The 57,671-nt window shown below is 40.5% G+C and carries 57 protein-coding genes (1 of these 57 running past the window's edge); 29 read left to right on the forward strand and 28 right to left on the reverse strand.

Annotated elements, in window-relative coordinates; all coding sequences use genetic code 11:
- The first annotated feature begins 253 nt into the window (after positions 1–253).
- Both PROVRUST_RS03710 and PROVRUST_RS03715 read left to right on the forward strand, forming a co-directional pair.
- Entirely contained in the window at positions 254–1,687 is a 1,434-nt protein-coding gene (locus PROVRUST_RS03710; RefSeq protein ID WP_006813361.1) for an anion permease, read from the forward strand.
- Between the two features lie 87 nt (positions 1,688–1,774).
- On the forward strand, positions 1,775–2,830 hold the full coding sequence (locus PROVRUST_RS03715) for a 4-oxalomesaconate tautomerase (protein WP_006813362.1): 1,056 nt from the start codon (positions 1,775–1,777) through the stop codon (positions 2,828–2,830).
- A 47-nt stretch (positions 2,831–2,877) separates the two neighbouring features.
- On the opposite strand, the gene PROVRUST_RS03720 is transcribed toward PROVRUST_RS03715, so the two are convergent.
- From PROVRUST_RS03720 to PROVRUST_RS03730, 3 genes are all read right to left on the reverse strand, one after another.
- Entirely contained in the window at positions 2,878–3,999 is a 1,122-nt protein-coding gene (locus tag PROVRUST_RS03720; RefSeq protein WP_006813363.1) for an AAA family ATPase, read from the reverse strand.
- Positions 3,996–4,706: an RNA ligase family protein gene (locus PROVRUST_RS03725; RefSeq protein WP_039854425.1), complete on the reverse strand. Its 711-nt coding sequence runs from the start codon at positions 4,704–4,706 to the stop codon at positions 3,996–3,998. Before PROVRUST_RS03725 ends, PROVRUST_RS03720 begins: the two co-directional genes overlap by 4 nt.
- A 587-nt stretch (positions 4,707–5,293) precedes the next feature.
- The gene (locus PROVRUST_RS03730) at positions 5,294–6,610 is read right to left on the reverse strand and encodes a CitMHS family transporter (protein WP_039854214.1); all 1,317 of its coding nucleotides are present in this window, start codon (positions 6,608–6,610) and stop codon (positions 5,294–5,296) included.
- A 583-nt stretch (positions 6,611–7,193) separates the two neighbouring features.
- Between PROVRUST_RS03730 and PROVRUST_RS03735 the strand changes: the two genes are divergently transcribed.
- Together PROVRUST_RS03735 and PROVRUST_RS03740 are read left to right on the forward strand one after the other, a co-directional pair.
- Entirely contained in the window at positions 7,194–8,285 is a 1,092-nt protein-coding gene (locus PROVRUST_RS03735; protein ID WP_039854216.1) for an NADH:flavin oxidoreductase/NADH oxidase, read from the forward strand.
- 467 nt (positions 8,286–8,752) lie between these two features.
- Complete coding sequence (locus PROVRUST_RS03740) at positions 8,753–9,055, forward strand: hypothetical protein (protein WP_039854219.1); 303 nt, start codon at positions 8,753–8,755, stop codon at positions 9,053–9,055.
- Between the two features lie 163 nt (positions 9,056–9,218).
- Here the strand turns inward: PROVRUST_RS03740 and PROVRUST_RS03745 are convergent, their stop codons facing one another.
- From PROVRUST_RS03745 to PROVRUST_RS03775, 7 genes are all read right to left on the reverse strand, one after another.
- Positions 9,219–10,427 (reverse strand): fimbrial protein, encoded by a 1,209-nt coding sequence (locus tag PROVRUST_RS03745; RefSeq protein WP_050767587.1) that lies wholly within the window; start codon positions 10,425–10,427, stop codon positions 9,219–9,221.
- A 10-nt stretch (positions 10,428–10,437) separates the two neighbouring features.
- Positions 10,438–12,906, reverse strand: coding sequence for a fimbria/pilus outer membrane usher protein (locus PROVRUST_RS03750; RefSeq protein WP_006813371.1), 2,469 nt, complete (start codon positions 12,904–12,906; stop codon positions 10,438–10,440).
- A 14-nt stretch (positions 12,907–12,920) separates the two neighbouring features.
- Positions 12,921–13,670, reverse strand: coding sequence for a fimbrial biogenesis chaperone (locus PROVRUST_RS03755; protein WP_006813372.1), 750 nt, complete (start codon positions 13,668–13,670; stop codon positions 12,921–12,923).
- 86 nt (positions 13,671–13,756) lie between these two features.
- Positions 13,757–14,269: a fimbrial protein gene (locus PROVRUST_RS03760; protein ID WP_006813373.1), complete on the reverse strand. Its 513-nt coding sequence runs from the start codon at positions 14,267–14,269 to the stop codon at positions 13,757–13,759.
- A 104-nt stretch (positions 14,270–14,373) separates the two neighbouring features.
- On the reverse strand, positions 14,374–14,649 hold the full coding sequence (locus PROVRUST_RS03765) for a helix-turn-helix domain-containing protein (protein WP_006813374.1): 276 nt from the start codon (positions 14,647–14,649) through the stop codon (positions 14,374–14,376).
- Between the two features lie 1,328 nt (positions 14,650–15,977).
- Positions 15,978–16,298 carry a hypothetical protein gene (locus PROVRUST_RS03770; RefSeq protein WP_006813375.1) on the reverse strand — a complete coding sequence of 107 codons (321 nt, stop codon included), beginning with the start codon at positions 16,296–16,298 and terminating at the stop codon, positions 15,978–15,980.
- A gap of 272 nt (positions 16,299–16,570) precedes the next feature.
- Entirely contained in the window at positions 16,571–18,043 is a 1,473-nt protein-coding gene (locus tag PROVRUST_RS03775; RefSeq protein WP_039854223.1) for a DASS family sodium-coupled anion symporter, read from the reverse strand.
- A gap of 685 nt (positions 18,044–18,728) precedes the next feature.
- Here PROVRUST_RS03775 and cutA point away from each other — a divergent pair.
- Positions 18,729–19,076, forward strand: coding sequence for a divalent-cation tolerance protein CutA (cutA, locus tag PROVRUST_RS03780; protein WP_039854229.1), 348 nt, complete (start codon positions 18,729–18,731; stop codon positions 19,074–19,076).
- A 360-nt stretch (positions 19,077–19,436) separates the two neighbouring features.
- Positions 19,437–19,778 (forward strand): carboxymuconolactone decarboxylase family protein, encoded by a 342-nt coding sequence (locus tag PROVRUST_RS03785; RefSeq protein ID WP_006813379.1) that lies wholly within the window; start codon positions 19,437–19,439, stop codon positions 19,776–19,778.
- A gap of 81 nt (positions 19,779–19,859) precedes the next feature.
- On the opposite strand, the gene betA is transcribed toward PROVRUST_RS03785, so the two are convergent.
- Genes betA through betI form a run of 3 tightly spaced genes read right to left on the reverse strand, consistent with a single transcriptional unit; the run spans position 19,860 to position 23,652 of the window.
- Entirely contained in the window at positions 19,860–21,512 is a 1,653-nt protein-coding gene (betA, locus tag PROVRUST_RS03790; protein ID WP_006813380.1) for a choline dehydrogenase, read from the reverse strand.
- 37 nt (positions 21,513–21,549) lie between these two features.
- Positions 21,550–23,028, reverse strand: a complete 1,479-nt coding sequence (betB, locus tag PROVRUST_RS03795; protein ID WP_006813381.1) for a betaine-aldehyde dehydrogenase — start codon at positions 23,026–23,028, stop codon at positions 21,550–21,552.
- 21 nt (positions 23,029–23,049) lie between these two features.
- Entirely contained in the window at positions 23,050–23,652 is a 603-nt protein-coding gene (betI, locus tag PROVRUST_RS03800; RefSeq protein WP_039854431.1) for a transcriptional regulator BetI, read from the reverse strand.
- Between the two features lie 209 nt (positions 23,653–23,861).
- On the opposite strand from betI, the gene PROVRUST_RS03805 reads away from it, so the two are divergent.
- Positions 23,862–25,904 (forward strand): choline transporter, encoded by a 2,043-nt coding sequence (locus PROVRUST_RS03805; protein WP_039854432.1) that lies wholly within the window; start codon positions 23,862–23,864, stop codon positions 25,902–25,904.
- Positions 25,905–25,969: 65 nt separating this feature from the next.
- Here PROVRUST_RS03805 and PROVRUST_RS03810 read toward each other — a convergent pair whose 3' ends face one another.
- Positions 25,970–26,329 (reverse strand): hypothetical protein, encoded by a 360-nt coding sequence (locus PROVRUST_RS03810; protein ID WP_039854231.1) that lies wholly within the window; start codon positions 26,327–26,329, stop codon positions 25,970–25,972.
- Positions 26,330–26,697: 368 nt separating this feature from the next.
- Between PROVRUST_RS03810 and PROVRUST_RS03815 the strand changes: the two genes are divergently transcribed.
- Complete coding sequence (locus tag PROVRUST_RS03815; protein WP_006813386.1) at positions 26,698–27,138, forward strand: GNAT family N-acetyltransferase; 441 nt, start codon at positions 26,698–26,700, stop codon at positions 27,136–27,138.
- Between the two features lie 326 nt (positions 27,139–27,464).
- On the opposite strand, the gene PROVRUST_RS03820 is transcribed toward PROVRUST_RS03815, so the two are convergent.
- Together PROVRUST_RS03820 and PROVRUST_RS03825 are read right to left on the reverse strand one after the other, a co-directional pair.
- Positions 27,465–28,181, reverse strand: a complete 717-nt coding sequence (locus PROVRUST_RS03820) for an RNA polymerase sigma factor FliA (RefSeq protein ID WP_039854233.1) — start codon at positions 28,179–28,181, stop codon at positions 27,465–27,467.
- A 344-nt stretch (positions 28,182–28,525) separates the two neighbouring features.
- Positions 28,526–29,632: a FliC/FljB family flagellin gene (locus PROVRUST_RS03825; RefSeq protein ID WP_006813388.1), complete on the reverse strand. Its 1,107-nt coding sequence runs from the start codon at positions 29,630–29,632 to the stop codon at positions 28,526–28,528.
- Positions 29,633–30,106: 474 nt separating this feature from the next.
- Here PROVRUST_RS03825 and fliD point away from each other — a divergent pair, with 474 nt between their 5' ends.
- The 3 genes from fliD to fliT are packed head-to-tail and all read left to right on the forward strand — an operon-like array spanning position 30,107 to position 32,326.
- A complete protein-coding gene (gene fliD, locus PROVRUST_RS03830; protein WP_006813389.1) occupies positions 30,107–31,543 on the forward strand; it encodes a flagellar filament capping protein FliD in 1,437 nt (478 codons plus the stop codon).
- 5 nt (positions 31,544–31,548) lie between these two features.
- Positions 31,549–31,947 carry a flagellar export chaperone FliS gene (gene fliS, locus PROVRUST_RS03835; RefSeq protein ID WP_006813390.1) on the forward strand — a complete coding sequence of 133 codons (399 nt, stop codon included), beginning with the start codon at positions 31,549–31,551 and terminating at the stop codon, positions 31,945–31,947.
- A complete protein-coding gene (fliT, locus tag PROVRUST_RS03840) occupies positions 31,937–32,326 on the forward strand; it encodes a flagellar protein FliT (RefSeq protein ID WP_006813391.1) in 390 nt (129 codons plus the stop codon). Before fliS ends, fliT begins: the two co-directional genes overlap by 11 nt.
- Positions 32,327–32,469: 143 nt before the next feature.
- Here the strand turns inward: fliT and def are convergent, their stop codons facing one another.
- A complete protein-coding gene (gene def, locus PROVRUST_RS03845) occupies positions 32,470–32,976 on the reverse strand; it encodes a peptide deformylase (RefSeq protein WP_006813392.1) in 507 nt (168 codons plus the stop codon).
- Positions 32,977–33,524: 548 nt separating this feature from the next.
- Between def and PROVRUST_RS03850 the strand changes: the two genes are divergently transcribed.
- The 3 genes from PROVRUST_RS03850 (at position 33,525) to PROVRUST_RS03860 (ending at position 36,174) form a co-directional block, all read left to right on the forward strand.
- Positions 33,525–34,007, forward strand: a complete 483-nt coding sequence (locus tag PROVRUST_RS03850; protein WP_006813393.1) for a DUF4822 domain-containing protein — start codon at positions 33,525–33,527, stop codon at positions 34,005–34,007.
- 307 nt (positions 34,008–34,314) lie between these two features.
- On the forward strand, positions 34,315–35,448 hold the full coding sequence (locus tag PROVRUST_RS19535; protein WP_050767590.1) for a YadA C-terminal domain-containing protein: 1,134 nt from the start codon (positions 34,315–34,317) through the stop codon (positions 35,446–35,448).
- Positions 35,449–35,718: 270 nt separating this feature from the next.
- Positions 35,719–36,174, forward strand: a complete 456-nt coding sequence (locus PROVRUST_RS03860) for a DUF1097 domain-containing protein (RefSeq protein WP_039854234.1) — start codon at positions 35,719–35,721, stop codon at positions 36,172–36,174.
- Between the two features lie 108 nt (positions 36,175–36,282).
- On the opposite strand, the gene PROVRUST_RS03865 is transcribed toward PROVRUST_RS03860, so the two are convergent.
- The 4 genes from PROVRUST_RS03865 to fliE all read right to left on the reverse strand — a co-directional run bounded on the left by PROVRUST_RS03865 (position 36,283) and on the right by fliE (position 38,503).
- A complete protein-coding gene (locus tag PROVRUST_RS03865) occupies positions 36,283–36,570 on the reverse strand; it encodes a putative quinol monooxygenase (protein WP_039854236.1) in 288 nt (95 codons plus the stop codon).
- 179 nt (positions 36,571–36,749) lie between these two features.
- A complete protein-coding gene (locus tag PROVRUST_RS03870; protein ID WP_006813397.1) occupies positions 36,750–37,109 on the reverse strand; it encodes a hypothetical protein in 360 nt (119 codons plus the stop codon).
- Positions 37,110–37,557: 448 nt separating this feature from the next.
- Complete coding sequence (locus PROVRUST_RS03880; RefSeq protein ID WP_006813399.1) at positions 37,558–37,965, reverse strand: hypothetical protein; 408 nt, start codon at positions 37,963–37,965, stop codon at positions 37,558–37,560.
- A gap of 226 nt (positions 37,966–38,191) precedes the next feature.
- Complete coding sequence (fliE, locus tag PROVRUST_RS03885; RefSeq protein WP_006813400.1) at positions 38,192–38,503, reverse strand: flagellar hook-basal body complex protein FliE; 312 nt, start codon at positions 38,501–38,503, stop codon at positions 38,192–38,194.
- Between the two features lie 242 nt (positions 38,504–38,745).
- Here fliE and fliF point away from each other — a divergent pair, with 242 nt between their 5' ends.
- From fliF to PROVRUST_RS03960, 15 genes are all read left to right on the forward strand, one after another.
- Positions 38,746–40,440: a flagellar basal-body MS-ring/collar protein FliF gene (gene fliF / locus PROVRUST_RS03890; RefSeq protein WP_006813402.1), complete on the forward strand. Its 1,695-nt coding sequence runs from the start codon at positions 38,746–38,748 to the stop codon at positions 40,438–40,440.
- Positions 40,437–41,429, forward strand: a complete 993-nt coding sequence (gene fliG / locus PROVRUST_RS03895) for a flagellar motor switch protein FliG (protein WP_006813403.1) — start codon at positions 40,437–40,439, stop codon at positions 41,427–41,429. The genes fliF and fliG overlap by 4 nt, the downstream gene beginning before the upstream one ends.
- Positions 41,422–42,153 (forward strand): flagellar assembly protein FliH, encoded by a 732-nt coding sequence (fliH, locus tag PROVRUST_RS03900; protein WP_006813404.1) that lies wholly within the window; start codon positions 41,422–41,424, stop codon positions 42,151–42,153. Before fliG ends, fliH begins: the two co-directional genes overlap by 8 nt.
- A complete protein-coding gene (gene fliI / locus PROVRUST_RS03905) occupies positions 42,150–43,514 on the forward strand; it encodes a flagellar protein export ATPase FliI (protein ID WP_006813405.1) in 1,365 nt (454 codons plus the stop codon). The genes fliH and fliI overlap by 4 nt, the downstream gene beginning before the upstream one ends.
- An 11-nt stretch (positions 43,515–43,525) precedes the next feature.
- On the forward strand, positions 43,526–43,969 hold the full coding sequence (fliJ, locus tag PROVRUST_RS03910) for a flagellar export protein FliJ (protein WP_006813406.1): 444 nt from the start codon (positions 43,526–43,528) through the stop codon (positions 43,967–43,969).
- Positions 43,970–45,352 (forward strand): flagellar hook-length control protein FliK, encoded by a 1,383-nt coding sequence (locus tag PROVRUST_RS03915; protein ID WP_006813407.1) that lies wholly within the window; start codon positions 43,970–43,972, stop codon positions 45,350–45,352.
- A 187-nt stretch (positions 45,353–45,539) separates the two neighbouring features.
- Positions 45,540–46,022: a flagellar basal body-associated protein FliL gene (gene fliL / locus PROVRUST_RS03920; protein WP_006813408.1), complete on the forward strand. Its 483-nt coding sequence runs from the start codon at positions 45,540–45,542 to the stop codon at positions 46,020–46,022.
- A 5-nt stretch (positions 46,023–46,027) separates the two neighbouring features.
- A complete protein-coding gene (fliM, locus tag PROVRUST_RS03925) occupies positions 46,028–47,035 on the forward strand; it encodes a flagellar motor switch protein FliM (protein WP_006813409.1) in 1,008 nt (335 codons plus the stop codon).
- Complete coding sequence (gene fliN, locus PROVRUST_RS03930) at positions 47,028–47,444, forward strand: flagellar motor switch protein FliN (RefSeq protein ID WP_006813410.1); 417 nt, start codon at positions 47,028–47,030, stop codon at positions 47,442–47,444. Before fliM ends, fliN begins: the two co-directional genes overlap by 8 nt.
- A gap of 1 nt (position 47,445) precedes the next feature.
- Positions 47,446–47,922 (forward strand): flagellar biosynthetic protein FliO, encoded by a 477-nt coding sequence (fliO, locus tag PROVRUST_RS03935; protein WP_006813411.1) that lies wholly within the window; start codon positions 47,446–47,448, stop codon positions 47,920–47,922.
- 12 nt (positions 47,923–47,934) lie between these two features.
- Positions 47,935–48,678 (forward strand): flagellar type III secretion system pore protein FliP, encoded by a 744-nt coding sequence (fliP, locus tag PROVRUST_RS03940; RefSeq protein WP_006813412.1) that lies wholly within the window; start codon positions 47,935–47,937, stop codon positions 48,676–48,678.
- Between the two features lie 8 nt (positions 48,679–48,686).
- The gene (gene fliQ / locus PROVRUST_RS03945) at positions 48,687–48,956 is read left to right on the forward strand and encodes a flagellar biosynthesis protein FliQ (RefSeq protein WP_006813413.1); all 270 of its coding nucleotides are present in this window, start codon (positions 48,687–48,689) and stop codon (positions 48,954–48,956) included.
- 2 nt (positions 48,957–48,958) lie between these two features.
- On the forward strand, positions 48,959–49,738 hold the full coding sequence (fliR, locus tag PROVRUST_RS03950) for a flagellar biosynthetic protein FliR (RefSeq protein WP_006813414.1): 780 nt from the start codon (positions 48,959–48,961) through the stop codon (positions 49,736–49,738).
- A gap of 320 nt (positions 49,739–50,058) precedes the next feature.
- Positions 50,059–50,364 (forward strand): type II toxin-antitoxin system HigB family toxin, encoded by a 306-nt coding sequence (locus PROVRUST_RS03955; protein ID WP_006813415.1) that lies wholly within the window; start codon positions 50,059–50,061, stop codon positions 50,362–50,364.
- A 3-nt stretch (positions 50,365–50,367) separates the two neighbouring features.
- Positions 50,368–50,784, forward strand: a complete 417-nt coding sequence (locus PROVRUST_RS03960) for a helix-turn-helix domain-containing protein (protein WP_006813416.1) — start codon at positions 50,368–50,370, stop codon at positions 50,782–50,784.
- Positions 50,785–50,952: 168 nt separating this feature from the next.
- Here the strand turns inward: PROVRUST_RS03960 and flgL are convergent, their stop codons facing one another.
- The 7 genes from flgL to PROVRUST_RS03995 all read right to left on the reverse strand — a co-directional run.
- Complete coding sequence (flgL, locus tag PROVRUST_RS03965) at positions 50,953–51,888, reverse strand: flagellar hook-associated protein FlgL (protein ID WP_039854240.1); 936 nt, start codon at positions 51,886–51,888, stop codon at positions 50,953–50,955.
- 48 nt (positions 51,889–51,936) lie between these two features.
- Positions 51,937–53,580, reverse strand: a complete 1,644-nt coding sequence (gene flgK / locus PROVRUST_RS03970; protein WP_006813418.1) for a flagellar hook-associated protein FlgK — start codon at positions 53,578–53,580, stop codon at positions 51,937–51,939.
- 138 nt (positions 53,581–53,718) lie between these two features.
- Positions 53,719–54,696, reverse strand: coding sequence for a flagellar assembly peptidoglycan hydrolase FlgJ (gene flgJ, locus PROVRUST_RS03975; protein ID WP_006813419.1), 978 nt, complete (start codon positions 54,694–54,696; stop codon positions 53,719–53,721).
- On the reverse strand, positions 54,696–55,811 hold the full coding sequence (locus PROVRUST_RS03980) for a flagellar basal body P-ring protein FlgI (RefSeq protein ID WP_006813420.1): 1,116 nt from the start codon (positions 55,809–55,811) through the stop codon (positions 54,696–54,698). Before PROVRUST_RS03980 ends, flgJ begins: the two co-directional genes overlap by 1 nt.
- Before the next feature lie 35 nt (positions 55,812–55,846).
- Complete coding sequence (locus PROVRUST_RS03985; protein WP_407901434.1) at positions 55,847–56,578, reverse strand: flagellar basal body L-ring protein FlgH; 732 nt, start codon at positions 56,576–56,578, stop codon at positions 55,847–55,849.
- A gap of 79 nt (positions 56,579–56,657) precedes the next feature.
- The gene (gene flgG / locus PROVRUST_RS03990) at positions 56,658–57,440 is read right to left on the reverse strand and encodes a flagellar basal-body rod protein FlgG (RefSeq protein ID WP_006813422.1); all 783 of its coding nucleotides are present in this window, start codon (positions 57,438–57,440) and stop codon (positions 56,658–56,660) included.
- Positions 57,441–57,459: 19 nt separating this feature from the next.
- On the reverse strand, positions 57,460–57,671 hold the 3' end of the coding sequence (locus PROVRUST_RS03995; RefSeq protein WP_006813423.1) for a flagellar basal body rod protein FlgF. Its footprint extends 544 nt past the window's final position; only the last 212 of its 756 coding nucleotides appear in the window; its start codon lies beyond the right edge, outside the window — the gene reads right to left on this strand; its stop codon occupies positions 57,460–57,462.

Raw genomic sequence — 57,671 nt, forward strand, 5'->3', positions numbered from 1 at the left:
AAAAACCAATGAATATAAAAATTCAAAGTCTGTATTTAAAAATAAAAGTAACAAAATAAAAAACGTTTTTAAGCAAATTACACATCAGTACCGTTAAACAGTTTATAACATTTCTGAAATAGTACGATTTTCAATAGATTTATTACTCTATTCAAGATACCGCTATACCCAGAAATAGGTTTCCACACATTTTAGATATTCGTTTTATGTGATTTAAGAAATTTAAAGTTTTATATTCTTGAAGGATTAGCCTATGCAAAAAGATAAAATATGGAAGCTATTAGTTCTTATAGCCATTCCAATAATTATAGCCTTAATACCGACGCCAGAGGGGTTACCCAGTATCGCGTGGTTATTATTTGGTTTATACCTTGCCGCTATTGTGGGTCTGGTACTCAAACCTTATTCTGAGCCCGTGATTTTATTAGCCACGATTGCAGCCAGTGCGGTTGTTATTGGTATCACAGGCACTAAAGATGTGAAAGCAGGTGAAGTACTCAGCGGTTATGCTTCGGGGACCACATGGTTAGTCTTCGCCGCATTTACCTTGAGCGCCGCATTTGTGATCACCGGTTTGGGAAAACGCCTCTCTTATATCTTGATTGGTAAATTGGGTGGAACAACATTAGGACTGGGCTATGTAACGGCGATCCTTGACCTGATTATTGCCCCTGCGACGCCATCTAATACGGCGCGAGCAGGCGGAATTGTCTTCCCAATCATCAACAGTGTGGCGGTGGCACTCGGTTCAGATCCAGAAAAAAGCCCGCGTAAAGCCGGTCACTATTTGCTAGTGAACGTGTATATGGTGACCAAAACCACCAGCTATATGTTCTTAACAGCCATGGCACCAAATGCACTGGCACTGGCAATGATGACCGATATTATGGGCATCCATTTAAGTTGGGGTGGATGGGCATTGGCCGCAGCAGTGCCAGGTTTGATTATGTTAATCCTGACACCACTGATTATCTACAAGCTGTATCCACCTGAATTGAAAAAGGTGAATAACAAAGAGATCGCAGCAAAAGGGTTAGAAGACTTAGGTCCAATGACCATGCGCGAGAAACTGCTCAGTGTCATCTTTGTTCTCGCATTATCAGGCTGGATATTTGCAGATAAAATCGGCGTTAGTGCATCAAGTGTTGCTATCGCAGTGATGGCATTGACCTTAATCCTCGGTGTAGTCACTTGGGATGATGTTCTGAAAAACAAAGGTGGCTGGAACACGCTGATTTGGTACGGTGGTATTATCGGGATGTCCGGTGTACTGACCAAAGCGGGCTTCTTCAAGTGGTTAGCAGATGTAATGAGTGAGCACCTCTCCTTTGGCGACCAAGCGATGTTAGCGTTCTTTGTCATCATGTTTATCAGTGTTGCAATTCGCTATCTGTTTGCTTCCGGCGGTGCGTATGTGGCAGCGATGGTCCCTGTATTTGCGACTGTCGGAATGGTTGCAGGTGCGCCACCAATGCTGTTAGCGCTGGGTCTGCTATTCTCCAACGCCTACGGCGGCAGCTTAACCCACTACGGAGGCGCGGCAGCTCCAATCGTCTTTGGTGCAGGTTATAACGATATTCGTTCTTGGTGGATCATTGGTGGGATTGTGGCGTTCTTAAGTTTGTTAGTCCACATGACTATCGGTCTAGGTTGGTGGGAAATCCTGATCAACATGGGTCTCATTTAATCCCCCAGCTTGTCTTAGTTAATCGATGGAGCCCATGAAAATGGCGCTCCATTTTTTAACCTTATCGATATTCAAATAGGAATCAAGATGAAACAGATCCCTTGTGTATTAATGCGCGGTGGTACTTCAAAAGGTGTATTTTTATTAGCTGACGATCTCCCAACGAATATTCAACAACGTGACGAACTCATTTTAGGTATCATGGGCTCCGGTCACCCCTTACAGATTGATGGTATTGGCGGCGGCAGCCCTCAAACCAGCAAAGTTGCGATTATCAGCCCATCCACGCATCCCGATGCTGATGTTGACTATTTATTTGCCCAAGTATCGATAACTGAACCAATTGTGGATACCGCGCCAAACTGTGGCAATATTCTGTGTGCCGTCGGCCCGTTTTCACTGGAAAAAGGATTAGTTCCCATCACTGGCGACGTCACCACGGTTCGCATTCGCAACGTCAATACCAATACGTTTATCAATGCCACCATCCAAACCCCTAATGGGAAAGTGCAGTACGAAGGTAATACCACCATTGCCAGTGTTCCCGGTCATGCCGCCCCCGTCGCGCTAACGTTTTTAAATGCGAGCGGAACTAAAACAGGAAAATTATTACCGACCGGTAATGTGATCGATGTGATTGATGGCGTTGAGGTCACTTGTCTTGATATGGCTACGCCAGTTGTGCTGATTGATGCTTCTCAGCTCAACAAAACTGGCTATGAAACGGCTGACCAATTAGAGCATGATTTAGAATTTATGCAGCGACTAGAAACTATTCGACTGTTAGCGGGTGAAGCCATAGGGCTCGGCGATGTGACCCACAAAGTGATCCCTAAACCGATTTTAGTCTCCCCAGCACTTCATGGGGGCACGATTAATGTACGTTATTTTATGCCTCATAAATGCCATGGCGCTTTAGCCGTGACGGGCGCAATTGCCATTGCTACAGGCGCAATATTACCGGGAACGGTGATTGAACCTTACCTTCACGGTGCTGTGGATATGCAGAAAATTGCAATTGAGCATTTGAGCGGCAAATTTGAGGTTGCGCTACATAATCAAACCAATGCGCCTGAAGGGCTACAAGCGTCAATTATTCGTACCGCTAGAAAATTATTTGAAGGAAATGTCTTTGTGCCTTGATGGCAAGAAACATTCCTGCCTCAAACATTGAGGCAGGAATGTGGGGCTTATTTCAAAAATTCGCCGTTAATAAAATAGGAAACCTGATGAGCTTCATCGGGGGTCGGTATTTCCAGTTTCCTCGACATTCTTTCCAGCACATTATCAGGTACTACATGTTTACGCTGGCGATTTTGTTGCTGCCACTGTTTGCAAGGAACCTCGAGATAAATCAGATGGATTTTCGCTTGGTAACGAGCAAATAAGCTGATCAAGCTTTCTCGCAAAGAACCATTCAGTGAAGTCGCATTCCAGATGAAATTTTGCTTATTTCGTAGGTACACTTTTGCCTGTTCTTTGGCTTGCTGCGCCACCCAACCTTGGGCATTACGATCCGCTGGGTCAATGTTATGCTCACGGCGAATATTGTCGAGGCTCACCACTGCCGTCTGCGGGTAGAATCGTTGGATAAAGTGATCTTTCCCCATTCCCGGTAAACCACACAACATAATGACCTCGCTACCGTCCTCATCAAAAGGCTGGTAATCCGGTGTTCCACGCTGAGTATGGAAATAGTGAAAACGTCCTGCCAGTGAAGCAAACTGTTTCGGTTGGTTCCAACATTCATGTTCACGACAAAATAGCTCAAACAGCTCAATTCGTGTGAGTAAATCCGTTTGATCTTCACAAACCCGCCCAAGTGCATCGGCGTTCGCCAGCATGCATAACAGAGACATATCCACCCGCAGCGAGGCGGCATATAACGCACGCTCAGGATCTGGCTTTTCCATTAACCATAAGGGTAAACCGTGAAAACGGACTAATGCCGCAATTTGCTCGCGAATAGCAAACGGCGTGTCCACACTGCGAAATAGAATATTTCGGGCAGAAAGCTCCCCTTTTCTCGCGTGTCCGGGAGAGATAATTCGCCCCTCTTCTTCACGCGTGGTGCTGCGCTTTTCCACGTCATGAAGTAGTGCCGCAGTCCACACAATCTGTTGTTGCTGCTCAGGTAGCCGCTGGTATTCCGGCAAGCCTTCTAATGCCGCCAGTACCATTTGGGTATGAATAGCCACATTGCCCTCAGCGTGATGCCGAGAATCTTGTGGTACAGCGGCCATATCCCGTACAAATTCAAATTGCTTTTCCAACTGTGACCATTCGCGATTTTGCGTTAGTTGCCAATTCATCGGGCACCCCCTTGTCGTTCAAATGCCAGTAGCGCTCGCTGCCAATTTCGCTTCCAGTGAATGTCCGTTTTGACATGATTTTTACGCACATATTTGAAAATATGCTGCATAAAGTCATCCACATGAAAGCCTTGGCTATCTCGGGTCACGATGCCTTCCATACTGCACGCTTTTCCCGTATGGGTGTCCCGTGCAATGAAGTGGCTATCGGCAGATGCCGCGGTCATTAACGCGTCACGGTATTGTTGCGGTGATAGGGATTTATCAATCTCAAGATTAAGCTGTGGCACAGTGGGGAAATCAAACAGAGAAGCATAAAATTTCACCTCTTCCCAGCTTAGCCAATAGTCTCCTTGCCTCACCGCAAACACATAAAAGTAATCTTCGATATGTTGATATTCAATCGAATGAACCGCATATAAATTTTCACCGAACAGTTCAATATCCCCAAGATCGTCTTTAATTAATTGCCAACGTTGACGAATCTGTTGAGTCCATGCGGATTGTGTTGGCGCGCCATGGGAACGAGCAAACACGCCGTAGCGGCTCAAGCAGTTATTTTCACCATCGAGTTTTTCGGTATGAACTAATTGTTCAATATTTTGGATGTGCGCCCACCAATCGCTATTAATACGATCGTCGCTGGTGGTGCCCGGGGAGAACGGATAGTGATACGTTCTACCATACTTCCTTGATTGCATATTCATCATGCTTTCTCTACAGAAATAACAAAACACAACAAATCTTGAGCAAGATTTGCCTCTGTGAAAATTGAGAAATCAAGAGTTGGTATTACATATCTGTTCCGCGAGACGGCCTCATTAAAAAGTGTTTTTACTATAAAAACAATAAGAAATAATCAGTACGCGGGGATTCTAAACTAACAGTCAAGACAAAAGCCACCGATATAGTCCTAATTATGTAAAAAAACATGTTCCACTTAGCAACTATTTTTATTCTCGATATTTCATTCAGTTTTAAAATTTTTAATTGTTTTTGATTTTGACTTTTCAACTTCCAAACATTGGCTCTATGGATTTTGTGCTGTAGTAAGGCGACAAGTGTAGCTAATCCCTAGGAGCATACATAAGTATGTGACTAGGGTTAGCAAGCGCAGTTAACGCAGCTACAGTGCAAAAGACGACGAGCAGTTCAACTTCCACACATTGGCTCTATGGATTTTGTGCTGTAGTAAGGCGACAAGTGCTGCTAATCCCTAGGAGCATACATAAGTATGTGACTAGGGTTAGTAAGCGCAGTTAACGCAGCTACAGTGCAAAAGACGACGAGCAGATCAATAAAGACCTAAAAGCCCCCCAATACCTAGAGTAAAAAAGCTAAATAGCCAAATCCACCCGAACGAATAACGCAAATGCCGTCCCATATCAATGCCCGCTAAGCCCATCGCCAACCATGCAGCCGGAGAAAATGGACTCACAAACGTCCCTGCGTTATTACCAATCGCCATCGCGTAGACCACTGCTGATGGGTCAATCCCTGCTGTTCCCGCAATTTGTTGAATAATTGGTAACAGTGCAAAATAATACGCATCAGTACTGGTGAAGATATCCATCGGTACACCGAGGATACCCACAAATATATGAATTTTTGATACCCATTCTGTTGGCAGGATCGCAGTTAAATCAACAGCAATAGATTTCAACATTCCGCCGTCAGACAAAATACCAAGAAATGCTCCAGCAGCTAAAATAATCGCCACCATTCCTAATGCCTGTGGGGCATGCTGAGAAATCACTTTCATTTGGTCTTTCGGATTTGGGAAGTTAATCAGTAACGCTAAGGATAATGCAATCATAAAGACATAAGGGGCGGACAGCAGACCAAATGCCAAGCAAATAATGGAGATTAAGATCAATCCGCCATTAATCCACGGCTTCTTAGGTTTGTTAATCGTTTCAACGACATCGTCCATTTGTTCTTCTGCCGTCAGCAGTGAATCCATTTGGTATGGAGTCGTACCTTGTAATTCAGCAGCAGCAATACGGCGTTTTTCACGCATTCCCATAATGACAGCAAACACCACTGCGCCGACCATACCAATTAATTGAACAGGAATGAGTCCTTGCCATAGTGTAGACGCATCGATACCCGTCACCGCAGAAGCTCGACCTAAAGGGCCACCCCATGGAACCATATTCATAATCCCCATACTGGTACACATTAATAACAGCATCAGGTAGGGACTCATTCCCAATTGGCGGTATAACGGTAACAATGCAGGAATGATGATTAAGAAAGTCGCCGCGCCAGAGCCATCTAAGTGGACAACCCCCGCAATCAGGGTGGTCATAATGCAGACCACAATCACGTTACCGCGTGTCATTTTGACCATTGCGCGGATCAGTGGATCAAAAATATGTAAATCTTTCATCAAGCTAAAGAATAAAATAGCGAACAAAAACATGGCCGCAACTTTAGAGACTTTATGAATCCCGCTTTCAAAGAACACAGAAATTTCAGCGATTGAATACCCTGCTAGCAAGGCTCCAATAAAAGGGATACAGGACATTGCAATAATCGGGCTTGCTTTCCCCATCATCAATAAAGTGACTATCGATACGATGATTAAAATACCAATAATTGTTAACACATTTATCTTCCTTCTTAGAATTATATTTTTTGCAGGTGAAAATACTCAGTAAAATAATTTCATTAAACTTTTAAATTATTAATAGTATTAAAGTATCAATTTATTAAACTGGTTATCGGTAACTTATTGCTTATATAAACCCCGCTATTTTCTTGCAAGTTAAAATTTGTTTTTTTGCGGTGATAAATGTGATTTTAAATTTACTAAAACCATTTTTAATATAAAAAATCAGGTAAAGATTCTATTAGCACCATTAAAACCATTAATGGGAATTAACGTTTTTTATTGTTGAAATAAATAATCTTCTGGGCTAAACCACTGGTCTTTACGCGGTTATCGTACGGTATAAAACCATGATTGAGCTCATTGATAGAATCGAAAATAATCAATGTGGTCATGTTCAAGCAGAAATTTATACTTTTTGTCTTTTTTTTCAAATATTTCTCTATTGTGGTGCTTTTTTATCTCATAGCGTGTGAAAAAATATCTATTGGATATACGTAATTCCCGCTTTATCACAAGAAAAATAGATGCAATCTTTTATACTGTGAACATAATTTTCATAATGTATAAGGAATAAATAATGAGTCATTTGTTTTCTCCTGCAACAATCGGTTCCGTACATTTAAACAACCGCATTATTATCCCTCCGATGTGCCAATACTCTGCTAATGATGGCGTGGTGAGCCCATGGCATCATGCCCATTATATGAATCTTGCCTTATCTGGGGCTGCCTTAGTCATTGTTGAAGCAAGCGCGGTCACTCCATCAGGTCGTATCACCTATAAGGATTTAGGGATCTGGAACGAAAGCCAGATGCAAGCATTTAAGAAAATGTTGGCAGAGATTAGACCGTTTGCGAATGCACGCTTTGGTATCCAAATCGCCCATGCGGGTAGGAAAGCCGCTTGTGATTTACCTTGGCTAGGCGGTAATAATTTACCCGCTAACCATGAACATGGCTGGCAAACAGTTGCCCCCTCCGCACAACCCTTTGCTGATAGCTTCCCGCCAAAAGCATTAACGAAAGATGAGATCCTTGAGATTAAGCGGCAGTTTGTGGATGCAGCCAAACGAGCAGAACAAGCGGGTTTTGATGTCATTGAAATTCATGCAGCGCACGGCTATTTACTCCATTCTTTCTTGTCCCCTAACTCAAACCTTCGCCAAGATGAATATGGTGGCAGCTTTGCTAACCGCTCTCGCTTATTAGTAGAAACGTTTAAGGAAATTCGTGAAGCGGTTAGCCCAGAGATCGCGGTAGGTGTCAGAATATCTGCAACAGATTGGATTGAAGGCGGATGGGATTTAACGGAGTCCATTGAGTTAACACAAATTCTCGAGGAACTGGGCAGCAGCTATATCCACGTTTCTTCTGGTGGATTATCCGATAAACAGCAAATCCCAGTGGGTCCCAACTATCAAGTTCCATTAGCTCAAGAAATTCATAACCAAACTCAGCTCCCTGTGATTGCCGTTGGCTTAATTACGGAACCGCTGCAAGCAGAGGCAATTTTAGCCACGGGACAGGCTGATTTCATTGCTATCGGTCGAGGGATCCTTTATGAACCTCGTTGGCCATGGCGTGCTGCCAGTGTATTGAATGAACAAATTTCGGTCGCACCACAATATTTGCGCTGTGCTCCACATCAGTTCAAACATTTGTTTAAATAAAAAATAAAGCCTCGACATTACAGAAATATTTGTCAATTAAGCTTTGAGAGTGGTCGTAGCGCATAGCGTTACGGCCTTTTTATTTATCCTCTGTAAATAATATTTTTCGGTAATACAAAACCCAATCAATTGATATTTAATATTATTTAAATTTTATTATCCTTAAAAAACTCTTATCTCACCCATTAAATATCAATAACACTCAATTGGGCTTTTCATTCTAACAATAGCCCAAATTCATTATGACTATTAGCAATGATTGGTTAATCATTATCGAATCTATCTAAATATTAAATATCGATATAATTATTTATATTTCATATTAATACGAGATAAAACATAAGAGAAATATCTTTTAGTGTGTATATATTATATTTATTACTCGTAATTAGACTAAACTTAATCATGGTGCATTTACTCGTATTGAGTGTTAAATGCGCAGTTCTAGTTCAACTAGGAGGTAGCTCATGAAACGTTTATCCTTACTTGTAACTATGATTATTGTACTCATTTCTGGTTTATCTTTTGCTAATGCTGCCACAAACTATATAGGTGGCGGTACGATTACATTTGTTGGTTATATCGTTGAACCACAATGTAAAGTTCAAGTGTCCAATACCGAACGAGTTAACTTTGAGTGCTATCGTAATGGTAAAAATCTCACGAAAACAAGCTCGTTAAAAGAGGCAAAAAAACTTAGCTTAAGTTATGTAAAAGTAAAATATAGCCAATACAAAAATAAGCCAATGTTAAATATTACTTATAATTAAAATCATATTATCAATGTGAAAATGCGAAAGGGTTAGCCAAACTTTGGCTAACCCTTTCGGTTTTATTATAAGTATATCAGCTCCCAGCAGCTAATTCGCTTGTCACCTAACTACCTTTAAACTATTCAAAGTTATATGAAATCTATACCAATAAAATAAAAAATTAATTTTTATTTAGCATAAATGTCACTTTAGATCGAACAACCCCCGGAGCGATAGGCTCATTACCGTATGGGACAATCCGAGCAGATAGATTAACATCGACTGAAGATGTTGGTCCCCCTGACGCTGGAATCGGTAATGACTGCCAATTATTCACGCTCGAAATAACACCGCCGGTTGCAGGAAGATTCAACAGTGGTATTTTACTCTGAGCTGAATTCAAAATTTCAATAGCAACGCCCTTTGCTGTTGAGCCCATATTAGGGTCAAGTAATAATACATCAGTTACATTTTTACTTATATTTTCCATTCCAGGGGCAAGACCATATTGAATCCCCGTAGAGCCTGAGTCACATTTTACCGTAACAGAAAAATTAACTGGAGATGAAGGTAATGCATTTTGAGAATGTGTTCCTAATGATACGTTTGCATCATTCCTTTCTACATTACATGAGTTAATTGCAGTGGTACTCACGCCACGTAGCCCAACCCTGAAAAATGATCCAATGGTATGAGGCTCTCCATTTCCACCATTCGAAACCATAGTATTATTAACACCAGGGCCTCTAAAAAATATAAATCCTTTAAGCTGCTGAGGTATTACTGGATTAAAATTACTTGCGGTCACAGCTATACCAGAACGGATTTGACTATTCGTAAAACCAGAAAAATGTTTTCCTTTTATTATAATAAAGTTGGAATTCGTTGGGTCAACCTCATATGCCATTCTTTTTGTCCAATTCGGCTCATTACCAAATGCATTCCCCACATTAATACCGTTTCCTAAAAAGAATTCATAATCCACACCGGAAACAGGAGTTCGAGGAGAAACCGCACCCACGACCCAAATTGCCCAATAGGTAATTCCATTTACTATTTGAGCAGAAGCCAGATGTGCATTATCTGCTCTAAATAAATAATAACCTTCAAAAATTTGGTTAGCATCAGCAGCATTACAACGAAATAATACCGTTTCTGGATTCAGTCCGTTAGAGATAGACAGTTGTGTCCCAGATATATAAGAAAGACTTAATGGCGTTCCTTTTGGTTGAAATTGTAATCCATAGATAGCGATTGGATCAATAGGCCCAAGGTAAGTGACAGGGGCACGGTTAATTCCAGTACCAACAACAGAACATAGTGCATTAGCTAAGAATGATGAAAACATCAAACTTAGAAATATAGCTAGTTTGATTTTATGATTAATCAAAATTAATTCCTCAGTAAAAATAACACGTGGATTCTGAGATCGTATTGTTGTTAGTAAAATTATAATTAAACTTACAACGTTGATTATTTTCATCACCCCATTTAACAAAAACAGTACCGGCTTCAAGCTGTGATATAAAATGAACTAATCCACCTTGACCAACCAAGCCAATCTTATTATTACTTTCATCATAAATATCCGCACCAAATGGAACTGACTTTTTATCTTGTAGCATAATACGGTAGGTAATATTATTTCCTTTCTCTGTTTTAAATTTCACTAATACTGCAGAGCCAGCATAAGGAGCGACCTTAACCATATTATTAGCAATTTCAATATCTGAATTCATATTTTCAGAATCTAGATAAAGAGTATTATATTGATAAGGCATAAGTGAAGGAACAACTGCCTGACCATTTTTATTAAGAATAATATTATTCCAAGATGAAACTGAAGCACCCTCTGCTTTATCGGCTTCAATAATCGCAAACGTGTCACTTAAGTAACGAGAAGGAATAATACCTCCTTCATAAATAACCAAAGCGCCATTTGCTCCAGCTGAAAGTGATTTAAAATCTCTCCCTTGAGAATAACCCCCATTAACAGAAGCCGATGAAAAATCTTTTTGAATATTTCCTGAGAAGCTACTTCTTGATTGCCCAATGTCACTGGCGGTTGCGTTCCAAGATATAGAATTATCTTCCCCAAAAGAGCTACTGATACTGGTATTATTTGCCCATCGATTATCATTGTCAGAACGCGTAATGGAACTACTCATTACAGTATTTTGCTCTGGATACCATAATGAGAATGGAACTGACACATTAAACATATAATTATTGTCGCCATTTTGCTCACCATTACGGTACATTTTTATATAAGTAAAGCTATATCCAATACCTTTAAAACTATTCATATAACCCGATTGCAATTGCTTGGTATCAGGTAAATTATCGCGCCAAGTTTGTAATGACCCACTCGCATAAATCGTACCATAATCAGCTAAATTTTGATTGATGGTTAAAGTATATTGAGAACGCCTTGGATTAATTGAATCCCCGTTAAATAAATAATTATCACGGTAAGAACTTGCCTCATATAAATTTAAATAATTTTGCGACTCATAACGATATCCAGCTAGTGCAATATTAGTTCCTGTGGCATTAATGTCTTTATTCCACGTTACCCTTGCTCGAGTACCACTATAGGTTTTATCATTATTAAGCTCAGCTTTAGAACTTGCCATATCAAAACTAAATGCACCAATATCAGTATTTACCGCAAAACCTAATAACCCTGACTGATATTTATTTGAATATTGCAATCCCACAAAAGGTGTTACGATATTACTCAATCCATATTGCAATGTGGATTGAACAAAAAAATCTGAAGAGACATTATCTCCCCGAACTTTACCGCTCACAATACTGTAATCAATTTGTCCCGGTCGTAATAAACCAGGTATCGTTGCAAATGGTACAATAAATGAAGAAACACTACCGCTTGCTTCAGTGACCTCAACCGTTAAATCACCACCATACCCTGTTGCATAAAGATCATTAATAACAAATTCACCCGGTGAAACGTTAGTTTCATAAATAACAAAACCATTTTGTATCACCCGCACCCGCGCATTACTGTTTGCAACACCACGTACAGTTGGTGCAAACCCTTGCATAGATTGGGGACGCATACGATTATCAGTCGCTAACTCTGCACCAGTATAAGAAAAACTGTCGAAAAGATTCCCATTCGTAAACGATTGACCAAGTGTTAATTCACTTTCAATTTGAGGAATCGCTCTTTGAACATAAGTTCGAATGCTTTCATGCTCAAATTTATTATCTTGATTATATTGTAAGTTAGATTGATGACGAAAACGAAATAGCCCAAGATTAAGTCCAGTAGATATATTTCCATAAGCTGAATGAGTATTTTCACCATGACTACGACTACTATATCCATTAAGATAGTAATTCATAAAAAATGCTGGAATGCCTTCATTCAGAGCATTAATTGGTACCGATCCCCTAGCATAATGCTCTACCATTATTTGAGGAATTAAAATATCCAATCTTAATATATCTTGCTTTAAACTAATATCTACATCTTTTGATAAAGTATATAGATTTTCACATTCCCCACCAGATGTAATTAAACTCAAATACTCAGGTTTAATATTAAAACTAGCCACATCATCTTTTGTTAAACAAGGAACGACCTTTCCTTTATCATTTTTATAAAATTTTACTTCTCTATTGTAGATAAATTCATTATTTAAATACAAGTCTACAAACCAGTTACCTGGTGTAACTTGATCTTCACTTAAATTATCTATTGATATATCTTTAGCATTGCCGAGTAAAAAGCCTTCATTATAAGAGTATTTTTTTTCATTTTGATTTTCTTCAACAGCGAATGATACTCTAGAATATGCTAACGATAAAGAAATGAGTATAAAAACCAATTTTATTTTCATAGTAATACCATTTATTATAGATTTGATTCAAATGAATCTAAACCACCATAATCATTAATTATTGAGTAGTTGATTTTCTTGGCATTAATAAAATCATTTGGTATTGCAGTACCATTATCTCGCATCAAGTAAATCTCAGAGAATGGTGCAACCATATTTTCTACTAAGTCTAACTTTTTATTGCCTAATGAAAGTTCTACATTCTGGAAAGTAATATACCAGGGAGAGTTATTTTTAACTAAAACCTCATTCCCCTTATTTGTTCTCTTTATTGAGAAAGACAATTTTTCATTTATTTGAGATGGCATTTTAATACCAATTGGTCTATACAATAATTTTATTCTTGAACGAATTGCAATTTGCATAGTGTTTTTATCCAAAGATACGGAGTCTTCACTCTCTGGTGGTATTTCCAATACATTTAAATAAAAAATAGATTCTTTATCTTTAGGTAAATTACTACCCAAATAGGTTATTCTTAAATTCTGACCAGAATCTGGAGACATTTTAAATATAGGAGGAGTGATAGAAAATGGTGTTTTAATATTTTCAGGAAGCTCACTTGGGTCACCATTATCTAACCAAACCTGAACTAATGCTGGCCATTTATTTTCATTAACCAACTGCACTGTTTTACTTTTTGAACTCTCATTGTAGATAACACGAGTTCCATTAATAATAACGCTGGCATAAAGTGACGTTGATATCATAAACAATGATGTAAATAGAACTATTTTATTGATTATAGGTATCCGAGTTATCATAGTGACCTAACCTTGTATTTATAGCAGTATTTGAATATTTTTATCGAATCTGTCAGAGGAATTGCTCCCTCTGACAGTCTTACTTATTATGGATACGTCAAGGTATAGTTAACTTGTGCAGTCACAAGACCCGGAGCGGTAACTGCATCTTTTGCATAATAGAATGCTTGATATGCTAATGTCGCAGCACCACCAACAATCGGTTGTCTACCGACTGGTGCACCATTAACCTTAGCCAAGTTACCTGCTTGGTCAGCCAAACCGATTTGTACGTTAGCTGGGGCAGTTGTTGGATTAAGATTACCAGTAACAGCATCTCCACTTGTTAAACTTTCGAAGTTTGCTGCCACATCTACGCCGCTAGCGGTACAGTTAGCTAACTCAATGACAAATGAGGTATTTCCTGCTGTAGCACCAGCACTAGCAAGTGCTGTCGTTGATACTGTTGGCAGAGTAACGGTGAAATCACCGTTCGTACCAGTTATCACATCACACGTTGTTGCAGTAATTTCACCATTAAACGTAATTGTCCCATCTGCTGCCAATACGGAAGCTGAAACTGAAGACGCCATTAATAAAACTAAAAGAGATTTTTTCATATTTGACCTTTGTAAGATAAAACAATTCCTATCCTTTATTATTAAAATAAGGATGATTAACTACATAAAAGAAGATTAAGTCCCTTTAATACTACTATCCTGAATTAGATAACTACTGTATTTGCAACAAATATACTTTTATCGTAGATGGTCTTATCATAATCCGATAATAAGACTACGATGCTCACATTAAATGCATTCGCAAATTTAGCTAATGATTCAACATCAATTCTATTTACTCCCCGTTCATATCGAGAGATTTGTTGCTGACTGATTCCTGTTACTTTTCCTAAAGCATCACCGCTCCAACCATTTTGTAGTCTGAGTGATTTAATTCTTTGACCTATTGACAATGAGTATTTATATCTTTCATTTTCCATATTGGGTACCTCTGAACTTATTATTCATACTTTGAATCAGAACAGTTCATGTTCAATATATTACGCACCTAGTATTTAAAAACAAATAAGCCCACTCATTCGCGAGTAGGAAAAACATTTAATTATATTGAGCGCACAATCAATAAGAATAAAAAAACAATTTCAATAAAAACATAATGTTATTAATGGCAAGTAAGATAGAATTAACCGCTAAATATGTAAATCATATAGTGATAAAGAAGATTATAAAACTGACTTAGATTGAAAAATCGACATTAACACCAAAAAAAATCATTTTATACTTTAATATATATTATTTAATCTACATTTTTAGACTACCACTATTGAAATAAATATATCGAGTGATATTTTATAAAAACAATTCAGTCAAAAAATAACAATCATTTTTCGTCAAACAATATAAATAAAAAAATTAAATTAAACCTATAAGGTGTAAAAACAATAAATATAAAAACAAAAATATACAAATATTGTTTTGATATACAATGATTCATCTGAAAACTTATTTAACACCGATAATAAAAAATCTATTTTGGATGATTATTTTGTGACGCCTTAAAGGTCAATTATCATTTAACCATTAAAAATAAAAGTTTAAAAAACAACATTTAACCTTAATTATTACTTTAATATTTACAATAATAATTACATTCGTTCTAAGTTTAAGCTTTCATTTATCTAAAAATAAATTATTAATATTAAATCAATAATTAAATTGTCACTTTTAATTTTAAATTAATATAGTCTTTTGGGTTGTTTTTCTTTTAAATCAATTTAATAAATAGAAGAGTCAACATTATCAGTTTAAATTTACTTTACTCTTTATTGTGAATATAACTCAACAAATGCAGCTTATCCTATCCGCGGTGTCAGTAAATATCAGCATCTTACTTCATCAGTTGTGCTACAGGAGCCGTCTGATAATTGCTCGTCAGTGATCATTCAACTCTGTGCCATCAGCGTAAATTTGTTCCAGCCCAGCAGGGCTATTTTCTAATCCGAGCAAGTTTGTTTTCTCTAAAATGGTTTTTATAACATAGGAACTAAAATATCGGTGTAGCTAACCTACTGACTGAGAACACAAAAGGAATAACTAATAGAAGAATATCGATATGGGAAAGGAGAGCAAAAAAGCGAGGTGTATTTATCTGAAGCCTAGTTTTGAATTATCTCAAGAATCTGGCTATGTAGCATAAAAAAATCCGTAATCGTAGTAGATTACGGATCTTACACAGCGACCAAATTAGTCAATAACGCTTAACTGTTCAGAAGTGCTGTGCTTAGTTTTATTTCATAAGCGTATTCAATTAACGTGCGCTCGTTGCACACTCTTGAACAAATCCAATCATCGTTTGTTGGAATTCAGGCGCTGCACTTGCTGATTTTTGTAATTCACCATCTAAACGTTTGAATTCTGCTAAACCATATTTTTCAATTGTTTTATCATATGCACAACCACAAATTGCACTGACTGCTTTAGTGGTTTCTGCATCTGAATCGCCAGATGCCTTGGTACAAGTATTCACGAAGTTAGTTTTATATTCAGCAATTTCAGACTTTTCATCCGAACATGCAGACACTAATGCCATAACACCAGCCATACCTAATACTAATGCGATTTTTTTCATTTTAGACCTACTATCCCTTTCTAATATTTCAATCGATGGACTTCTTAATATTGATTAATCTTTCAATCATAGCCGCTTTAAGATGAAAAATCCTCAATCATTTCCTGACATTATTATTTAGAACTTCACAATACCTTATATTTTTTAGGTCGATGTTTTATTTTTTTCATCTCTAAGAAATATAATTTCATTGATAATCCAAAGACGATAAAAAACCGGAGTTTTATTCCGGTTTTTGATTGATGCTGATATTCAATGGCTAACTAAACTCATTACCAGTAACCAAGGAATTTCCACCAAATACTCCCTAAGCTGATCCAGATAATTAAGTTCACGACACTCATCACAAAGCCCGCTTTCCACCATTCACCCAATGTGGCATATCCGGACCCAAAGATAATAGGCGCGGTTCCTGTCCCATAGTGAGTTAATGACATCATTAAGGAAGAAGAGAATGCTAGGGTAAGTCCCAGCAGCATTGGCGGAGCACCAAGAGCCAAGCCAGCGGCAAAGAATGCGGCAAACATTGCGGTAATATGCGCGGTTGTACTAGCAAAGAAATAGTGGGAATAAACGTATATTAATACCAGAATTAAGGTTCCCCAGACCCAACTAATACCCATGCTGTCGATGGAGCTACCGACGGTGAGTGACATCCACTTGATTAAACCTAATTTACCCAAGAAGCTCGCCATCATCACCAGCGCCGAGAACCAAACAACCGTATCCCATGCGCCTTTATTCTTCAGAATATCATCCCAGTTAACCACTCCCGTTGCGAGCAACACACTTAAACCGATAAACGCAGCAGTAGTCGCATTTACACTGAAAGTCGGTCCAAATAACATTTCGGGAACCCCTGCCCACATCACCAGCAAGAGTGCAAACACACCAAGGGTAATTTTTTCCGGCAACGAAATCGGGCCTAATTGTTGTAAGCGCTCCTTCGCGAAATTAGGTGCATCAGGCGTAGACGTGATTTCAGGTTTATACATAAAATAGATTACTAAAGGCATCAGGATCAGAGACACTATTGCCGGAACAAACGCGGCAACCGCCCACATTCCCCAGCTCAGTTCATTTCCTTTACCCGCCTCACTCACAATTAGACTAACAATCAATGGGTTTGGCGCCGTCGCAGTAATAAACATCGCAGACGTGATTGGGTTAATATTGTAGTTAACCAAAGAAAGGTAGCGTCCAATTTTTCCTGCGGTTCCATCTTCGGCTTTAGAGCCGAAGCTATCCGCGATTGAGCGCATAATCGGGTGAATAATTCCGCCACCTCGAGCCGTATTACTTGGCGTAACAGGCGCTAAAATAGTTTCGGCAATCGCCAAAGAGTAAGCAATCCCCAACGTTTTTTTACCAAACAGGGAAATAACATAATAACCGATACGCGCACCTAATCCGGTTTTATTTAAACTCATTGATACCATAATGGAGATACCAATCAACCAGATAAGGTCATTGGAAAAACCACTTAATGCATCAGCAATAGCCCCTTTTGTTGATTCTGGGTTAGTGACCCCAGTAACCGCTACCAAGGAAATCGCGACAATTGATACCCCACCAATTGGTAGAGCTTTACCTATGATTGCAGCTATGGTTCCGACAAATAATGCTAATAAATGCCAAGCATTTGGATTAACACCTTCAGGAACAGGAATAATGAACCAAATAATTAATGCTATGGCGACTGCGATTAATGTGGGTATCGGTTTTAACGGGGTCAGTTTATTCATAAGGGTATCCATACAAGTTTTAAGATGGAATGACAGAGAAAATGCAATAATATATTTTTATCTTTAGCTCGATGTTAGCAAATTATCATTATAAAAACTTGATCGTTATCATTTCGTTACTTATTTTTGCTGTATAATCAGTAAATTATGTAAACATTTTATGATTTTAAATTACAATTGCTCATCGACTTGCGCATAATAAAAAAAGCAAGCCACACTAAAAACCAGTCATTATTTCACCTAACCACGCCACTTTCTCATCCATCAGATAAAAGCGAATAAATATTAATACTATTTTTAAAATCTCTATCAATATACAAAATTTCCGCTAAAAATTATATTTACTTATCTAAAACTGAATGCTGAATCGAATTAATAACAATTAGTTGAATATAGCAAGAATGCCCCTTGTAACTGGAGACTATTTAGTTTATTTGAAGCGCTATTATATTACTGGTATGTTTACTTACGAAACACATTTGCTCACCAAACGGGCAATTGTAAAGCAATGGTTAAAAAAACATTGCAGTTAGGTGAATTAGTTTCTGAGGATGATAATGGTGAAAATAATAATCAGCCATATATTAATATCACTATTTCCTATTTTAACCCTTGTCCATTAAGTTAATCTAAAATATGTATGGCAGTTTATCGAAATAAGACTATCACTCTAAAGGAAATTAAAATGACACTTAATGACACTCATTATAAAAACCCTCAGCAACCCTGTATTGTTCTCTGTACAACCAACACCCATGATAGCGCAATTAAAATTACCCAACATCTGTTAAATAATCGCCTTGCTGCCTGTGTTTCGTTATTACCCCAAGTAACATCCGTTTATCTATGGAAAGGAGCGGTGACTGAAGATAATGAAATTTTACTGCTAATCAAAAGTACCATCGCCAACCAACAAGCCCTATTTGACGCCATCAGAGAGATCCATCCTTATGAAACACCAGAATTAATTTGCTTAGATCCTAGCCAAGTAGAGGATAATTATTTGCAATGGTTAGTAAACTCGGTTCGTTAACAGGAAAGATTTACACATTAAATAAGCTTTATTTCAATATAGCATAAAGTGAAAATCACGAATTTTCGATTGTTTGGTCGAGTTTGTTACGTTAATGTCTAGTGGTATATAGATATTCTCGCTTAATATTTATTTTCCTCCATAATTTGGAGGATTTTTTTATACAAATATCCATATCCATATTAAATAATGAAATACCTAATTTATAGGTAAAATACCAATGACATGTATCAATTTTAATTAAATATAAAGAATAATAAGGCATTAGATATTATTTCACATACATATCTTGCTTAATCAGAGTTAAATATTATATTTAAATACATAATGTAAATTAATATAAAATTTAATGGTGTATTCATGACTAAATTCAAACAGATTACCCAAGACCTTCTCTTGAATATAGACGAGCTTGCTAAAAATATTCCTGATGTTATCAATCAATTTTCAAGGCTACAGATAGCAAGTACAAATGATGGAGCATTAGATAAAAAAACCAAGGAATTGATTGCAGTAGGGATTGCTGTTGCAAATCGCTGTGATGGTTGTATAGGTTTTCATACAAAAACATTGGTCGATTTAGGTGTTACAAAGCAAGAGCTAACCGAAGCTCTTGGTGTCGCTATTTTGATGGGGGGAGGCCCCTCTGTAATGTATGCCACTGAAACATTACGTGCCTATAATGAGTTTATAGATAAATAATTTCATTAAATCTATTATTAACCAAGAGAGGGATATCCCCCCTCTTGCTCTTTAGACTTCACAAAGTTGTTATCATTTAATCTATTGATGGCTTGCTTGATAATACGGTGCTTTACTTGCAGGTAACGGCGTTCGCCCTCGAATTTTATCTGCCATTTTTTCGGCGATCATAATCGTGGTTGCATTTAAGTTCCCTGTAATAATCTGCGGCATCACCGAGGCATCAATGACTCGAAGATTTTCAACTCCATGCACACGCCCTGCGCCATCAACTACCGCCATTTCATCCAATCCCATCTTACAAGTACCACAAGGATGAAAAGCAGTTTCAGCATGTTCCCGCACGAACGTATCGATCTGCTCATCCGTTATGACCTGATTACCGGGGCTAATTTCTTCGCCGCGATAGGGCGCTAATGCAGGTTGCGCCATAATTTCTCGCGTGATCCGAATGGCTGCTCGAAATTCTTCCCAATCCTGCTCACAGGACATGTAATTAAAAACAATGCTGGGATGCTGACGAGGATCGAGAGATTTGATTCGTACACGTCCACGGCTCGGTGAGCGCATTGACCCTACATGTGCTTGGAAACCATGTTGGTTAACCGCATTGCTACCATTGTAATTAATTGCCACTGGTAAGAAATGAAATTGAATATTGGGCCACGCAAATTTTTCACTGCTACGAATAAAGCCGCCGGCTTCAAATTGGTTACTTGAGCCAATTCCCGTTCCCTTAAAAAGCCATTCAGCCCCAATTTTAGGTTGGTTAAACCATTTTAATGCTGGATACAGTGAAACAGGCTGCTTGCACTCATATTGTAAATACATTTCTAAATGATCTTGAAGGTTTTCACCCACCCCTTCCAAGATATGTACTGGTAAAATATTAAACTCTTTTAGGATGGCTTCAGGACCGATACCTGAGCGTTGCAAAATCTGTGGAGAAGCAATCGCACCAGCGCAAAGCAGCACCTCTTTACGCGCGGTGGCATGGGTAGGTTGTTGACTCTTTCCACGATAATATTTTACGCCCACCGCTTTTTTGCCATCAAATTCGATAATATCGGTAGTCGCATGGGTCACAATGATTAAATTACGCCGAGAACGTGCTTGATCTAAGTAACCTCGGGCGGTACTGGCTCGGCGTCCATGGGGAGTAACCGTGCGGTCCATTGGACCAAATCCCTCTTGCTGATAACCATTCAAATCATCAGTTCGGGGATATCCCGCTTGAACACCCGCCTCCACCATCGCGTGGAAAAGTACGTTATTTTTGGGTTTAGGCGTCGTCACGCTTACTGGGCCTTGGTCACCATGATAAGCATTGCCCCCAATATCTCGAGTTTCCGCCTTACGAAAATAAGGCAGACAATGACGGTAGTGCCAATCCTCTAAACCGGGCGCTTTTGCCCATTCATCAAAGTCCATGGCATTTCCACGGATATAACACATACCATTAATTAATGAAGAACCACCTAGCCCTTTACCTCGCCCACATTCCATGCGACGGTTATTCATATAGGGTTCAGGATCAGTTTCGTATGCCCAATTATAGCGACGTCCTTGTAACGGGTAAGCCAATGCCGCTGGCATTTGTGTGCGAAAATCGAACCGGTGATCCGGTCCTCCTGCTTCAAGGAGCAGCACAGTAACATCAGAATCTTCTGTCAGGCGGGTAGCTAGAACGTTACCGGCTGAACCAGCACCGATAATAATGTAGTCATAGACCATTGTTATCTCCTCTGTTTCAGTCAAAGTTAAAAGATGATTAGAAAACGGACGTAAATTCTCCTAGTTCAATTTGAATGGATTTTATTTGTGTATAATTTTGCAACGTGACCAACCCATTTTCACGGCCTACACCAGAGTGTTTATAGCCGCCAACAGGCATTTGTGCTGGAGATTCCCCCCACGTATTGACCCAACAAATTCCAGCTTCTAACTGATGAATAACACGATGGGCGCGGGTTAAATCTTGAGTCACGATTCCCGCTGCTAACCCATAGACACTGTGGTTAGCGCGCTCGATTACCTCATCTTCACTGTGGTAGCTTAAAATACTCATAACAGGCCCAAAAATTTCTTCTTGAGTAATTTGCATTTCATCAAGACAGTCCGTAAATACGGTCGGTGCCACATACGCCCCGTGAGCAAATTCACCGTCCATCAGACGCTCACCACCGCACAGTAACCTCGCGCCTTGAGCCTTGCCAATTTCGATGTAACGCAACACATTTTCCATATGAGAGAAACTCACTAATGGACCAAAGTTCGTCTGCATATCGAGTGGGGAACCGACTTTAATGCGAGCAACACGCTCAGCAATTTTGGTTTCGAATATGGCCTTTAATGCCTCTGGTACAAATACACGTGTCCCATTCGTGCATACCTGCCCGGAACTATAAAAGTTTGCCATCATGGCGATATCGGCGGCTTTGTCTAAGTCAGCATCGTCAAAAATAATTAACGGGGATTTGCCGCCTAGCTCCATGGTGACTTCTTTTAAGCTAGAGGTTGAAGCATTCGCCATCACTTTTTTTCCTGTCGCGATACCCCCAGTAAAAGAGATTTTAGCAATATCAGGATGCTCCGTGAGCCATTGCCCCACTTCACTACCTAGCCCAGTGACCACATTAAATACCCCAGCAGGCAGCCCAGCTTCAGTATAAATTTCCGCCAGCTTCAATGCGGTTAATGAGGTCATTTCACTCGGTTTAAACACCATGGCATTTCCCGCAGCCAATGCAGGGGCAGATTTCCATAAGGCAATTTGGATAGGATAGTTCCATGCACCAATACCGGCAACGACACCGAGAGGCTCACGGCGGGTATACACGAATGAAGTATCACGTAGTGGAATTTGTTGCCCTTCTAAGGCAGGGATCAGCCCCGCATAATATTCCAAAACATCCGCCCCTGTGACAATATCCACAAAGCAGGTTTCAGATAACGGCTTGCCTGTATCGAGGGTTTCTAAATGGGCTAATTCGTCATTGCGTTCACGCAGAATATCCACGGCACGACGTAAAATGCGGGAGCGCTCTACTGCCGTCATGGATGCCCAAATTTTTTGTCCCTGTTTTGCACTTTCCACCGCCCAGTCAATGTCTTCTCTGGAAGCCGATTGCAGATGAGCAATCAACTCTCCATTAGCTGGGTTTATCGCTTCAAACTGCCCACACTCTGGCTGTGAACTGTCCACGTAGCCCCCATGGATATAGAGCTTGTGAATGGGTGGATTCTGCATAATTTCTCCTATGAATTGCTATTAGGTGGTCTTGTCCCCTGCTCGATTAAGTTGCATATCGATATACTCGTTGGTAATGCTCAACGCTTCTTCAACCGGAAAAACCTCTCGACTCAATGCACTGCGTAACCATAAGCCATCAATCAATGCGGCCAAACCTTTGGCTGCACGTCGGGCATCTGATTTATTCAATACACGCCCAAACTCATAGCTGAGATTGGAATATAAGCGGCGATCATTGACATGTTGTAAACGATTCAAATTAGGCTGATGCATACTGCTAGCCCAGAAGGCTAACCATGTTTTCATCGCAGCGTCACTGATTTGTATCGGATCAAAATTACCTTCAACAATCGCTTGAATACGGCGTTTTGGATCCTCACCCGTCAGCATTCTTAGGCGCATAGCGATACCAAATCCCAACTGGTATTGAATATGACGCATAGTCGCTTCCAATAAACCATTTTTGTCACGAAAGTAATGGCTGATGATTCCAGTAGAAACACCGGCTTTGCGTGCGATTAACACAAAACTGGCTTCCTGCATTCCTACTTCGTTAATGACCGCTAAAGTGGCTTGGATTAACTGCTGTTTACGTATCGATTGTATTCCAATTTTTGGCATGGCATGGGGACCTAAAAAAACCACTGAACCCATTTATTAAACGTTTTTTTAATTGAATGTTCAATCAATATTAACTATTGTTTATAACAATAAATTCACAAACACATCGAGGAGATACCCGTGAAATTTTAAATCTTCGCTAATAATTCAATACGTTAGAGAAGAAATAAACTTTAAATTTTCATATGGATAAAATTGTGGAACTGCCAATGACAAATTCAAAAAGTCCCAAGAATGAGCAGAAAGACAAACTTAATTCTGTTGTTTTTTTTACCTCCGCCGCGCTAATTTTAGCGTTTTCTTTTTTTACCATCCTAATGACTGATACCGCGAATCAGTGGATTGTGACTGCGCTAGGATGGGTCTCTAAAACCTTTGGTTGGTACTATTTATTAGCCGCCACTTTATACATCGTATTCGTGATTTTTATCGCCACGTCACGCTTTGGAAATATCAAGCTAGGGCCTGAGCAATCCAAACCAGAATTCAGCATGCTCAGTTGGTCTGCCATGTTATTCGCCGCAGGGATTGGTATTGATTTAATGTTTTTCTCCGTTGCGGAACCCGTAACTCAATATATGCTACCGCCAACTGGTGAAGGTGAAACCCTTGAAGCGGCTCGTCAGTCGATGGTGTGGACACTGTTTCACTATGGACTAACGGGCTGGTCAATGTATGCCTTGATGGGCATTGCACTGGGCTATTTTAGTTATCGTTATAATCTGCCACTCACCATTCGCTCAGCGTTGTATCCCATTTTTGGTAATCGGATTAATGGACCCATTGGTCATACCGTGGATATTGCCGCCGTATTAGGCACCATTTTTGGTATCGCCACGACGTTGGGAATTGGTGTGGTGCAACTCAATTATGGGTTAAAAGTTCTGTTCGACTTTCCTCAAGGACTCACGGTTCAGGGAGGCTTGATTTTCCTCTCGGTAGTGATGGCTGTGATTTCAGCTACCTCTGGCGTGAATAAAGGCATCCGTATTTTGTCTGAATTGAATGTATTACTGGCGCTAGGATTGATTTTATTTATCTTATTTGTCGGCGATACCGAATTCCTACTTAATGCCTTAGTGCTGAATGTTGGGGATTATATTAATCGTTTTATGGGGATGACCCTGAACAGCTTTGCATTTGATCGCCCCACAGATTGGATGAATAGCTGGACACTGTTTTTCTGGGCGTGGTGGGTGGCATGGTCACCGTTTGTTGGGTTATTTTTGGCTCGAATATCCCGAGGTCGCACCATTCGCCAGTTTGTGATTGGTACACTGATTATTCCTTTCGTATTCACTTTGCTGTGGCTGTCTATTTTCGGAAACAGCGCGTTATATGAAATTATTCACGGCAATAAAGCATTAGCGCAAACTGTATTAGAAGCACCTGAAAAAGGATTTTATTCCCTATTAGCGTTATATCCCGGTTTTGGATTCACAGCTTCGGTCGCCACAATTACTGGGCTACTTTTCTATGTCACTTCAGCGGATTCAGGCTCGCTGGTGCTGGGGAATTTCACCTCAAAACTGAGCGATATAAACAGTGATTCACCTAATTGGCTGCGGGTTTTCTGGTCGGTTGCCATCGGTTTATTGACTCTAGGAATGTTAATGACTGATGGGGTTTCTGCCCTGCAAAATACCACGGTGATTATGGGGCTACCCTTTAGCTTTGTGATTTTCTTTGTGATGGCGGGGTTATATAAGTCGCTGAGATTTGAGGATTTCCGTCGTGTTAGTGCGATTAATACCAACGCACCAGCTCCGCTGTATGGTAATGAGCCGATTAAATGGAAACAGCGCTTAGGTCGGGTGATGAATTTCCCCGGAACAACCTATACGCGGCGAATGTTGGATTTAGTGTGTATTCCTGCCATGCAAGATGTTGCCAAAGAGTTAGAGCTACGCGGTGCACAGGTGGAATTTACTATTCATCCACTTCCTGAAGACGAGCGACTTAATCATTTAGAGTTAGTGGTCGATCTGGCTGAGGAGCAGAGTTTTATCTATCAAATTTGGCCACGTCGTTACACTGTTCCAAGCTTCACTTACCGTGCGCGCTCGGGTAAATCTCATTATTACCGACTTGAAACCTATCTATGGGAAGGCACCCAAGCCAATGACTTAATGGATTACACCAAAGAGCAGGTGATCAGCGATATTCTCGACCAGTATGAAAAGCATTTGAATTTTATTCATTTAAGTCGTGAAGCACCGGGAGCGACTCTGACGTTCCCTGAAGGCGCATAATTTAATTCGTACAAAAAAATCAGGCGCTCAATGAGCGCCCTGATATCGACTAATTTCAATATTACTTATTCATTTTTGAGCTGTTGCTCTAGCATGGAGCGAATTTCTTTTGGGTCATTCATCCACGATAAATGCCCCGGGCACCCTGCTGCTGTAGGGTTAATATCACAAGGACGGATTTGATTAAAAATCGATTTTTGCTCTTCATCCCGCTGTTCTAATAAATATTGATAACTTTGATCTTTCTGTGCAATTTTCAATTTGGGGTCAAATTTAAATTTTTGTTCTTCTTGCAGTGTGTCGATGCCTTGGTAGTTTTCATTATATAGGCGATCAGCGGGTGACTTTTCTTTAAATGACAAGTCCGTGGTACAACCGAAAGAAGAAAAACCAAGAAAAAATACAAAAATAACCTTTTTAAACATATGGATACCTATCACGAAATATAATGCTGCATTATATTCCCCTAGAACCCATCGGCACATAATATCTATTTTTAATTTTATGTTACTTTATTTTTCAATTGGTTACATTTAACTAATTATAAAATCAATTGATTGAATTGCTACAGTCACCATAGTGACTATTTATACAAAATCATGTTCACTATTTAAATAACAAAATTCGTCAAAATAAACGTCATTGTGGCTATCTAATTTCAACAAAATAACCATGGAAATAGTTTGATGAACAACTCCCTTATTTCCTCCTATAAAAACACAGCGAAAAACAGGCAATTTTCTCAATTTCGAGCTAAACCTATATAAGCGATGTTTATTTTAGAGGGAATGTGATGGAGACGGCGAACAGTCAGATTATCTATAAAGTGAATCACTCCATTTCTGTGGATGATTTTCTAAATTTGATCAACCAATCTCCGCTGGATACGCTGGTTCCTTCGGATAATTTGGCACTGCTAGATTCGATGTTAAATAATGCAGATTTGTTGATTAGTGCATGGGTGGATGAGCAATTAGTGGGATTTGCCCGTGGGATCACGGATTTTAGTTTTTGCTGCTATATCTCTGAAATTGCGGTAGATACTGAGTATCTTCACCAAGGTGTTGGCAAGCATTTATTGCGCCTGACCGCTGAAGAACTCCCCCCAGAGTGCCAGATTATTTTTCGCTCCACCCCCGACTCACAAAACACCTACCCCAAGCTAGGCTTTACTCCCATCCCCCATATTTGGCATATTTCCGCCAAGCAGTTTATCGAAAAAGTAAAAAGCTAGTTTTTAAAGTGTTCAACTTCATTGTGTCATTTCATTATTGCGTCACTTCATTTATTTTTTGTTTTTTAATTTTTCTTTTAACCTTACCCAAGCATAGCTCTAAATAATTCGCGTTGTGGCAAGGCGGCGAATACGCTAATTCCAAGGAACGCAAAGTTAAAACTTAGATAATTTTGAATTTTTCTTTTTGGCCTTACCCAACCATAGCTCTAAATAATTCGAATCACGGCTAGGCGGCAAGCGAAGATATCCCGATGAGCATACATAAGTATGTGATTCGGGTAGCTGAGAGCAGCCAACAACGCTGTGGTTCGAAGTATGACGAGCTACGATTTCAACTTAGAGCGCAACCGCTTAATAGCCTGGCTGTGTAATTGACTGACCCTCGACTCCCCCACCTCCAAAACCGCCCCAATCTCTTTCAAGTTCAGTTCTTCTTGGTAATACAGCGTCAACACCAGCATTTCGCGTTCTGGTAGTTGCTCTATCGCCCCCATGATTTGGTCACGCAAACTCGATTCCATCAATAAACTCAGTGGGTTGCCCCCATCGTCTTCATCCATTGACGGCTCGCAGCTTTCCCCATGGATCTCATGCCATTCATCGTAGGAAAACAGTTGGCTGTTATTGGTATCGAGGAGCACTTGACGGTATTCCGACAACTCAATATCTAATGACTGAGCAATCTCTGGCTCGCTAGCACTGCGTCCAAGTTTTTGCTCAAGTTCACCAATGGCTTTGGTCATTTCACGAGCTTGACGGCGCACGCTACGGGGAACCCAGTCGCGACTGCGTAATTCGTCCAGCATGGAGCCGCGAATACGCTGTACGGCATAAGTCGCAAAAGAGGCACCTAATGAAGCATCGAAACGTTCTAATGCATGAAGTAAACCGATGCCACCCGCTTGGATTAGGTCATCGATATCTACACTGGCAGGAAGTCGGACTTGCAGTTTCAGGGCTTCATGGCGTATTAGAGGGTAATAACGCTCCCATAGGCTATTTTTATTAATGACACCTTCGGCAGTATATAAATCACTCACAACCTGAATCACCCTTCAAGTTTTAACTAAAGGTAGTCATTATCTGTGTTACGCGTAATTTCAATCCGCAGAGTAAGACACTAAATTAGCCGTTATTCTCTTTATCCTAAATAAAATTAATGAATGCGTGCATTTTTTAATTTTTTGCCCTTGACCTTAACAATACCAAAGCACGCCCTAAATAATTCGTGTTGCAGCTAGGCGACGAAGGAGATTATCCCGATGAGCGTACATTGGTACGTGATTCGGGTGAGCGACTGAAGTCAACGACGTTGCAGCGCGAAGAATGACGGGCATGAAAAAGGCCAGCAATGCTGGCCTTCAATAAACTATAAAAATCTAAATTAACGTAACAGGCTTAAAACACCCTGCGGAACCTGGTTAGCTTGCGCCAACACAGCAGTACCCGCTTGTTGCAGAATCTGACCACGGCTCATGTTAGAAACTTCTGTCGCGAAGTCAGCATCTTGGATACGGCTACGTGCTGCGCTCAGGTTGTTAACAGAGTTGTTCAGGTTGTTGATAGTAGATTGGAAACGGTTTTGAATCGCACCTAATTTAGAACGGCTTTCATCAACAGTGTTGATAGCTTTGTCTAAAGTTGCCAGAGCGTCGTCTTTAACTTCTAATCCAGCAGGCATATCTTTGCCTGCACTTGGAGTAAACTCTTTAGCTCCAGCTTTTAAGTTAACTTGAGTTGCTGTTGTACCATCAACTTCAAAGTCTGAATTAGATACTAAATAGTCTTTACCACCTTCAGAAGCGATATATTTACCTGCAACAGCCACACCATCAACAGTATACTCTTTAACTGTTAAACCAGTTTTATAAGTCGTACCACCTGTAACGCCTACTTTATCAGCAGTAACATCTGCTGTACCTTTAGCAGTAACACCTTTAATACCAGCTGGAGTTGCTTCAAACAGTTTATCGCTAGAAACACCTAAAGTGTCGTTATCTGTTTTATCTAAGCTGAATTTGATAACTTCTTTATCGTTAGTACCCACTTGGATACTCATTTCAGTTTTTTCGCCGCTCAGAACTTTAACACCGTTAAACTGAGTTTGTTCTGAGATACGGTTGATTTCAGCTAAACGCTCAGTGACTTCGTTTTGGATTGAACTAATATCTGAATTAGAGTTAGAACCATTTTTTGCTTGAACAGTCAGCTCACGAATGCGTTGTAAGTTATCGTTGATTTCGTTCAACGCGCCTTCAGTTGTTTGCGCGATAGAAATACCGTCGTTTGCGTTACGTGAAGCTTGGCTTAAACCTTTGATGTTTGCTGTGAAACGGTTAGCAATTGCTTGACCCGCTGCATCATCTTTTGCGCTGTTGATACGTGAACCAGAAGATAAACGCTCAATTGCTGAACCTAATACGCCTTGTGAACGGTTTAAGTTGTTCTGAGTAGTCAGAGAAAGAATGTTAGTATTAATGACTTGTGCCATGATGTATTCCTATTTTTTGTATGTTACACAGTGTTAATACTCTAAATAATTCGGGCTGTATCTAGGCGGCTAGCGAAGGTATCCCTAGGAGCATACTGAAGTATGTGACTAGGGTGACTGAGTGCAGCCAACACCGATACAGCGTGAAGTATGACGAGTATTCTGTTAAATAATTTTTGTCAGCAAATACATTATCGGCGGCACCCAAAACCCCTTTAGCCATTTTTATGAAAATTTTTTATAAACATCAACGAAAGTGCATGGGAATCCGTTTTTTTACGGATTAAATTTTTATAAAATTCTTCACATATGAATTATTTTGCAATCATTTTGATTCAATAAGCATAATTACCTGCTTTTTACGGTTTAACTCCCGCCATCATTATTTATCAGAATGATCTAATATTTTTCCCCAATCCGCCGATAAGGAACTACATAAGGTTTTATTTTTAGGGTTTATATTCAGGAGAGATCATGGCAGGTATATCTACACTCGGCATCGGGGCTAATTTAGATTTAAACGTACAGATGGATCAATTAGAGGCAATGGAAAGACGCCGTCTAGATCCATTAACCCAGCAAAAAGCCAGTTATGATGCGCAAATTAGTGCATTTGGTAAGATGCAATCTTCATTGGAAAAACTCAAAAAAGCGGCGGAAGATCTTAAAAAGTACGAAGATATTAGTACCACTAAAGTTAATGGTGAATATAAATCATTTGATGTCAAAACTGATGGTAAAGCCATTGCTGGCGTTCATGATGTAACTGTTACACAACTTGCTAAAGCACAAACGGTTGCGACCAAAGGCCACAGTGACAATAAAGAGTTACTCGGTAATAGTGCCAAAGAGCGCACTATAACGATAACTCAGCCTTCACAAAAAGAAGACAAAGATAAAATTGTCATCAAACTTGATGCTGGAAGTACCTCATTAATTGAGATTGCCGATGCGATCAATAAAACTGATAAAGGCGTTTCTGCCTCGGTTATTAAAGACAAAGATAACCAATACCATTTAGTAGTGACCTCTAAAAAAGCCGGAACCGATAGCCGTATAAGCATTAATGTTGAGGGTGATGATCAGCTAGCTAAAGTTTTAAATGTAGAATCAGTGATTGATGACAAGGGTAATGTCACCATCAAAGATAAAGATACCAGCGGTATGGAGCAAAAAGTCCCACCACAAAATGCTGAACTGATCATTGATGGTTTTGAATTAGAATCACAAACTAACGAAGCTAAAGATCTGTTTCCGGGTCTCACCTTATCCCTGAAAAAAGAGAGTGAAGAAGGAAAAGCAGACCATTTAATTATCTCTGAAGATATCGAACCGGCTAAGGTCAAAATCAAAGCGTGGGTTGATGCCTATAATGAATTCCAAAATCTCGCGAAAGAGTTAACCAAATATACACCAAATAAAAATGGAACTACTCCAGATAAAACTAATGGCCCATTAATTGGAGATTCAACCTTACGCGTAATACAAAGTACTTTACGTACCCATGTTCGCAGCCCACAAAATAGTGGTGAATTGAACCTATTAAACAAAATGGGTATCAAGCAAAAGCTTGATGGCACGTTAGAAATTGATAACAAGAAACTTGATGCCGCGCTAAAAGATAACCCATCCAGCGTCAAAACTTTCTTTGCTGGTGATGGAAAAGAAACGGGTTTTGCCACAGAAAACTTTAAATTTTTAAAAGAGACCTTAGATACGAAAGAAGGTACGTTGCATAACGCCACCGATGGTGTTCAACGTAAAAAGAAAAGCCTCGATAAACGTATTGAACAAACCAATAAACAAATTGAAAACACCATGGATATGCATCGTCGACAGTTCCAAAATCTCGACAAGATGATGAGTTCACTTAACAGCACCACTAATTCATTAGGCAGACTTTTAGGTTAAACATAATGTATCAACGTAAAGCCAACCAAGCCTATCAGCAGGTCAATTTGGAGAGTGAAATCACCAATGCGACCCCGTATCAACTGATCCAAATCCTGTTCAAAGGGGCATTAAGTGCCCTTAAGCGGGGAGAGATTTTTATGGAGCAGGGAAATGTGGCTGAAAAAGGTAAAGAAATCTCAAAAGCGATCGACATCATTGACACAGGCTTAAAACAATCGCTAAATTATGAGGCAGGTGGCGAGCTTGCTGAAAATTTAGCAAGTTTGTATGAATATATGACGATGCAGTTGCTTCGCGCCAATTTAGAAAACAACGTGGCTTATGTCCAAGAAGTTTATCAATTACTCTCCGATATCGCCTCTGCGTGGCAACAAATCGGTGCAAATGTGGATGAAAGATAACCAGGTGGACAATAAAAATCCTCTCTATTTACTTGAAGTATATCGCAATGTCTTAATTTTAAGTGAAAATTTAGTTGCCCTCGCTAAATCCGGGGAATGGGAGACGCTGATCTCCCGCGAAACAGACTATGTCCTTGCCGTTGAAAATCTCACTGCATTGACTCATGATTTCGAGCAGCACCAACCCATTACTGAAGACTTTATTCAGTTACTACACCAGATCATTGAAAATGAAAGAATAACAAAAGAATACTTACAAAATCATTTGAATTTTTTAAGTAAAGAAATGAAACATCTTGACCAACAAAAGGTATTAAATAATAGTTACGGCCAGTTCGATGAACCCGACACTCCACGGGTTATTAAGCCCCTTGAGTAGGATTTAAAGTGTCAGGAAATCTAACCTGACGCTTATCTGAGTATGATAAAAAGAATGGGTTTAATACTTACTGTCAGTTAGCTCCCCGAATCACAGTTAATGCGTCTCGGGAAGCCTTCAAAGTAGATAGGATTAACCTGAGCTTACTGCTGTTTTAATCGCTGCTGCTTCTTCAATTTTTTCAGTAACATATTGCGTTTCAACGTCGATAAATGGTCGATAAAAACTTTACCATTCAAGTGGTCAATTTCATGTTGCATCACAATCGCTAAAAACTCATCGCTATCAACAATAAACTCATTGCCATCACGGTCAAATGCTTTGACTTTAACGCGTTGAAAACGGGGTACATCTGCATAAACATCAGGCACAGACAGACAGCCTTCTTGATAGCTTGTCTCCCCTTCACTCTCAATGATTTCCGGATTAATAAAAACCATTGGCTGATTACGCTCTTCAGAAATATCAATCACCATAATGGCTTTGGTTTCTGCGATCTGCGGCGCCGCCAGACCAATACCAGTGTCAGTGCTGTACATGGTTTCGATTAAATCATCGATTAATGTTTGTACTGCGGCGAAATCCGTGACTGGCGCGCATTTAATACGCAATCTTTCATCTGGAATTTCAATAATTTCTCTTACTGCCATCTCTAAAATCCTGTTAATTCAATTACTTTTATTCAAGCCTCTGTGAATTAGTATCGCTCTTTTTTTACACAGAAAAGATGCAAAAAATGGCAAAGTCGCTTGAATATGAAAAATTCACAGAAAAATAACATGATATTGTGAAAAATACATCAGAAATCATCAGAAAAATCACTGATGAGCGGGGTTTATGGAGGATTTATGAAATTAAATCCATCTAAATAGGATTGGCTATCTTAGATAGTGATTGTTACTCAACTTAATACAATTAGATTTATTGCAAAATATAAAACTAAAATTACCCTTAAATGTAGTATGAAAATAGATTTATTTTTCTTTATCGCTAGATAGAAATGTTACATTAAAATTACATTTGCTTTTATTATATTTATTGAACTTCAATACGTTTTTTATCATACACAAACACACAGAAACTGACTTTTTTAATAATTAGTCATAATTATTAACTTTGCTTTTTCTACCATTTCATTGAAGATGAGAATCTACTTAATTGTTATCTCATATCTCTAATTTTAATAAATGGGGTTCTTATGAAATTAAAACCGATTATTGCTGCCCTGATCGTCATGTCGACGACTACTGCATTTACCGCACACGCGAATTCTACGGCACCTGTTGAAAAATCAGCGATAAGTGCAAAGAAAAATAATGCTTATGAAGACATTATGATCAACAAAGTTTGGGTGACAACTGAAGCCGTAGATCAAGATAAAAAAGGGGTAGAAGCGACAAACAGTCAAGTCGCAAACTTCTTCGGGTTAGCTGAATATTACCCGGATGGTACATTTAAAATGCTAACCCTTGAAGGCGCACCTAAAATGCAAGGTGATTGGTCATTTAGTGAAGATGGTAAAAACCGTTCACTGACAGCAAAAAATGATAAGGGCGAAGTACTATTCACTCGTGTTGTTGAAAACGTGACTGTAACGCCAGAAGAATATACTTATCGCATCTACCCATCTCAGGATGATAAAACAAAGTATTTTGATATCGTGCATAAAGTGAAAAAATAATTCCCCCCTAGATGGATATTTATACCTGTTGGAATTTAAATATCCATCTAAAAATATAATCATAATTTAAATAAAAATCACACCATTGAAATAATAATAAAAATAGCCCACGCATAGAAATATTTATATTCCTCGAATCAATCCTATTGTATCAATAAGAATCAAACACGGTTTTTCCGAGTTGATTAAAACAAAAAACGGATTTTACCTAGCAAAATATTTTTTTTATTATTCGCTCTCCGCTTATAAATAGAGATTGATATTAATTATCTCTATATATTTTTTCACGTTATATGGAAATTTCGTTATGAAAAATAAAATATTATTATGTAATCTCAGCACAATCATCCTTACCTCTTTATTCTCTCAATCATTCGCTAGCAATGACTACAATATGAAAATCAATGCTCCTTATGATTATCCTGAACATAGGCATGAAGATAACAGTTATAATATTAAAATGGATGATAATGCTATATCATTAAATGATGACACTGTAAACAAAAACACCCCAATCAATATAAGTACAATTCTTGATGATGCTATTACACTATTTATTGTTCAACCCCATTTACAAGAATTAGATAATAAAGAAGTTAATACCACATATACCGATAACACCCCTAACTTTCTTAATACTGATGATGAATCATGGGCTTTCATACACTCAATGCAAAGAATGATAGATGTAAATAAAGACCATACTAATAAAAATAAACAGTATATTGATAATATTAAAACCTCTGTAGAAGACTTAACTAATGACATTAACTCTAATAAGAGTAAACATGAGAAAAATGAAAATGATATTAATGAATTAATAGATTCCATATCAAAATTAACGCAAAACACTAAAGATAGTGAAAATAGAAGTCAAAGATATGCAGATAGAGAGATAGCTGATTACGAAGAATATACAAAAGAAGCCATTGAAATTTCGTATAGAAAAAATCATGATGAGATAGAAAAATTGAATACCGCTATCTTAGAGTTAAATACAGAAATAAAAAATACTGATGAATTAACTAGTCTATCAATCGATGAAGCAGAAAAAAATAGCAAAGCCCACGCTGATTTAATTTTGCGTAACCAACAAATGCTCAACATTGAGCGTTTTGATAAAATCGACAAGCAAAATAATCTCCATACTCGACAATTTAAGCAAATAAACACTAAATTCGACCATCTGGAAAGTAAAATCAATCAAACTGCTCGTGATGCGAATGCAGGTATTGCAGCTGTCGCAGCCATGACCAATATTCCATATACCTCAGGAACCCGTTTTAGTGCTGGTTTGGGTATGGGTAATTTTAAAAATGGAAAAGCCATTGCCGCCGGAGCACAATATCAGGTAAAACAAAATCTGAATCTGCGTAGTTCAATTTCATGGAATAACTCCGATAGCGCGGTTATTGGCGCTGGTGTCGCCTACGGCTGGTAATCTCTAGCTAACCGATATCTTTTTTTGCCATAGTCATTAGCATCGATGCAAGTCGGTGCTAATTTATTTAACGTTCAATTATCAATACCTCATATTCTTTATCTTTATTTTAAATAAATCTAATTTATGCAATTAATAGCACAATTAGTTCATTATATATGGATCCCTACCCTTTAATTATTCATCATATAATTGCAACCATTTCAGTGACTCTATACAATGCTCAGCTTTCCAAAATCTGTTGGCATAATTTTTTATTAAGTGATTACTGTGAAACTACTTTTTTCTCTTTCATTAACCACTGCGATTCTATCTGGTGTCTGGGCGTGGGTCGCCGACCTATTCGGTTTAATTAGCTGGGCGGGCTTCTTAGGCTGTACGGCATACTTTGCCTACCCAAAAGAAGGCGTCAAAGGATTATTGGTTACTTTATTTACTGCTCTTAGCGGTGTTGTATGGGGTTTAGCAATTATTCATAGCGATAAACTCACCCATGACCTTCCTAATTTTGCTGGCTATTTGGTGACTACCATCGTTGCTTTTGTGATGTGTTTTCAAGCGCAGAAGTCTTGGCTGGCTTATATTCCGGGAACCTTTATTGGTGCCTGTGCGACCTTTGCCGCTCAAGGGAACTGGCAACTGACCATCCCGTCGCTGATTGTGGGTGTATTATTTGGTTATGCCATGAAGCAAAGTGGTCTTTGGTTAGTAAAAAAATTGGGATGACATTAGCCTCATTTTATATCACCAATTTTTCAAATAGATAACTCACTGCTTGCAGAAAGCCCTAAAAAATAGGGCTAAATATTTTTTATATTGTCTGGAACGATAAAATCAAAATGCACTATCCATAAACACAAATTTTGGTTCGGCTCGTATATATTGGTTAATCATAGGAACTAACCGTTGAAAATGCTCTGATGCACAATGTGTCTCTAATGCATCTCTATCCGGCCACTCTTCAATAAAGATAAAATGTCCCGGTTCCTTTTCATCCACATACAGGTCATATGAAATACACAGTGGCTCTTTTTTTGTGGCTTCCACTAACTCTTTATAAAAAGGGAGAACAATATCTATTGCTTCTGGTTTGATAAAATCTTCCGCGATTACTTTTAACATTGAATTTCCTTTTATATTTAATGTGTTAGCCATTTAATTTCATAAAGTAATTTTTATAACGTAATTCCTGAGCCTCTGCATGTTACAACGTTAACCTACCCTTGTCTTATCTAATTATGAAAATACACTCACTAAAAAATAGGAAAATCAAACATTCTAACTATAATAAGAAATTATTTTTATTTATAAGATATTGAAGCCCCTGCAACTTTATTTAACTCACAACGTGTTATTTTAATATTAGAATTTGATAAGTATGCCGTGTTCATCAGTTGAAACATTGATTTACCATAATCATTTCCAACTGATTCTAATATTGAAATTTCATCCGTAATTCCTTGATCATTACGTAAAGTTATTGTGAAAAATGCCCTTTTATTATCTACATCTTGATTACCTAATGTTATCGTAGCAATTCTTTTTTCCATATTAAGGTATGCAGTACAGTTATCTTTAAATGCTTTATTTATTTTAATTTCATTAGCCATTGAAAAATCTGAAGAAAACATACAAATCAATAAAATTAATTTAACTTTCATTATTAACTCTCTATTTAATAAAATTATTCATCAAATGTTTAACACAACCTGTTGAGTAAGAAAAAATAGTATGAACAGATAGATCAGGCAGGATAGCAATATAAACAAAACCATCATCATCAGAATTTAGATTACAAAGAAAAAAATCATTAGTTTTATATTTATATCCTGATGCAGTTTCTATCTCCACAGCCCAGTAATCAAAGTGGGATAGAAACCCCGTCTCATAGGGAAAAGAATGTCCTAGTTTAGTCGTGTTCATTTTTTTTAGATCACTGAAGTCGGCCGTGATATGCAACATAGTATGAGGATAGTCTGTAGTATGCGTAACAGTAACAAATTTAAGATCTTGTAAAGAGCAATTCATAACATAGAAGTACCCAGTATGATTAGATGAAAATGTTTTTTCTGTTATATTTCTCATTCTACCTCAGCTTTCTTTAAAAGATTAATTATAACAACCTCCTGAGTTCGAGAACCTTATATATAATTTGAAATTTTTAACTATATTAATAATAACTACACCATTATCCCAATATCGAATATTACAGGCTTGTTTTCTATGAGATATGGCTTTCCCAGTTGATATTCTAAAGTCAACATCCCAATAATCCGTATCACTCCATGCCATTATGCTATATATAAATTCACATCCAGAACCAGCCATTTCCAAATGCTCTAATTTATCAATTTTTTGAGTTGTTTTCTCTCCTTTATCTCCGGAATAATAACTAACAACAATAGAGTTTATTGTTTCACCACTACTATTTAATATAAAAAATGAACCGTTCTTAAGTACACTTTCATATTCACTATTTTGACTGATATTTTTGAAAATATTATTTTCATTATCCATAACAACCTCACTATGATTAAAAACAATAAATAATTATTATTGTCTTTTATCTATCTAATCAAAGTTTAGTGAAAGGCGGTTATTCTTAAAAATAGCAAAGGATGATAATAATAAATTATCCGTGATAGTGGTTAGTAAATTAACACGTTGATATAGATTAAGAATCATAAAAAACGCAGGAGATACCTGCGTATAGAATCAATAATATTGAGATTAAAAATACCAATCATACCGGCATTGACATGATCTCTTGATAAGCCGCTACTAATTTATTTCTTACCTGAATTCCCATTTGTAGACTTAAACTGGCTTTCTGCATGTCGACCATCACATCATTCAATGATAAATCTGGCTTACCCATAGTGAAATCTTGCACATTTTGGGTTGATTTAGTACGGACTTCATTGATTTGATTAACGGAAGCGACTAAATGATCAGCAAAACCCACAGGATCGATAACAGGCTTGGCATGGTTTGTCGCTTGAGTCGCAACCACATTTAATTGGGATACAACCCCTTCAATGGCTTGAATAGTCATCTTATTCTCGTGTATTGGTTGAGCAAAAATTTGCTGTCACTATTTTTAGTTTGCCTACCCTACCACACTGTTTTTTACTTGAAGCCGATAAATAACACCAAAATTATAGGCTGATTCCGTCATTAGATTCCCCAAAGGCATTAAATAATAGCAGCGTGAAAAAATGAGGTTACGAAGAGGGAAATCAGATTGTTTCACCAAACGTACATTCATCCGTTTAGTTTGCTTAGCAGGGAATATTTATGAGTACCGCATCTAAAGATACGGGGGAGGCCAAAAAAGGTTTTGCCTCTATGATCGAAAGTATCAAAGCCAACCCCAAAATACCGTTAATTATTGCCGGTGCTGCTGCGATAGCCATTATTGTCGCCCTACTTCTTTGGTTTCGCAGCCCTGACTATCGAGTCCTGCTGAGTAACCTTAGCGCAAAAGATGGTGGTGATATCGTGGGTCAGCTGACTCAGATGAACGTCCCTTATCAAATTGCAGATAATGGCAGCGCCATCCTCGTCCCTGCGGATAAGGTTCATGAATTACGCTTAAAACTGGCGCAATCGGGTTTACCTAAAGGGGGAAATACCGGATTTGAGTTGCTAGATAAGGAGCAATTCGGGATCAGCCAATTTAGCGAGCAAATTAACTACCAGCGTGCATTAGAAGGCGAATTATCGCGAACTATCGAATCACTCAGCCCTGTTCAAAGTGCTCGAGTGCATTTGGCCATTCCCAAACCAACACTGTTTGTTCGTGAGCAAAAACTTCCAACGGCCTCCGTTACTGTGGGGTTATTACCGGGAAGAGTTCTCGATGAAGGTCAAATTAGTGCCATCGTGCATATGGTATCGAGCAGCGTCACTGGCTTAACGGCAGCAAACGTCATTATCGTTGACCAAACAGGTCGTTTACTGACTAACAATGATAATAGCCAGCAGTCGGCCAATAGCGCACAGATAAAAATGACCAAAGAGATGGAAACCCATCTTAAAGAACGTATTGAAGACATTCTTTCTCCACTGGTTGGGCGTGCAAATATCCATGCTCAGGTCACCGCTCAGATGGACTTTTCGAAAGTAGAACAAACCTCCGAAGAATATAAACCGAACCAAACACCGGATGCTGCCGCAATCCGCTCTCGCCAAAACAGCGAAAGCATGCAAAACAGCAATGGAGGTCCTGGGGGCGTACCGGGAGCATTATCCAACCAGCCAGTCAGTGCACCTAGCGCACCAATCGAGGCTGAAAATAAAGATAATACTGGGAAAAACAACCAAAACACGACAACAACGCGTAATGGTACCCTGAACTCACAACGGGATGAGACGACCAATTACGAAGTTGATCGCAAAATCAGTCATACCCAGCGTCAAATTGGTGTGGTAGACCGACTTTCTGTTGCTGTTATTGTTAACTACCAAGCTCAGGAGGGTGAGAAAGGCGTAGAAATGAAGCCATTACCACCTGAAATGATCAAGCAAATTGATGCATTAACCCGTGAAGCGATGGGCTATTCCACACAACGTGGCGACTCCCTCAATATCACTAACTCATTATTTACTAGCGATGCCCCAGCAATTGAAGAAACGTCATTACTGAACAGTCCTCAATTTGTTAGCCAAGCATTGGATTACGGCAAAATTATTCTTATCGCTATTATTGCGTGGTTCATGTGGCGCTTTGGTATCAAACCTCAATGGGTGAAATATCGTAAAGCGCAGCAAGCCCAAGCCGATGCTGAAACCTTTATCGCTACACAATCGACAACGCCGTTCGTCGTTGAAGAAGAAATTAATGAAGATATGGACGAAAAAACCCGTCGCCGTCTGACTCGTCAACGTGTAAGTGCTGAAATTCAAAGTCAGCGTATCCGTGAAATGGCAGAGAAAGATCCGCAAGTCGTGGCAATGGTTATCCGTCAGTGGTTAGGAAAATCCCAATGAGTTTAAGTGGAACAGAGAAAAGCGCCGTTATGTTAATGACTCTCGGCGAAGATCAGGCTGCGGAAGTGTTCAAGCACCTGAACCCAAAAGAAGTCCAGCAGCTGAGTATGGCCGTGTCCAACATGCGCCAAATCTCCAATAATGAGCTTGCTGAAGTGTTGACTGAGTTTGAAGAATCGGCAATTCAGTTTGCCGCTCTCAACATCAATACCAATGATTATCTGCGTTCTGTCTTGGTGAAAGCGCTTGGTGAAGAGCGAGCAGCCAGCCTATTAGAAGACATTTTCGAGAAGCAAGAGACAACCTCGGGCATCGAAAGCCTCAACTATATGGAACCACAAACTGTTGCCGATATTATCCGTGATGAGCATCCACAAATTATCGCCACCATTTTGGTTCACTTAAAACGCAACTTAGCTGCTGATGTCTTAGAACTGTTCGAAGAGCGTCAACGTAACGATATTATGCTACGTATTGCCACCTTTGGCGGTGTTCAGCCAGCCGCATTAGCGGAATTGACTGAAGTACTGAACAATCTTCTGGACGGTCAAAACCTCAAGCGCAGCAAAATGGGTGGCGTAAGAACCGCGGCAGAAATTATCAACTTGATGAAAAATCAGCAAGAAGAAAGCGTTATCGATGCAATGCGTGATTACGACGGTGAACTTGCACAGAAAATTATCGACGAAATGTTCCTGTTCGAAAATCTTATCGAGGTGGACAACCGCAGCATTCAACGCATCCTGCAAGACGTATCGACCGACTCGTTGGTTATTGCCCTCAAAGGCAGCAATCAAGCACTGCGCGACCATTTCCTCAACAACATGGCAGCCCGTGCAGCAGAAATCGTCCGCGACGATTTGGAATCCCGCGCACCAGTACGTATGTCACAAGTGGAAACCGAGCAGAAGGCCATTCTGATGGTTGTTCGCCGCTTAATCGAGAAAGGCGAAATCGCCATCGGTGGTGGAGACGACGTCTATGTCTAATTCGTCTAAAAAACATCTGCAATGGCAACCGTGGCAGCTACGGGAACTTAATCAGTGGGATTTAAATTCTTCAGCCATCCCATCATTAAGTGATGCCCCTGAGCCAACTGCCCCCAAAGTGCCTTGTTTAGAGCCTAAAGAGGTACTTGAGCAGATCAATTTGCTGGATAACATCAAAGAAGATGCCCAAAAAACCGGATTCCAGCAAGGTTTCGATAAAGGACAAAAAGACGGATATCAAGCCGGTTTTACGGAAGGGCTACGTGCAGGGGAGCAGCAAGGTCATGATCAAGCCCTTGCCCTGCAACAACCCGCTATTGAAACATGGCAGAAATTATTGTCTGAGTTTCATTATTCCCTCGATACTTTTGATACCGTGGTCACCACTAAATTACTGCAAATAGCCCTTTCTGCGGCGAAGCAAGTATTGGGGCAATCTACGGTATGTGATGGTACTGCACTGCTGGAAGAAATCAGTCGTTTACTTCAGCAGAAGCCGATTTTTGCCAGCCAACCTGAATTGCATGTTAACCCTAACCACGTGGCATTAATTGAGCAACATTTAGGTTCACTGCTGGATCTGAACGGCTGGCGTTTAGTCGCCGATCCGACGCTACATATCGGCGGATGTCGCGTCGTGGCAGAAGACGGGGAAATTGATATGACGGTGGCCACGCGTTGGCAAGAATTATGCCGTCTGTATGCACCGGAGAGCTTGTCATGACCGCCAGACTCGGTCGCTGGATGGCATCCCTTGATGACCTAGAGTCACGTATGAAAGGGGTTCCCATGGTACGCCGCTACGGGCGTCTGACCAAAATCACCGGATTAGTCATGGAAGCCGAAGGCATCAAAATGCCTTTAGGCGCCACATGCTATATCGAGCGCAACATTAATGGCGGCAGCGATGAGGTTGTCTGCGAAGTTGTCGGCTTTAACGGCGCTCGAATGTTACTGATGCCGCTATCAGACCTTGAAGGGATTTCGCCTGGCGCTCGCGTTTATGCTCAATCTACTGGGGATGATGGGCAAACCAGTCGCCTGCTACCTATCGGTAATGAATTACTGGGTCGCGTATTGGATGCTCAAGGAACCCCCCTCGATGGAAAGGGTCCCTTGGAAACCAAAGCTCGAGCACCATTGATTACCCCACCAATTAACCCATTAGAACGGACACCTATTCATAGTGTGCTTGATGTCGGTGTACGCGCCATAAACTCACTATTAACCGTTGGTCGCGGTCAACGCATGGGATTATTTGCAGGTTCAGGCGTCGGAAAAAGTGTCCTACTCGGTATGATGGCGCGCTTTACCCAAGCTGACATTATTGTGGTTGGGTTAATCGGTGAGCGTGGACGCGAAGTTAAAGATTTTATCGAGAATATCTTGGGTGCTGACGGCTTGAGACGCGCCGTCGTGGTCGCCGCACCCGCCGATGTTTCTCCCTTACTGCGGATGCAAGGTGCCTCTTACGCTACCCGTATCGCAGAATATTTTCGAGACCAAGGGAAAAGTGTCCTGCTGATTATGGATTCTCTCACTCGCTACAGTATGGCACAGCGTGAGATCGCGCTTGCCGTGGGTGAGCCACCAGCAACCAAAGGTTATCCACCTTCCGTTTTTGCGAAATTACCCGCGCTTGTTGAACGAGCAGGTAACGGAAAAAACGGAGGATCAATTACCGCATTTTATACCGTATTGACTGAAGGGGATGACCAGCAAGACCCCATCGCGGATTCTGCTCGTGCTATTTTGGATGGACACATTGTTCTGTCTCGATCTCTTGCTGAATCCGGTCACTACCCTGCGATTGATATTGAAGCCTCAATTAGCCGAGCAATGACTGACCTGATCGCTAAAGAACACTATCGCAAAATTCAACGATTTAAGCAGTTAACATCCAGTTACCAGCGTAACCGCGACCTAATCAATGTCGGCGCCTACGCCATGGGCAGCGATCCTATGTTGGATACTGCCATTCAGTATTACCCACGCATGTCGAAATTCTTACAACAAGATATTGATGAACGTTGTGATTATCAAACAGCTTGTGAGCAACTGGATCATGTTGTTCCAAATGAATAACGAGGGGTGCGATGTCCAATAGCCATGCATTAACGACATTATTGAGTTTAGCGGAAGACGCTTCTGAAGAGGCGGCTAAGGTCCTTGCTCAGGTGCGCCAAACACACACTCAAATGTCAGAGCAGTTAAATATGTTGGAAAACTATCAATCCGAATATCGGCAAAAGTTAAACCAAACACTGCACAGTGGTATGGACTCGGATAAATGGCAGAATTATCAACAATTTCTTGTCACCCTAGAACTCACTATTGAGCAGCAGCAACAACAGCTCAGTATGTGGAAACAACGTGTCGATGATGCTAACCGTCATTGGCAAGAAAAACAGCAACGCGTCAATGCGTTCGATACCTTAATTCAACGCGCCGAACATACTCAAAACCAACGTCAAAATCGCTTAGAACAAAAACAGATGGACGAATTTGCTCAACGCGCGACTTTACGGAGATCCCAATAAATGGACGTCAATGCCAATCTGTTGCCAGTTACCCCGACAAATAGCACCAAAACGGCCAATGAGCCGCAACGTGATAGTCAGATTGATGAAACTCAAGCACCCGCGGTGCCTTTTCAAGCGATTCTTGAGAACCAACAGCCACCAGCAAAGAGCACAGAAAATGACACGCCTCCGAAAACTGCGACTGATGAAGCTACGCTGAATCAACAAATCAGTGAACAGAAACAGGCTGAAATTACTGAACCGACGCCTGATAAGCCCGCTATTGGTAACGAAAAAGCAGAACATGCGCTGGCACAATTGAATTTTAGCCGTGATTTACGCGGTGATAGTGTCCAAACACCATTACAGCCTGAATTATTAACCGGTAAACTCACCGATGAAAAAGCGTTAGTCGACCAGCTAAAACAAATCACTAATGAGCGGATTCAAACCGCAGCCAATCCTCAAGCGGCACCAGAAAAACCCTCGACCACGCCATTTACTCAGTCATTGCAACAGATTAGTGATGTGGCACGAAATGCAGCCCCATTTGATGAAAAAGCGCTCGTAGGCTCCCAACTACAATTAGCAGGGGAAGAGCAAGACCCAACTCTGGGTCTAATGATGAAAAAAGAGGTCGGCGAACGTCGTGATCAATCGTTATTTGCGCTCGATAATCAGCGAGTGATCCCCACGAAAGATTTTGCTCAGGACTTTATGCCACTGAGTAAAAAATCGTTGAATACAGATTCCATTTCCCAGTGGGTCAATACCAATACAGAAAACAGCCAAAATTTGCAAAATAATGCCAAAGGCGCTTTTGCACTTCAAGCTGAAACAGGGGCATTCACGACGTCGGCAAACTCTGCTACACCACACGTCGCAGGTATTATGCCAACTCAAGCCACTGCGCAGGCCGCGACCATTTCAGCACCGCTGGCCACACCAACAATGCATCTCCCAAGCCCATTAGGTAGCGAAGCATGGCAGCAGCAACTTAGCCAGCACATGCTATTTTTCTCTCGCCAAGGGGTTTCCCAAGCACAAATTCGTTTACATCCCGAAGAGCTTGGTTCCTTGAATGTGCATTTGCGTATTGAGGATAACCAAGCCGTAATGCATTTTGTGTCTCCACATAGCCATGTACGGGCTGCAATGGAAAGCATGATGCCAATTCTACGTAACGCACTGCAAGAAAGTGGGATTCATTTAGCTCAAGGTTCTGTTGGGCAAGAGAATACCAGCAGTCAATCCGGTGCAGAACAACAATCCAATCAGCGAGATGGCCAGCCACATTCGACGCATCCATCCGTCGGAGTCGTGGGGATTAGTGAGGCAAATACAAGTACAAGCCACACCAAGTTACCGACTCGACAAGGTGGCATTAATACCTTTGCATAATGTCTTTCTGTAAGGCCTTTGCATAATAAATATGCGAATGGCGGTAATTTTAGTTCTAAAGCGTCGAGTTACCGCCTTTTTGCTTCGTTTTTCACTCCTTTAAATCATCCCAATCTAGGGATAATGCTAGAGATCATAAAGTATAAAACCCGTATGGGTTTGGCATCTAAAACAGGAATTCAGCCACATGTCGTCTTCACGCAATGAATCTAAACGTTCGAATAAAGGGTTAATTTTACTATTTGCCCTCATAGCCTTAGCCGGTGCGGGTTTTGGCGGTTATAGCTGGTGGACGACACAGCAACAGGCACAATCTGTAGATGGAGACGAAAAACGTCCAAATATGCCTCAACCTATTTTTATGGAATTAGAGCCATTTACCGTTAATCTTCCAGGATTAAATAATGCACCCGATCGCGTGCTCTACATCCACGTCACATTACGCCTTGCGAATGAAAAATCTCGCAAACAGCTTCACGAATATTTGCCAGAAGTTCGCAGTCGCCTCTTGTTATTGCTGTCCGAACAGCAATCTAAAAATATGGGCACCCACGAAGGTAAGCTGCAACTGATGAAGGATATTAAAGGGACATTAACCCCTACCCTGATCCCGGGGGATACCGATCAGGATATTTCTGACGTGTTATTTACTACTTTTATTCTGCGGTAATACCCATGAGCGATAATATTTTATCTCAGGCTGAAATTGATGCGCTGCTTAATGATGATGCGCCATCAACCGATCAGCCGCTACCTGAAAACCAAGGCAAAGATAATGTTCGCCCATACAACCCGAATACCCAACGCCGGGTTTTTCGGGAACGTATGCAGTCCTTGGAAATCATTAATGAGCGTTTTGCCCGTCAGTTCCGGATGGGGTTATTTAATATGTTACGCCGTAGTCCAGATATTACGGTTGGTGCAATTAAAGTTGAGCCTTATCATGAATTTGCACGTAACTTACCGGTTCCAACTAACCTCAATTTGATCCATATGCCACCTTTGCGTGGTACAGCGCTGTTCACTTTTGAACCCGCGCTGGTGTATATCGCCGTGGATAACCTGTTTGGGGGAGATGGACGCTTTCCTGTTCGCTCTGAAGGCAAAGAATTCACCAATACCGAACAACGTATTATCAATCGTATGCTGAAACTCGCACTTAACGCCTATCGCGATGCTTGGCGTCCAATTGCTGATGTTGAAGTGGAGTATGTGCGTTCCGAAATTCAGGTGAAGTTCACCAATATCACCACATCTCCCAACGATATTGTGGTAACTACCCCATTCTTGGTGGAAATCGGCAATACCGTTGGTGAATTCAGTATCTGTATTCCAATCGCCATGATTGAGCCGTTGCGTGAACGTTTAATCAACCCACCGACGGAGCAAGGACATCAAGAAAACGAAGCTTGGGTCACTAACTTAGTCACTCAAGTAAAACGTTCAGAATTAGAACTGGTTGCTAATCTGGTTGAGATCCCGCTGCGCATCTCTAGCTTGCTGCAACTACAAAAAGGGGATGTACTCCCTATTGATAAGCCAGACAGACTGATCGTCAATGTTGACGGTGTCCCGGTATTAACCAGTCAATACGGCACCCAAAACGGTCAATATGCACTGCGTGTAGAACATTTGATTAACCCTGTTTTAAACACTCTAGATGAGGAAAGTACCAATGAGTGAGGCGAAAAATTCTCTTGATGCATCAACCAACCACAACGATGAAGACTTGTGGGCTGAGGCGCTGGAACAACAAAAACAAGCGGAATCCGCCTCTGCTGGTATGCAGAATTTCGAAAATGTTGACGGACAGAATCCATTAAATCAATTTTCTGATGTTGACTTAATTATGGATATCCCTGTTCGCCTATCAGTGGAACTGGGACGCACCAAAATGACCATTAAAAAATTACTCAGCCTATCTCAAGGTTCCGTGGTTTCGTTAGATGGCTTAGCGGGTGAACCTCTCGATATTCTGATCAACGGCTATTTAATTGCACAAGGTGAAGTCGTGGTCGTATCTGATAATTACGGTATTCGTATTACTGACATTATCACGCCATCTGAACGTATGCGCCGTTTGAGTCGCTAAAATGACCAATGTGACAGCGATAGAACCCCAAGTTCAACCCACAGTCATTGACACGGTGCCAACCCAAAAACCGTTTTTGGCAAGCACTGTGTCCCATGACAACGCTTCTGCTCCTGCCATCAATAACAATGATAGTTTGGCGCAAATTTCAGGGGCGCTAAGCGCCATTATTTTGCTGATCTTAGTCGGTGCGTGGCTGGTTAAAAAGTTTGGATTTGGGCGTAATACATTCACAAAGCAACAACTGGTGAATGTAAAAGGTCGCTGTACGATTGGGGGAAAAGAACGAATTGTTGTGGTTGAAGTAAACAACGAATACTTGGTTTTAGGGGTAACTGCACAGTCGGTGAACTTATTACACCAGTATCCCGCACCACAAGAAAACCCACTGAATTTTACCCAAGAACCGTTAACGTTTCAGTCGATATTCAAGAAAAAACAAGATGCCGCCAACCAAGCGGCCTTAGAAAAACAGTAACCGGAAGCGCCCATGTTACCTTTAAAATCCGTTGCCGCTATCAGCGCTCTGTTACTTGCTCTACCTCAATCAGCTTCAGCGGCACTGCCTGCGGTGATCAGCCATTCTCTGACTGATGGTGGGCAATCTTGGTCATTACCGGTCCAAACTTTACTGTTTTTGACCTTACTTGGCTTTATCCCCGCCATGCTCCTCATGATGACCAGCTTTACGCGGATTATCATCGTGCTCGGTTTGTTACGTAATGCCCTTGGAACCCCTTCAGCACCACCAAACCAAGTTCTATTGGGATTAGCGCTATTTCTCACTTTTTTCGTTATGTCTCCCGTTGCAGACCAAGTTTATCGTGAAGCTTATCAACCTTTTAGTGAAGATAAAATTAGCCTAGAAACGGCATTAGAAAAAGGCACCGCGCCACTGCGTACGTTTATGCTAGGGCAAACTCGGGAATCGGATCTTGCGCTCTTTGCACGTATCGCCAAAGTTGGTGAAATTCAAGAAGCCAAAGATGTACCAATGCGTATTTTAGTTCCTGCGTTTATTACTAGTGAACTGAAAACCGCGTTCCAAATTGGTTTTACTATCTTTATTCCGTTCTTGATCATTGACTTAGTGGTTGCCAGTGTTCTGATGGCTCTGGGGATGATGATGGTACCCCCAGCAACGGTTTCATTACCCTTCAAGTTAATGTTATTTGTCTTGGTTGATGGTTGGCAATTATTGCTGGGCTCTCTGTCTCAAAGCTTTTTTAATTAGGAACGATTATGACACCTGAATCGGTAATGGCGATGGGTACAGAAGCGATGAAAATCGCTTTAATGTTGGCAGCACCTTTATTACTGGCCGCACTGGCCGCGGGTTTGATTATTAGCCTGTTGCAAGCTGCAACCCAAGTCAATGAGATGACGCTGTCCTTTATTCCTAAAATTTTATCCGTTATCTCCACGATTATTATTGCTGGTCCATGGATGCTTAACTTACTTACCGACTATATGCGCCAGTTATTCAGTAACCTGCCGTTTATTATTGGCTAGCAATGTTAACCATCACCAGTGAAACCTTAACGCTATGGCTGAGCCAAGGTTTTTATCCGTTTATACGCCTGTTAGCTTTATTCGGTACAGCGCCGTTTTTCAATGAAAAGCAATCTATCACCAAGGCTCGTATTGCCCTCGCCTTTTTTATCGTTCTGATTATTTCACCGCAGCTTCCCGTGGTGAATATCCCACTATTTTCAGCTATGGGTTTGTGGGTTATTGTGCAGCAAGTGGTGATTGGCACTGCGATGGGGTTAACGATGCAGATGGCATTTGCTGCGGTGCGTCATGCTGGGGAAGTGATTGGTTTACAGATGGGATTATCATTCGCTACGTTCTTTGACCCGACCGGTGGCCCGAATATGCCCATTTTAGGGCGTATATTTAACTTGATTACCCTACTATTGTTTCTATCTTTCGATGGGCATTTGTGGCTAATTTACATTTTAACCAACTCATTTGAACTCATCCCTATTCAAACTACACCGCTCAACCGAGATGGCTTTTGGATATTTTTGCAATTCGCTAATACCATTTTTATTAATGGCTTAATGCTCGCTCTGCCATTTATTACACTGTTTTTGATTCTCAACCTTGCCCTCGGTATTCTTAACCGTATGACGCCGCAATTATCGGTTTTTGTGGTGGGATTCCCGCTCACACTCACCATCGGTATTAGCATGTTGGGACTGATTATTTCCATTCTTCCTCGCTATACCGAACGCTTGATCCATCAAGCGTTTGAGCAATTGTCGCTGATGTTTAATTTGTGGGTTTAAGTGGGTTTGGTAATTCTGCCATTCTGACGATTAAGATCACTTAATCTTAATTTCATAATGTATGACCCTTTCCCGTTAATTGTTCCAGTATATTATTTTAATCAACATATAAATTTAATATTAAATCTATTGAATACTTCATCTTAAATATTACATTAAATTGCGAAGAGCCTCGTAAACCTAAGAAATATATATTCTACCGAGTTGTCCCCTTCTAAAAACTCATTATTAATAGTCTAAGAAAAATAATTACCGTTACCCACATAGTAATATTAATCAGAAAAAACTCACGTTGACAATTAGGAAACAAGAGGGGCATAATGCACGTAATCTCAAGGGAACCCTTTGTCTATGCATCGGAAAGAAATCCTAAGCATGCCAAAGCATTATTAGATGTTTATAAAACACTAAAACAAGGATCGTACTCATCACCTGATGAGCTAAAAAATATTTTCCCAAGCTTAGATAGAATGAAGTACCGCGAAAAGTGGTGGGTTATTGATGTCGGTGGTAATGCTTTAAGGATTTTATTTTTTGCTGATTTTAAAAAAAGTAAAATTTTCATAAAACATATATCTACACACGCTGAATATAATAAGCTAATGAATTATTATCGGAGAACATAAAATATGATTTTTAGTGAAGCCATTCAAACTGCTAATCATTTAATTCATCTCATTCCTATTCTCGGCAAAAATCACTCTCGCCGCGACTATGAAGATGCCATTAAATTAGTCGAGTATCTGGTGGAATATGATCCTGATAATCCGCTGGTCGAAATTTTATGTGAAAAAATTGATCACTATGAAGACAATGCCCCCGAATTTGCAGATTTTAATCGCAAATTAAAGCAGTGTGATGACGCTGTTGCGGTGTTACGTACATTGATGGATCAGTACAATCTAAATACCACTGATTTTGCTAATGAAATAGGCTCTCGCTCTTACGTTAGCCGCATTTTAAACGGTGAACGCAACTTATCTCTTGAGCATATGAAAAAGCTGGCAGAGCGATTTAAACTCCCCGTGACGATATTTATTAAATAAAAATTTAAGCGGCCTATACAGCAATGGGCGATTTAAAATATCAGGGATAAACAAGCCATAACAATCAAATAGGAAAGTAAAATCAACAACGCAGAAAATAGAAAAAATAAGCGAGAAACCCGCACCCTAGTTTACATACCACTGCTCATAAGGTGCGGTAAAAATCAATTAACGTCCGCCAAATAATGACATGCTGTTAAGATCTTTGAAAATATCTTGAGAAGCTTGGAACATGGCTTTCTCTTTATAATAATCCGTGGTGGTTCCCGTCCAGTTAGTCTCTAGCAGCTCACTTTTACGAGCTTCATTCTGGATAGTGCGGGTATTGGCTAGAAAATCTAATTTATCAATTTCCTGTAACTGCAAGCCTTGCTTGGCTTCAATATTGGAAATTTGATCCAACGCCGCTTTAATACCACGGTTAGCTTCATCCATTCCCGCTTGAGCAGCATCTAAATCTGATTGCGGTGCATCCTGTTGAGGAATAGATAACGCTTTAATTCCCACGTTTAGCGCTTTGAAAACATTGACCATACCTGCGCCATCAGTTTCAAATACCTGAGCTCCCGTAAAATAGGTGGTCATCTCACGGTCACTAGCAACATTTTGCATGATTGGCTTGTCACCACCTTTATACAAAACCTCACCATTCGTATCGATTTCAAAAGGGGCTTTGTCAGATTTAAACCCTGCAAAAATATAACGTCCGTTACCATCCGTGGTATTACCCAGCCCAACTAACTGCTCTTTCAAACCTGTTAATTGTTCCGCCAATGAAGTGCGGTCTTTATCACTCAACGCACCTTGGTTAGAAGCTTGGATAATCGTAGTATCAATTTGAGTGGTGACTTCCGTCATCTGACTCAAAATGCTCATTTGTAGTGTCATACCCGTTTTTGCAAAACCACGGCTTGTCACATATTGCTGGTTACGACTTTCAGATTGGTTAATTCGCACAGCTTGGGATGATGCTTGCGGGTCATCCGATGGCTTGTTAACACGCTTACCTGACGCTAATTGACTGCCCGCATCCATCCATCGAGATTGCGCACCGTTCATATCTTGTAAGCGTTGATGGAAAATCATATTGGTACTTAAACGCATCGCTTAAATCCTTATTAAATTATTCTGAAACCCTGTGAGTTCAATGAATTAGAACGCACGCATCAACGCATTAAACAGATCGTCCACCGTTTTCAATACCTGTGCATTGGCATTAAAAAATTGTTGAATTTTTTGCATCTGAATGCTTTCTTCATTCATGTTAACGCCAGAAATTTCTTGCTCTTGGCGGTAGAAACTTTCTGTCATTTTATTCTGGGTTTCAGAATCAATTTGCGCCTGTTTAGTACGACTACCGACATCATTAATTAACGTGGCATAGAAATCGGAGAACGTAGAACCTCCATCCACCACTTTTTGATCTTGTAATTTAACCAATTCTTTGATGTTTTCGTTATCGCCTGGGCCACCATCTTTACTTCCAGCACCTGCAAATCCAGAGGCTTCCGTCACCAACGTTTCCATATTGTTGATTACGCCGTTCATCGGCTTCACCACAAAGGTATCACCCGCAGCGGGGGTATTTGTCGTCATCTTGAGCTCTAAGCCTTCGAATTTCAACGTGTCTGCGGTGGATGATGGATCAACAGTAATTTTCACCCCGTCAGGTAAACGGGTGACATTCCAGTTGGTTCCGTCATAACGCATTTCATAGTTATTACCGGTGACTTTAGAAACATCGCTGTAGCTTAAGTCAAAGTCCGTTTTGCCTGTGTTATGGGTGTTACTAACAACGGTACCTTTACCTAAAGCAAAAAAATCTTTTCCAGTATTCCCATTGGAATCAAAACCTTTGCTATGAATTTCATTAAATTTCGTTGCAAAAACTAAGGCCAATTTATTGATTTTTTGATAGGCAGGGTCGATAACTTCTTGGCGAGAGCGCAGTACACCGCTCAGCTCTCCGCCTTTAAACGCTTCATCAGGAATTTCACGGACTTGACCGTTTGATCCCACAAACCCAATGCTAAAGCGGCTGTCATCTTTAGAAGAAGGAACGGCTTCAAGGCGATTCGCTTTTTCACCTGTCACCAGCGGTAATCCGTTAGCAAACGTCACATTGTAGTTGCCGTTTTGCTCAATAACTTTCACGCCAATCACTGAGTTAACTTCATTGACAAGGCGGTCACGCACATCCAGCAAGTCATTAGGCTCTGAGCCACTCACTGAACGGATACGGGCGATTTGTTGGTTTAATCCAGCGATTTTATCCGCATAGATATTGATATCTTTCACCTTATTTTCGATTTGGTGATTAATATCGCGTTCCATTTCTTGTAATCGTCTATCTGCTTCTTTGAATTGAGATACCAGCGCATTCGATTGACCTAAGAAAACATCAATCAAGGTTTTGTCGCTAGCATCACTGCTTGCAGTATCCAGTGCAGTGAAGAAGCTTCCGATACTACTCGATAGGTCTTCAACATCATTAGTCAGCAAGTCATCGACTTTATTACAGTTTTTCACGTAAGCTTCGTAATCGCCACTACGAGCCCGTGATTGGCTGTATTGCGCATTGACGAATTCATCAAACTCACGGCGAACATGGCTGAAATAAGTGCCGTTACCAAAATAACCATTAGGTGTCATCGTACCGGGATTCTCCCCGAACACAGCACTTTGGCGGTGATAGTAACCTACACCAGCGTTAGCTAAGTTATTAGAAATAACACTTAACCCACCCTGCGCAGCATTCACACCACTTAGCGCGTTATTCATTACATTGTTCAGCATAAGCTTTTCCTATTCTTGGGACTGAGCGCTTTGATTGGCTGACTCAATCTCAGCGCTAGTCACTCAAAATTTTCACTTATTCAGTTATCGGAAAGTTGGCGTAAATATTTAGCGCAAACTTTGATTTATTAAGACTTTTTAGAAGATATCTTTTAAGTCGATGTTATAAGCCTGAATAGCTTTCACAGTGGCATTATTGACAGTTGAATCCGAGCCACGTATTTGACTAATCAAGGTAATTAACTTGTCAGAGTAACCAGGGTCAGTTGCATAACCTGCTTGGTGCAATCGACGAGCTGCAATTTCAGGGGTTGGCGCATGTTTAACCTCTTTATAACGAGGATTTTGAGTTAATAACCCGATATAGTCTGAAATAGCTTCTTCATAGGAGCCATAAACACGGAAATCATCGCGCATTTTGATACTTTCGCCATTGATGACCTCCGTGGTCATGATATTAGTGACCGGACCTTTCCAGCTCTTACCCGCTTTAATACCAAACAAGTTGTGACTGCTTTTGCCTTCCGCTGTTAAAATTTCACGTTTTCCCCAACCGCTTTCTAATGCGGCTTGAGCGAGGATTAAAAAGTGAGAAATGCCACTTTTTTCACTGGCATTCTTAGCTGGCTCCAATAAGCGATTAATAAAATTGCTGCTATTGAGTGATAACGATTTAATTTTCTGGAATGGTGCTGCCAGAGCATCACCCATTGGTGCAAAACGGCGCATCATCTGTTCCATGGCGAACGGCGGTAATGATTGAAGCTCCTGCTCATTCAATGGCATAAATGCACTTTGGGTCGGCAAATTAGAGGATTGGTCACGAGTCAATTGCTGATACATCATTTCGCCAAAACCGAGTCCTTTCTGGGAAAGGTCTTGGGCAATTTGCTGGTCATACATGCTGGTCATCAAGCGAGTTTGATCATTAGAAAGCATGCCGTCTTGCGGTAATGCTGAACGCATGCTTTTTAACATCATTTGCACAAAAGTCGCTTCGAGTTGCTGCGTCACTTGACGCAGCCCCTGTTCTGGCGATTTATTTAACTCACCTTTTAAGCCCGTTAACGACTGGACATCATACGCAGCTCCTTGTAATAACTGCATATCGCTCATTAGATGATCTCCAATTTCGCACGTAAGCAACCTGCACTTTCCATGGCTTGCAAAATGGACATTAAATCTGTTGGTGTTGCGCCTAGCGTATTGAGAGCTTGGATAACTTGGTTTAGCTGTACGCTCGCATTGACTTTTTGCAATGCGCCACCTTGTTCTCGCATGCCCACATTGGTATTACGCGTGACAACGGTCTGTCCACCCGCAAATGGAGTATCCGGCTGATTCACTTGAGTTTGTCTTTCGACTGTTACCGCCAAACTGCCGTGAGCAACGGCACAACTTTCGAGTGTCACACTACGGTTAATCACCACAGAGCCGGTCCGTGAATTCAGGATCACTTTCGCTTCCGTCATTGGTGTACGAACATTGAGCTCTTGAACTCGCGAAAGAAAACGCACTTGCTCACTGTTATTTGCAGGCACTAAAAGTTGAACCGTCCGCGAATCTAGCGCTCTGGCCGTTCCCATTCCACCCATCCGGTTAATTGCATCGGTAATATCTTGCGCTAAGGCAAAGCTATCTTCATTCAGCTGTAAATTGATCGCGCCACTTTGTCCAAAACTGCTGGGTAACTCACGCTCAATCGTTGCTCCATCCGTAATTCGCCCACCATTGAGTTGGTTGACTTTAATGCTACTACCGCCAGCACTGGCTCCTGCACCACCAACCAAAACGTTACCTTGAGCCATGGCATAGATTTGCCCATCCACCCCTTTTAATGGGGTCATTAATAGCGTTCCACCACGTAAACTTTTGGCGTTACCCATGGAAGAAACTACGATATCTACCGACTGCCCTGAACGACCAAACGGCGGCATTTTAGCGGTAACCATTACCGCCGCGACGTTTTTTAGCTGCATATTGGTGCCCGGAGGAACCGTGATCCCCATTTGGGAAAGCATATTGTTCAAGCTTTGAGTGGTGAATGGGGTTTGCATAGTTTGGTCCCCTGTACCATCCAGCCCTACCACTAGACCATAACCAATTAATGGGTTATCTCTTACCCCTTGGACAGTGGTGAGATCTTTAACGCGCTCACTATAAGCGGGAGCAACAAATAGGCTCCCTAACAGGCAACATAGTGAAAATAGAACGAACACTTTATTTTTCATGGATTCTTCTCGGCTACTTGATGGCGAATGTTCATTTAGTAAGGGGAAACATTTAAGAAAAAGCGTTGTAACCACCCCATTGTTTGGGATTCGTTGATGTAGCCATCACCAACATATTCAATACGCGCATCAGCCACTTGAGTTGAACTCACGTTATTGTCTGCACCAATAGTTCGTGGATTAACAACCCCAGAAAAACGAATAGATTCGGTTCCCTGATTAATCGCGATACGTTTTTCACCAACAACATGTAAATTGCCATTGGCTAATAATTGGTCAACCGTCACCGTGATAGTGCCTTTAAAAGTATTATTCGCGTTTGCGCCACCTTTACCGGTAAAGTCGCTGTTACCTTTCACATCAATCTCGGTATTGCTGCCGCCTAACCAACCCTGCATGAACCCAGGAAGGATCGCCGCGAGGAAACCTGTTTTTCCGCTACGATTTGCATTCGCTGATGAATTTTTGCTCGCGCTCACGTTCTCTTGCAGATTGATAGTCAAAATATCCCCAACGTTACGAGGTCGTCTATCTTCAAATAGCGGTTGGTAACCATAATAGGCAGGCTGTGCACTCTGAAAAATCGCGCCATTTGGCGCAGGTGCAGTCGGTGCAGTTGGCGTAGCCGTGGTTTGAGAATCCACGAGAGGACGAGGTTTAATATGGGCGCAACCGCTGATAATAACGATGGCGGCCAAGCATACCACTCTCGAAATCTGTAAAACTGTTTTACGCTGTTTAGGAACAATGCCGTTTTCAATCATCATGCGACTCTTTTGCTGCGAAATACCTTTTGTCATTACTAGGGGCAGTTCACTCGCTAATGACGCGAACTGCCATCCTCACTTACAGTTGGGTCAGACGCTGGAGCATTTGATCCGATGCCGAGACCGCTTTACTGTTAATTTCGTAAGCGCGTTGAGTTTGGATCATATTTACCAATTCTTCTGCCACGTTCACGTTTGAAGTCTCTAACATGCCTTGATACAGCAAACCCGCCCCGTTAGTCCCCGGAGCACTTTCTTTTGGCGCCCCTGAGCTTGCGGTTTCCATGTACAGGTTTTCACCCATACTTTCTAAACCCGCATCATTGATAAACGTGGTTAAGGTAATTTGACCAATTTGCTGAGGCTGGTTATCACCGTATACCGTGACAGAAACGGTACCATCACGCGCAATACTTAGGCTGTTCGCATTTTCAGGGATCATAATCGCAGGAACGACTTGATAGCCACTTGACGTCACTAATTGACCATCTTGGTTAGGCTGCAATGCACCATCACGAGTATAGGCATCAGTACCATCTGGCATCTGAACATGCAGAAAGCCTTGTCCCTTGATGGCGATATCGGTTGTGGTACCTGTTTTGTTTAAATTACCTTGGCTGTGGATACGCATTGTTGCTACTGGACGCGCACCCGTACCCATTTGTAAACCTGAAGGTAATGAAGTTTGATCTGAACTCATCGCACCCGGCTGGCGGATGTTTTGATAAAGTAAATCTTCAAAAACAGCACGTTGACGTTTAAAACCGTTAGTGCTGACGTTTGCCAAGTTGTTGGAAATGACGTCAAGGTTTGTTTGTTGGGCATCAAGCCCTGTTTTTGCAATCCATAAAGAACGGATCATAGTAATTCCTTACTAACAATTAGCTGACAGTGAGTAGTTGATTAGCACGCTGTGCATTTTCATCCGCGCTATGGATCACTTTCATTTGCATTTCAAAATGTCGAGCATTCGCAATCATTGACACCATGGCTTCAGCTGCATTGACATTACTGCCTTCAATAACACCTGACGTCACAATGGCTCGGCCACTTTGTTGCAAGCCATTACCGTTTGCCGCTTGTGCCTGCGCCG

Source organism: Providencia rustigianii DSM 4541, from assembly GCF_000156395.1.
GTDB classification, from domain to species: domain Bacteria; phylum Pseudomonadota; class Gammaproteobacteria; order Enterobacterales; family Enterobacteriaceae; genus Providencia; species Providencia rustigianii.

Coding starts and splice junctions, on each gene's coding strand:
- betB (WP_006813381.1), bottom strand. CDS start 23,028: ATGCAGAATCCACCCATTCACAAGCTCTATATCCATGGGGGCTACGTG.
- fliT (WP_006813391.1), top strand. CDS start 31,937: ATGAAAGATAACCAGGTGGACAATAAAAATCCTCTCTATTTACTTGAA.
- fliL (WP_006813408.1), top strand. CDS start 45,540: ATGTCGTCTTCACGCAATGAATCTAAACGTTCGAATAAAGGGTTAATT.
- PROVRUST_RS03850 (WP_006813393.1), top strand. CDS start 33,525: ATGAAATTAAAACCGATTATTGCTGCCCTGATCGTCATGTCGACGACT.
- PROVRUST_RS03715 (WP_006813362.1), top strand. CDS start 1,775: ATGAAACAGATCCCTTGTGTATTAATGCGCGGTGGTACTTCAAAAGGT.
- PROVRUST_RS03955 (WP_006813415.1), top strand. CDS start 50,059: ATGCACGTAATCTCAAGGGAACCCTTTGTCTATGCATCGGAAAGAAAT.
- fliQ (WP_006813413.1), top strand. CDS start 48,687: ATGACACCTGAATCGGTAATGGCGATGGGTACAGAAGCGATGAAAATC.
- fliM (WP_006813409.1), top strand. CDS start 46,028: ATGAGCGATAATATTTTATCTCAGGCTGAAATTGATGCGCTGCTTAAT.
- def (WP_006813392.1), bottom strand. CDS start 32,976: ATGGCAGTAAGAGAAATTATTGAAATTCCAGATGAAAGATTGCGTATT.
- PROVRUST_RS03770 (WP_006813375.1), bottom strand. CDS start 16,298: ATGAAAAAAATCGCATTAGTATTAGGTATGGCTGGTGTTATGGCATTA.
- PROVRUST_RS03775 (WP_039854223.1), bottom strand. CDS start 18,043: ATGAATAAACTGACCCCGTTAAAACCGATACCCACATTAATCGCAGTC.
- PROVRUST_RS03760 (WP_006813373.1), bottom strand. CDS start 14,269: ATGAAAAAATCTCTTTTAGTTTTATTAATGGCGTCTTCAGTTTCAGCT.
- PROVRUST_RS03765 (WP_006813374.1), bottom strand. CDS start 14,649: ATGGAAAATGAAAGATATAAATACTCATTGTCAATAGGTCAAAGAATT.
- cutA (WP_039854229.1), top strand. CDS start 18,729: ATGACACTTAATGACACTCATTATAAAAACCCTCAGCAACCCTGTATT.
- PROVRUST_RS03810 (WP_039854231.1), bottom strand. CDS start 26,329: ATGTTTAAAAAGGTTATTTTTGTATTTTTTCTTGGTTTTTCTTCTTTC.
- PROVRUST_RS03825 (WP_006813388.1), bottom strand. CDS start 29,632: ATGGCACAAGTCATTAATACTAACATTCTTTCTCTGACTACTCAGAAC.
- fliN (WP_006813410.1), top strand. CDS start 47,028: ATGAGTGAGGCGAAAAATTCTCTTGATGCATCAACCAACCACAACGAT.
- PROVRUST_RS03980 (WP_006813420.1), bottom strand. CDS start 55,811: ATGAAAAATAAAGTGTTCGTTCTATTTTCACTATGTTGCCTGTTAGGG.
- PROVRUST_RS03785 (WP_006813379.1), top strand. CDS start 19,437: ATGACTAAATTCAAACAGATTACCCAAGACCTTCTCTTGAATATAGAC.
- PROVRUST_RS03725 (WP_039854425.1), bottom strand. CDS start 4,706: ATGAATATGCAATCAAGGAAGTATGGTAGAACGTATCACTATCCGTTC.
- betI (WP_039854431.1), bottom strand. CDS start 23,652: ATGCCAAAAATTGGAATACAATCGATACGTAAACAGCAGTTAATCCAA.
- fliG (WP_006813403.1), top strand. CDS start 40,437: ATGAGTTTAAGTGGAACAGAGAAAAGCGCCGTTATGTTAATGACTCTC.
- PROVRUST_RS03865 (WP_039854236.1), bottom strand. CDS start 36,570: ATGTTAAAAGTAATCGCGGAAGATTTTATCAAACCAGAAGCAATAGAT.
- fliE (WP_006813400.1), bottom strand. CDS start 38,503: ATGACTATTCAAGCCATTGAAGGGGTTGTATCCCAATTAAATGTGGTT.
- PROVRUST_RS19535 (WP_050767590.1), top strand. CDS start 34,315: ATGAAAAATAAAATATTATTATGTAATCTCAGCACAATCATCCTTACC.
- PROVRUST_RS03805 (WP_039854432.1), top strand. CDS start 23,862: ATGACAAATTCAAAAAGTCCCAAGAATGAGCAGAAAGACAAACTTAAT.
- fliD (WP_006813389.1), top strand. CDS start 30,107: ATGGCAGGTATATCTACACTCGGCATCGGGGCTAATTTAGATTTAAAC.
- fliF (WP_006813402.1), top strand. CDS start 38,746: ATGAGTACCGCATCTAAAGATACGGGGGAGGCCAAAAAAGGTTTTGCC.
- betA (WP_006813380.1), bottom strand. CDS start 21,512: ATGGTCTATGACTACATTATTATCGGTGCTGGTTCAGCCGGTAACGTT.
- flgG (WP_006813422.1), bottom strand. CDS start 57,440: ATGATCCGTTCTTTATGGATTGCAAAAACAGGGCTTGATGCCCAACAA.
- PROVRUST_RS03870 (WP_006813397.1), bottom strand. CDS start 37,109: ATGAAAGTTAAATTAATTTTATTGATTTGTATGTTTTCTTCAGATTTT.
- PROVRUST_RS03880 (WP_006813399.1), bottom strand. CDS start 37,965: ATGGATAATGAAAATAATATTTTCAAAAATATCAGTCAAAATAGTGAA.
- flgK (WP_006813418.1), bottom strand. CDS start 53,580: ATGCTGAACAATGTAATGAATAACGCGCTAAGTGGTGTGAATGCTGCG.
- PROVRUST_RS03735 (WP_039854216.1), top strand. CDS start 7,194: ATGAGTCATTTGTTTTCTCCTGCAACAATCGGTTCCGTACATTTAAAC.
- PROVRUST_RS03720 (WP_006813363.1), bottom strand. CDS start 3,999: ATGAATTGGCAACTAACGCAAAATCGCGAATGGTCACAGTTGGAAAAG.
- fliJ (WP_006813406.1), top strand. CDS start 43,526: ATGTCCAATAGCCATGCATTAACGACATTATTGAGTTTAGCGGAAGAC.
- PROVRUST_RS03915 (WP_006813407.1), top strand. CDS start 43,970: ATGGACGTCAATGCCAATCTGTTGCCAGTTACCCCGACAAATAGCACC.
- PROVRUST_RS03740 (WP_039854219.1), top strand. CDS start 8,753: ATGAAACGTTTATCCTTACTTGTAACTATGATTATTGTACTCATTTCT.
- PROVRUST_RS03750 (WP_006813371.1), bottom strand. CDS start 12,906: ATGAAAATAAAATTGGTTTTTATACTCATTTCTTTATCGTTAGCATAT.
- fliI (WP_006813405.1), top strand. CDS start 42,150: ATGACCGCCAGACTCGGTCGCTGGATGGCATCCCTTGATGACCTAGAG.
- flgJ (WP_006813419.1), bottom strand. CDS start 54,696: ATGAGCGATATGCAGTTATTACAAGGAGCTGCGTATGATGTCCAGTCG.
- PROVRUST_RS03815 (WP_006813386.1), top strand. CDS start 26,698: ATGGAGACGGCGAACAGTCAGATTATCTATAAAGTGAATCACTCCATT.
- PROVRUST_RS03755 (WP_006813372.1), bottom strand. CDS start 13,670: ATGATAACTCGGATACCTATAATCAATAAAATAGTTCTATTTACATCA.
- fliP (WP_006813412.1), top strand. CDS start 47,935: ATGTTACCTTTAAAATCCGTTGCCGCTATCAGCGCTCTGTTACTTGCT.
- fliS (WP_006813390.1), top strand. CDS start 31,549: ATGTATCAACGTAAAGCCAACCAAGCCTATCAGCAGGTCAATTTGGAG.
- fliO (WP_006813411.1), top strand. CDS start 47,446: ATGACCAATGTGACAGCGATAGAACCCCAAGTTCAACCCACAGTCATT.
- fliR (WP_006813414.1), top strand. CDS start 48,959: ATGTTAACCATCACCAGTGAAACCTTAACGCTATGGCTGAGCCAAGGT.
- fliH (WP_006813404.1), top strand. CDS start 41,422: ATGTCTAATTCGTCTAAAAAACATCTGCAATGGCAACCGTGGCAGCTA.
- flgL (WP_039854240.1), bottom strand. CDS start 51,888: ATGCGTTTAAGTACCAATATGATTTTCCATCAACGCTTACAAGATATG.
- PROVRUST_RS03710 (WP_006813361.1), top strand. CDS start 254: ATGCAAAAAGATAAAATATGGAAGCTATTAGTTCTTATAGCCATTCCA.
- PROVRUST_RS03985 (WP_407901434.1), bottom strand. CDS start 56,578: ATGATGATTGAAAACGGCATTGTTCCTAAACAGCGTAAAACAGTTTTA.
- PROVRUST_RS03960 (WP_006813416.1), top strand. CDS start 50,368: ATGATTTTTAGTGAAGCCATTCAAACTGCTAATCATTTAATTCATCTC.